Consider the following 56,006-nt stretch of genomic DNA (forward strand, 5'->3'; position numbering starts at 1 on the left):
CCCCTCGCCGACCAGCCGGGGCACCCGGTCACCGCCGGGCAGCCCCCACGCCCAGGTGTTGCGGAACCAGAGGGTGGGCAGCACGTGCAGGGTGGCCGCCCGGTCGCCCCGGTTGGCGACGGTGACGACGACGCACAGGTCCGTCGGGGTGGCCTTGGCGTAGTCGACCGTCACCGCCCAGTACCGGTCGTCGTCGAAGATGCCGGTGTCGACCAGCTCGTACTCGGTGTCGTCCCGGCCGCGCAGCGCGTTGACCGCGACCAGCTCGTCGTACGGGAAGGCGGCCTGCGGGTAGTGGTAGCGCCAGCGCATCCACGAGTGGGTGGGGGTGGAGTCCTCGTACCACCAGTACTCCTTGGCGTCCTCGCCGTGGTTGCCGCCGTCGCCGCCGAGGCCGAACATCCGCTCCTTGAGGATCGGGTCCCTGCCGTTCCACAGGGCGAGGGCGAAGCAGAACGTCTGCCGGTCGTCGCAGACGCCCGCCATGCCGTCCTCGCTCCACCGGTAGGCTCTGGACCGCGCGTGGTCGTGCGGGAAGTAGTCCCAGGCCGTACCGTGCTCGCTGTAGTCCTCCCGTACCGTCCCCCACGCCCGCTCGGACAGATAGGGACCCCATGCGCGCCAGTCCTGCTCCCCGGCGTCGGCCTGAGCCAGCCGGAGCCGTTCGGGGTCGGGCGCGGAGTCGTCGGGGGTCGGCACGTCGGTGATCACTCGCACATCTTCGACGCCGACGGGGGACTTCACCACAGGAGCCATTCTCGTCGTGGCGTGTTGCACCCCGCCGCCGGTGGAGGAAAGTTGATCGACATTCGCTTCGGCCCGCAGGTCTGCGGCGACCTGACCGGTGGCGCCGCCCGGGAGTGGCTGGTCACCGACGGTCTCGGCGGCTACGCCACCGGCACGGTGAGCGGGCTGCGCACCCGTCGGTACCACGGACTGCTCGTGGTGGCCGGCGAGACGCCGGCGTCCCGCCGCGTGGGACTGGTCGGCCTGGACCCGGCCGTGTTGTTCCCCTCCGGCGCCCGCGTACGCCTGGGCGCGCACGAGTGGGCCTCCGGCGACGTCGACCCGCGCGGCTTCGAGCTGCTGGAGCGGTTCGACCTGACCGACGGCCTGCCCCGGTGGCGCTGGCGCATCGGCGACGTCGTGATCGAGCGGGAGCTGGCAATGACGCACGGCCGCTCCTGCGTCGCCGTCGTGCACCGGCTGGTCTCCGGCGGGCCGGTGCGCCTCGACCTGGCGGCGGTCTGCACCTGGCGCGACGCGCACGGCGAGCGCCGCGCGGACGGCCCGGACCCACGGGTGGAGCCGGTGCCGGGCGGGGCCGTGGTCGAGGGCGCGTTCCGGCTCGCCGGGCCGGACTGGACCCCGCAGGGCCAGTGGTGGCTCGGCGCGCACCACCGGGAGGAGGCGGCGCGGGGCCTGAACCCCGACGAGGACCTCTGGTACGCGGGCCGGTTCTCGGGCGGGCTGGAGCGCCCGGGCGACACGGTGTCGGTGCTCGCCTGGGCCGGCGAGCTGGCCGAGGAGCCGCCACCGGCGACCGAGGTGATCGCGGCGGCCCGGGCCCGCCACCGGCGCGTGGTGGCCGCGGCGAAGCCGGCCGACCCGGTCGAGGCGACGCTCACGCTGGCCGCCGACGCGTTCGTGGTCCGCACCTCCACCGGTCCGGACGTGGTGGCCGGCTATCCGTGGTTCGGCGCCTGGTCGCGCGACACGATGATCTCCTACGAAGGGCTGTTCCTCTGCACGAACCGGGCCGACGAGGGCCGGGAGCTGCTGCGGGCGTACGCGGCGACGCTGTCGGAGGGGATGCTGGCCAACACCGCCGACACCGGGCGGGTGGAGTACAACACCGTCGACGCGACCCTGTGGTTCCTGCACGCGGTCAGCCGGCACGTCACCGTCACCGGCGACACCGACCTCGGCGACGAGCTGCTGCCCGCGCTGCACGGGGTGGTCGACGCGCACCTGGCCGGCACCCGGTTCGGCATCGCCGTCGACCCGGCCGACGGGCTGCTCACCCAGGGCGGCACCCCCGGCACGGCGCTGACCTGGATGGACGCCCGGGTGTACGGGGTACCGGTCACCCCGCGTACAGGCAAGCCGGTGGAGGTCAACGCGCTCTGGGTCAACGGGCTGGCCGGCCTGGCCGAGCTGACCGAGCTGGCGGGGCGGGACGCGCGCGAGCTGTGGCGGCTGCACGAGCGGGCCGGCGCCGCGTTCCGGGACCGGTTCCCGGCCCCGACGGGCTGGCTGCACGACGTGGTGGACGCGCCCGCGCCGGCGTACCCGCTGGGTGGCGCCGCGCACCACGACGACGACCTGCTCCGCCCCAACCAGCTGCTGGCCTGGTCGCTGCCGTACGCCCCGCTGGAGCCCGACGAGCCCACCGTGCGCCGGGTCGCCGGCGGGCTGCTCACCCCGCTGGGCCCGCGCAGCCTCTCCCCCGACGCGCCCGAGTTCGTCGGTCGGCACCGGGGCGGTCCGGCCGAGCGGGACGGCGCTTACCACCAGGGCACCGTCTGGCCCTGGCTGCTCGGCCCGTACGCCGACGCCGCCCGGCGGGCCAAGATGCCGGTCGATGACCTTTTCGTCGGCATCGAGGCCCATCTGACCGAATATGGCCTAGGATCGGTGAGTGAGACGGCCGACGGCCTCGCGCCGCACGCCGCCACCGGGTGCCCGTTCCAGGCGTGGTCGGTCGCCGAGCTGCTGCGCGCCCGCAGGAATGGCCGGTAGCGCTTTACACGACCGCAACGGCGGCGTCTCCGCCGGTTAGCCAGCCACCAGCAGGATGGGTCCCGATCCAGTCGCGACCGTCACGGGCACCGCTCCGGTGCCGTCGGCGCGCACCCGGGGACAACTCAAAGGGGGCCGCATGTCACCTGACGCCGACGTGATCGACATCCATCCCGCCCGGCCGCAGCGGGTGCTGATGCTCTCGTGGGAGTACCCGCCGGTCCTGGTCGGCGGGCTCGGCCGGCACGTGCACGCCCTCTCGGTCGCCCTCGCCGCCGCCGGGCACGAGGTCACCGTCGTCACCCGCCACACCGACGGCGCGCCCCTGGAGGAGTACGCCGACGGCGTCCGCATCGTCCGCGCCGCCGAGGACCCCGTCACCTTCCCCCTGGCCACCTCCTCCCTGCTCGCCTGGACCATGGCCTTCAACCACACCCTCACCCGCGCCGCGCTGCGCGCCACCGAGGCCGGCACCTACGACGTCATCCACGCCCACGACTGGCTCGTCGCCCACACCGCCATGACCCTGCGCGAACACCTCGACATCCCGCTGGTCAGCACGATCCACGCCACCGAGGCCGGCCGGCACCAGGGCTGGCTGCCCGACGAGATGAACCGCACCATCCACGGCGTCGAACACTGGCTGAGCAACGCCTCCGCCCGGGTGATCGCCTGCTCCGGCTACATGCGCGACCAGGTCACCACGCTCTTCGACGTGCCGGCCGGGCAGATCGACGTGGTGCCCAACGGCGTCGACGACCGGGCCTGGCGTGCCAGGCCGGGGGCGGTCACCGCCGCCCGGGCCCGGTTCGCCGGCGACGGCCCGCTCGTCGGGTACGCCGGCCGGCTGGTCTACGAGAAGGGCGTGCAGCACCTGGTGCACGCCGTGCCGTACCTGCGCGACCGGCACCCCGGGCTGCGGGTGGTGATCGCGGGCGACGGCCCCTACCGCGCCGAGTTGGAGGAGCAGACCCGCCGCCTCGGGCTCGGGCAGACCGTACGATTCGCGGGCTTTCTCGACTCCACGCGGCTCCCCGCGCTGCTCGGCGCCACCGACGCGACCGTGGTGCCGAGCCTCTACGAGCCGTTCGGGATGGTGGCCCTGGAGGCCGCGGCGGCCGGCGCGCCGCTGGCCGTGGCCCGCACCGGCGGCCTCGCGGAGATCGTCGAGCCGGGCGTGACCGGGGTGACCTTCCCGCACAGCGATCCGGGCGCCCTCGGCGAGGCGGTCGACCAGATCCTGGGCGACGAGGTCTTCGCCCGGCGGGTGGCCCGGCGGGCGCGCGCCATGGTCGGCCAGCGGTACGGCTGGGCGACCATCGCCGCCCGGACCGCCGGCACGTACGCGACGGCGTGCCGCGAGCACGGCCCGACGCAGGCCCGGCGCGCCGCCGCCCGGCTCGGCGGAGCCCGTCAGAAGATCACCATCCCGGAGGGGAACCTGCTCGCCGTCGGCGGCGCCGTCCGCTGAGCGGCCCGTCGCCGCCTCCCCGCCGTCCGATGGCCGACAGACCGGTCCCGTCCGCCGCCCGGCGACGGCATACTTCCTGCCGGTGACCCACCCCTCCCCGCCACCGTCCCCGATGGACCGTCCGGGCGATGCCCCTGCGGAGCGCCGGCGAACTACAGTGGCGTAGTTTTGGCGCTCAAGATCCCTGGGGAGGGTGAGCCGACATGATGGGACCGTCGCACGCGCTGTCCGGCGCGGCGGTGTGGCTGGCCGGGTCCTGGGCGCTGCAACAATTCGCCGACTACCACCAGTCGCCGCTGGAACTCGCCGTCGGCACCGCGGTCTGCGCCGGTGGGGCGCTCTTCCCCGACCTCGACCTGTCCGGCAAGGTGACCCGCAACCAGGGCGGGGCGACCGTCGCCCGCACCTTCGGCGTGTTCTCGCTCTTCATCGCCGAGGTGATGGAGAAGGTCTCGCTCGGGGTCTACTACGCGACGAAGCTCAGCAAGGATCCGCGCCGCAACAACGGCCACCGCACGTTGACCCACACCATCCCGTTCACCCTGCTGGTCGGCTGGGGCACCACCACGCTCTGCGCCGCGTACGGCAAGTGGGCCGTCATCGGCATCCTGTTCTTCATGTTCGGCCTGGCGCTGCGCGGCCTGTTCGACAAGTGGGCCGAGCGCGCCGGCTGGGTCATCGTCACCCTGGCGTCGGCCGCCGCCGCCTGGTACACCTTCGCCAACCTGCCCGGCGGCCGGGGCTACCCGCTGATCGGCACCGCCGTGGGGGTGGGCTGCTTCGTGCACATCCTCGGCGACATGATCACCCGGGCCGGGGTGCCCATCCTCTGGCCCATCCCGATCAAGCGTCGGATGTGGACGCCGATCGGGCTGCCGAACAAGATCGCCCTGCGGGCCGGCGGCAAGACCGAGGTGGTCGTCGTCCGGACCGTGCTGACCGCGATCTCGGTGCTCGCGGCGGCCGGGCTGGTCGCCCCGTCGGTGCTGCAACGCTTCAACATCGACGTCTGACGGCCATTCCCGCGCCCGGTCAGTCCAGCGCCTCGGCGGCCCAGCGGGCGAGCAGTTCCAGCACGGGCCGGCGGCCCACCATCATCTCCGCCTCGTCGCGGGCGTCGTAGGTGCCACTGATGGCAGACCGGCCCAGCCGGCCGAGCATCATCGGCGCCAGCCAGAAGTACTTGGCCGCCCCCGTGAGCCGGACGGCCCGGGCCACCTCCTCCGGCGCGACGGCGCCGCGTAGCCCCTCGGCGTACCGGTCGAGCACGGTGGCGACCACCTCGTCGAGCAGCGCGACGTCGACCAGCCCGTCGAGGAAGGTGTCCAGCACCAGGTTGGCCGCGTCCTCGCCGACCGGCCCCGGGCCGACGCCGGACCAGTCCAGCAGGACCGGGCCGCCGGCGGTGAACACCAGGTTCATCGGCCAGCAGTCGTGGTGGCAGAGCGTACGCGGCAGCCGGTCGGTGGCGGCCAGCACCTCGTGCCGCCGGTCCCACAGCGCCCGCAGCGCGTCGCGCAGGGGGCCCGGCCAGGCGGCGACGGCGACCGGGTGCTCCCACGGCACCGGCGCGGCCACCGGGCGGCTCAGCGTGTAGTCGCGCAGCCAGTCGCGCGCCAGCCACTCCGGCGGCCGACGGCCGGGCGACAGCTCCCGTGCCTCGGGGTCGCCGAGCCGGCGGGCGTGCCCGACGCCGAGCCGGACGGCCACCTCGCCGAGGTCGGCCGGCGTGCAGGCGATGCCCGGCCGACCGTCCGCCTCGGACAGCCACAGCGCCACCGAGCCGTCCGGCCGGTCGTCGACCGCCAGCGGCGTCGGCGCGGCCAGCCCGGCGTCGGCGTACGCGGCGGTGGCCAGGCCGCTGCGGTACGCCTCGACCTCGCGGCGCCAGTAGTTCCAGTGCCCCGGATCGTCGCTGCCGGCCCAGTGTGCCGGGCCGGGGCGGCCGGGCGGGGTGAGAAGTTTCAGCACGGCCGACCGCCCGTCCCGGCGGGTGCGCCAGATGCCGCCGGTCACCCCGTTGAGCGTGTTGTGGGTGAGCTGCTCGGCCGGCGTGTCGGCGGGGACCAGGTCGGTCGGCGGGCGGGACGCGGTCACGGGGCCTCGGGACCGCCGGGATGGGCCACCGGGGACGCGGACGGGGCGAGCGTGACCGGCGAGCCGGGGCGGCTCCGGCGGGCCAGCCACCCGGTCGCCGCCCGTGTCACCCGCACCACGGCCGCGTGGGCCACCACCGGGCCAAGCGCGACCGCCGTCGTGAGGAACCAGGCCAGCGCCGCGTCGGCGACGACCGCCCCGGTGACGGCCGCGATGCCGGCGACGTACTGGCCGACGAGGAACACGGCCACCCCGCAGGCCGCCAGCGTGCGGGCGAACGCGCCACGGCGGGCGAGGGCGACGTCGCCGATGACGACCGCCGGCACCACCACGAGCAGCACCAGGACGGCACCCGGCAGGGCGGCGTCCAGCACCATGAAGGGCCTGGCCGGTGGCTCGCCCGGGCCGGCGTCGGCGACCAGGGCCAACGCGAGCCGCGCCAAGAGGCCGAACGACCCCTCGGCGACGTACACCAGCCAGGCGGCGACCGCCCCGGCGACGTGCCGGATCAACGTTCCGATCATCGGCGGACCTCCCCCGCGTCAGCGGCCCGCCGCCGTGTGCCACGGCGGCGGACGCCGCGCCCGCCGACGCTAGCGGAACAGGGCCCTGGCGTGGGGGCAGTGGCGGGACCGGACGGCCGTCGACGGGGTGCGGGCCGAGCGAACGACCCGTCCGGGCCGACCCGCCGTCAGCGACCTGCCCCAGGCCCACGATCAGTTGACCGAATCGCCAGGAACGGGAGCGGGACGACGCTACGTTCAGGTTGTCGAGCCGCCGGCCGGCCAGCCGAGCCGACGTCCGCCGGAAGGAGCGTCCGATGGCCCTCTGGACCGATCTCGCGAGTTGGCGGGGCCCCACCCAGAACCGGGTCCCGAACGGCATGGTGGAGGTGCGCGGCCTGGTGGTGCACATCGCCGACGGCACCTATGAGGGCACCATCAGCCACCAGCGGGACCCGAGCACCGAAAACTCCTCGCACTTCATCGTCAGTCGTGACGGAGACATCGCGCAGATGGTCGACACCGCCGACAAGGCCTGGACCCAGAGAGCCGGCAACGGGCACTGGCTCTCGGTGGAGTGCTCCGGGTTCAGCGTCGACAGCCCGCACCACGCCAGCCATCCCGGCTGGGAGAGGCTGACCGGCAAGCAGATCGCCGCCATCGGCCGGATCTTCGCCAAGGTGCACCAGGTGTTCGGCGTCCCTCTCGCCCTGACGGCCGACCCGTCGGGCACCGGCCTCGGTCACCACAGCATGGGGAGTCCGGCCTGGGGGCACGACAAGTGCCCCGGCCCTCCGGTCATCGCGCAGAAGCCGGACATCCTGGCCGCCGCCCAACGAATCGTCAGTCCGTCCGGGCCCACGCCCGCACCGGGCCTCGTCGTACGGCGTGCCGCGCCCTGACGGCCCCCGGGCCGCGCGCGGCTGTTTCCGGCAGCCGGCGGTCGACACCGGCCACCTAGGCGCCGAGGCGCTGGGGTGGGACGGTCAGCCCGTAGAGCGCCATCAGTTCCGGGGTGTCGACCCGGCTGCCGTCGGCCACCGAGTCGCAGGAGATGTCGACGATCTGGTCCTTGTGCGCGAGCAGGTAGGGCCGGGCGCCCACGTCAGCGCTGGCCAGGGTGGCGATGCCGGACCAGTGCCGGCGTCCGAACAGCATCGGGTAGCCGCGCAGCCCGTCGTAGGTGGCGCAGACCAGCACGTCGGGGTACGGCAGCGCGACCACCCGACGCACGGCGGTGGCGGTCAGGCCGGGCATGTCGACCGGCACCACCACGACCGCCTCGATGCCCTCGTCGTCGAGTGCGGCGAGGCCGGCCCGGATGGACGAGCCGACGCCGGTCCCCCACGCCCGGTTGATCACCACCGTGGCCAGGCTCAGGTCCGCCGTCTCGCGGACCTGGTCGGCCGCGGCGCCGAGCACGACCACGATCCGCTCGCAGCCCGCCTCGGTCATCGTGTCGATCATCTGGTTCACCAGGGGCTTCTCCCCCTGGTGCAGCAGCGCCTCGGGGCCGCCGATGCGGCGCCCCCCGCCCGCGGCGATGATCATTCCTGCGATCCGGTTCAGCTGGGCCCCCTCCACCGTGGAGCGGACCGTGGCGCGAGGACACGGCCCGCTCCGTCGTACGGACATCGGGAGCAACGAGGACAAGGCGGACCGGGTAGCGGGGCGAAAAGGGGAAATAGTGCAACTGTTACCGGCCCGGCACCACATCGCATCACCCGTCACGGGCTGTGCGTACGGTCAGGACGGCGCCCCGGCGGCGGCCACCGCGACCGGCATCGGGTCGCGGGGCGGACGCGACAGCAGGCGCGCCAGGTCGCCGTCGGTCCGCGCGAGGAACCCGGCCGCCGTAGCGGAGTAGATCGACATGAGCATGGCCGGCTGGAACGGCAGCAGGCCCGGGCCCGCCAGGGTGGCACGCCGCTCACCCAACGACACCGGGCGGTAGGGCACGCCCAGCTCGGCGGCCAGACCGGCCGCGGTGAGCGCGACGGGCCCGGTCAGCTCGTACGTGCGGCCGCGGTGGGCGGCGGGGTCGGCGGCCACCCGCACGGCGGCATCGGCCAGATCCTGTCGGGCCACGGCGGCCAGCGCTCCCGTGCCGAACGGGGCCGTGACCGCGCCGTCGACCGGGGCGGCCAGCTGACCGAACAGCTCGGCGTAGAGCCCGTTGCGCAGGACCGTCCAGCCCAGCCGGCTCTCCCGCAGCCGACGCTCCGTCCACCGGTGCGCGAGCGCGAAGGCCAGGTGGTCGCCGGCGCCGACCAGGCTCGTGTAGACCACGTGCGCCACCCCGTGCCGCTCCGCGGATGCGATCACCCGGTCATGGCGGGCGATGACGACGTCGTCCTCGCCGTAGCCGGCGGAGACCAGCACCAGCACGCGTACGCCCGCCAGGTCCGGCCCCGCCGGGTCGTCGAAGTCCACGACCCGCCCGGCGGCGCCGAAGCGACCGGGGGTACGGGTGCCGGCGAGCGGAGCCAGGCCCCGCTCGGCCAGCCCGGCGTGGATGAGGGAACCCAGGTGCCCGGAGGCGCCGGTGACCAGCAGCATGAGGGAGCCTTTCGGTGGTACCGAATCGGAACTAACCTCATCGTCGGAAACCACGGCAGCGGCCACAAGGAGGCACTTCGATGTCGGCAGGGCACACGGCGGTAACCGAAGCGCTCGCGCCCTGCGGCCTGCCGGAGCATCCGGACTGCGGCATCCGCGACGTCCTCGACCGCATCGGCGACAAGTGGTCGGTGCTCGCGATCGTCGAACTCTCCTCCGGCGTCCGCCGGTTCCGGGAGCTGCAACGGGCCATCCACGGCATCTCGCAGCGGATGCTCACCCTGACCCTGCGCCGCCTGGAGCGCGACGGGCTGGTGCTGCGCACCGCGTACCCGACCGTCCCGGTGACCGTGACCTACGAGCTGACCGAGCGCGGCAGGAGCCTGACCCACCTGGTGCGGCAGTTGGCCGACTGGTCGCTGGCGCACAAGGACGCCATCGCCGAGTCGCGGCACGCGTGGGACGCCGCCAACCCCGGATCCGGCGTCTCCTGACCCGGGCGGGAGCCGTCACGCCGCGTCGGCGTAGCAGTCCACGATGGACAGGTCCAGCGGGAAGCGGACCGGGGTGTCGCCGAAGAGCAACGCGGCGGCCTGCGCACCGCACCGGGTGACCGCGTCGGCGACCGCGTCGGCCCGCTCCGCCGGGCAGTGCACGATCACCTCGTCGTGCTGGAAGAAGACCAGCTCGCCGCCGGCGTCGGCGAGCCGGCCGCGCAGCGTCGCCAGCAGGGTCGAGGCCCACTCGGCGGCGGTGGCCTGGATGACGAAGTTGCGGGTGAACCGCCCCCGGGAGCGGGCCGCCCGCGCCCGCGGGGACTGCGGGTCGCCGCCGCCGTCGGGGAGGTCGGCCTCGGCGTCGCCGAACCCTGCCGTGCCGGGCGGGCAGGTGCGCCCGAGCCAGGAGCGGACCAGCCCGCCGGCCTCCCCCGTGCGGGCGGCCGCCTCCACGTAGCCGAAGGCCGTCGGGTAGTTGCGCCGCAGCACCGCCAGCGCCGGCACCGCCGCCCCGCCGGTCTGCCCGTACATCGCGCCGAGCAGCGCCACCTTGGCCCGGGGCCGGTCGCCGCCGAAGGCGTCCTGGGCGAGGGCGGCGTAGAGGTCGCCGGCACCACCGGCGGCGGCGAGCCGGGCGTCGCCGGAGACCGCGGCGAGCACCCTCGGCTCCAGTTGGCCGGCGTCGGCGACCACGAACCGCCAGCCCGGATCGGCCACCACCGCCCGCCGGATCACCTTGGGGATCTGCAACGCGCCGCCGCCCCGGGTCGCCCAGCGGCCGGAGACGACCCCGCCCGGGACGTACTCCGGCTGGAACCGGCCGTCGCGCACCCAGGCGTCGCGCCAGGCCCAGCCGTGCGCCGTCCAGATCCGGTAGAGCTCCTTGTATTCCAGGACCAGCGGCACCGCCGGGTGGTCCACCCCGCGCAGCACCCAGGCCCGGGTGTTGGGCAGGTCCACCCCGGCCCGGGCGAACGCCCGCAGCAGCTCCGCCGGGGAGTCGGTGTGCAGCTGGCGTACGCCGAACGCGTCGGCGATCCGCGCGGCCAGCTCGGCCAGCCGGCGCGGCGGGCCGCCCACCGGCGACGGCTCGCCGAGCAGCTCGGCGAGGATCTCGTCGTGCACGTCGGCCCGCCAGGGCAGCCCGGCGGCCCCCATCTCCACGGCGATCAGCGCGCCGGCCGACTCGGCGGCGACCAGCAGCCGGAACCGGCCGGGATGCTCGGTCGCGGCGATCCGGGCGAGCTGGTCGGCGTAGACGCGGGTCAGTGCCTCGACGCCGGGGCCCGCCGGGCCGGGCAGGGCGTCGAAGAGCGCGCCCTGGCCGTGGCCAGGCGGCGCGGCCGGACGGGGCGGCGGATCGGGCGGCACCGGCGCGCCGGTCAGCCGGGCCCAGGCCGCCGCGAACGAGCGGGGCTCACCCCAGCGGCCGGCGTGGCCGAGCAGCAGGGCCTCGGTCAGCTCGACGTCGTGGCAGCGCTCGACCCGCACCCCGGCGCGCAGCAGCGCCGGGTAGACGGCCGCGCCGGAGGCCCACACCCAGCGCGGCCGGTCCGCCGCCTCGCGCGCCGCGACGGCCGCGGCCAGGTCGCTGACCGGCCGCACCGGGCCGACGGGCAGCCCGGCGGCGTCGAGGGATTGCAGCGCTCCCCCGCCCCGCTCGTCCGAGACCACCGCCACCAGCACGGATGCGATTCTGCCTCGCCCCTGCGACACTTCACGCGCCGGCCACCCGCGCGCCCCGGGCCGATCAGGTCGACCGCGACCGCCGGCGACGAGACATCGGCGGGCGGTTCCGGCGGAAACGGGGCGGTGCGGCGGTGCCCGGCTCGTTAGCGTAGGCCGGTGCCACCACGGATCCCCCATCCCGAGCCCGGCACTCCGGACGTCCGGGGCCCGTTGCGGTACCTGTGGTGGCTGGTCCGCTCCCAGCCGTGGCGGGTGCTGCGCGGCAGCCTGTTCGGCACGGCCTGGATGACCGCCCTGTCGGTCCGGCCCTACCTGATCTCCCGCGCCGTGGACGACGGACTGCGCACCGGCGACACCCGGGCCCTGGCCCAGTGGGTGGCGGCGATCGTCGTCGCCGGCGTGGCGCTGTCCTGGCTGGGCATCATGCGGCACCGCACGATGACCTTCATCCGGGAGGACGCGAAGGCGCGCTCCGCCGCCGTGGTGCTCCGCCAGCTGTCCCGGGTCGGCGCCGTGCTGCCGCGCCGGGCCGCGGCGGGCGAGGTGGCCACGGTCGGCGGCACCGACATCGACCGGGTGGCGCAGGTGATGACGGTGACCGGGCCCGGCGTCGGCGCGGTGGTCGCGTACCTGGTCGTCGCCGTCGTGCTCTGGTCGATCTCGCCCCTGCTCGCGCTATGCGTGCTGGTGGGCGTGCCGTCGGTCGTCCTGGTCGTCGCTCCCCTGCTGCGCCGGCTGGAGCGGGCGGAGTCGGTCTACCGGCAGCAGCAGGGTGACCTAACCGCCCGGTCGGGCGACATCGTGGCCGGGCTGCGGGTGCTCGCCGGGGTGGGTGGCCGGGGCCTGTTCGCCCACCGGTACGCGGCCCGCTCCCGCGACCTGCTCGTCGAGGGATACCGGGTCGGCGCCGTGAACAGCTGGATCGACGCGGCGACGGTGGCCGTCCCCGGGCTGTTCCTCGCGGCGGTGGTGTGGCTGTCGGCCCGGATGACGGTCACCGGCGACATCAGCGTCGGGGAACTGGTCGCCGTCTACGGCTACGTCGCGACACTCGTCGTGCCGGTCTGGTTCCTGTTGGAGGGCGGCCACCAGCTGATCCGGGGCCGGGTCGCGGCCCGCCGGATCGTCGCCCTGCTCGCCGTCACGCCGGACGACGTCGGCGGGCCGCGCGACACACCGACCCCCGCCGGCGCGGCGACGGTTCCCGGCAGCCGGCAGCGGGCCCGCCCCGCCGCCCCGGTCCCGGCCCCCGGCGGCCCCGCCACCTCGCTCCCGGCCCCCGGCAACCCCGCCGTTCCCGTCCCGGCCCCCGCCGGCCCCGCCACCTCGCTCCCGGCCCCCGGCAACCCCGCCGTTCCCGTCCCGGCCCCCGCCGGCCCCACCGGCCCGCTCGCGGCCCCCGGCGGCCCCGCCGACCTGCACGACCGGTCGAGCGGGCTGACCGCCCGGGCCGGCCGCCTCACCGCGGTGGCCGCCGCCGACCCGGCCGACGCCCTCGCCCTGGCCGACCGGCTCGGCCGGTACACCGTCAGCGACGCCACCTGGGGCGGCGTGCCGCTGACCGGCGTCGCTCTGAAGCAGGTGCGGGCCCGTATCCTGGTCGCCGACCACGACGCCTACCTGTTCGCCGGGACACTGCGGGAGGTGTTGCGCGGGGCCCGGCCCGACGGTGACCGCGAGCGGATCGCCTCCGCCCTGCACGCCGCGTCGGCCGAGGACGTCGTCGACGCCCTGCCGCGCGGGCTCGACACCCCGCTGGACACCCGCGCCCGCTCCCTCTCCGGCGGCCAGCGGCAACGGATCCGGCTGGCCCGGGCGTTGCTCGCCGAACCGGAGGTGCTGATCCTCGTCGAGCCGACCTCGGCGGTGGACGCGCACACCGAGGCGCGGATCGCCGAGCGGCTGCGCCGCGCGCGGGCCGGGCGGACCACGGTCGTGCTCACCACCTCGCCGCTGCTGCTGGGGCGGGCCGACGAGGTCGCGCACCTGGTCGCGGGGCGGGTCGCCGCCACCGGCACCCACGCCGACCTGCTCGACCGGGACCCGGGCTACCGGCGGCTCGTGGCCCGTGGCGACGCCGACGCCGAGCAGGCGCTGCGGTGAGCGGGCTGCCGGTCGCCGACCGGGCCACCGTGCGCCGGGCGACACGCGGGCTGATCGCCCGGGACCGGCGCGCCGTCGCGGTCGTGCTGGCGCTGCACGCGACCGCCACGGTCGCCGGGCTCGCCCCGCCGTGGCTGCTCGGCACCATCGTCGACCGGGTGTCCGCCGGGGCCGGCGTCGCCACCGTCGACCGGCTCGCCCTGGCGATCGGCGGGGCCGTGCTGGTCCAGACGCTGCTGTCGCGGTACGCGCGGTACGCCGGCCACCGCTTCGGCGAGCGCGCCGTGGCACGGCTGCGCGAGGAGTTCGTCGAACGGACGCTGAACCTGCCCGTCGGCGTCGTCGAGCGCGCCGGCTCCGGGGACCTGGCGACCCGCAGCTCGGTCGACGTGGCGACGGTCGGCACCACCGTCCGGGACGTGGTGCCCACCATCGTCATCGCCTCGGTGCAGTTGACGCTGCTGTTCGGCGCGGTGTTCCTGCTGCACCCGCTGCTCGGGCTGGCCGCGCTCGCCGGGCTGCCGCCGATCGCGCTGGTGACCCGGTGGTACCTACGGCGCGCCAGCCCGGCGTACCTGGCCGAGGGGGCGGCCGCCGCCGAGCTGACCGAGACGCTGACGACCACCGCGGAGGGCGCCCGTACGGTCGAGGCGTTGCGCCTCGCCGACGAACGGATCGGGCACGGCACCGCGCGCATCGCCCGGATCTGGGGCGCCCGGCGGGCGACCCTGGCGCTGCGCACCGTGTTCTTCACCGTGGTGGAGGCCAGCTACCCGCTGCCCGTGGCCGCGCTGCTGCTGGTCGGTGGGCTCCTGCTCACGCGGGGCGAGGTGTCCCTCGGCGCGGTGGTCACCGCCACGCTCTACCTGCAGCAGGCCATCGAGCCGCTGGACCGGATCCTCCAGTGGACGGAGCAGGCGCAGCGCGGGTTCGCCTCGTTCGCCCGGGTGCTCGGCGTCGGCCAGGTGCCGCCGGAGCGGCCCGGCCGGGCCGCCGCGCCGGTGGACGAGCGGCTGGTCGTCCGGGGAGCCCGGTTCGCGTACGGCGGCGGACCCGACGTGCTGCACGGCATCGACCTCGAGGTGCGGCCCGGCGAGCGGTTGGCGCTCGTCGGGCCGTCGGGGGCCGGGAAGTCCACCCTGGCGCGGCTGCTCGCCGGGATCGACGCGCCCCGGGAGGGGGTCGTCAGCGTCGGCGGTTGCCCCGTGACCGACCTGGACCCGGCCGAGCGCCGGCGGCGCATCGCCCTGGTCACCCAGGAGCACCACGTCTTCATCGGCTCGCTACGCGACAACCTCGCGTTCGCCGCCCCGGACGCCTCCGACGACCGGATGCGCGCGGCGCTGGCCACGGTCGGCGCAGACTGGTACGCCCGCCTGCCCGACGGCCTGGACACCCCGCTCGGCGACGGGGCGCACCAGCTCGGGGCGGCCGAGGCCCAGCAGCTCGCGCTGGCCCGGCTGGTGCTCGCCGACCCGCACACGCTGATCCTCGACGAGGCGACCGCCGCTCTCGACCCGACCACCGCCCGGCGCACCGAGCGGGCCCTGGCCGCCCTGCTCACCGGGCGGACCGTCATCGCGATCGCGCACCGCCTCAACACCGCCCACGACGCCGACCGGGTGGCGGTGCTGGAGGGGGGCCGGATCACCGAGCTCGGCAGTCACGACGAGCTGGTCCGGGCCGACGGCCCGTACGCCGCCCTGTGGCGTTCCTGGCACCCCTGACCCGCCCGGGTCTACTTCACCGCCCCGGAGGTGAGACCGGACTGGATCTGGCGCTGGAAGATCGCGTACACGACGATCATCGGGAGGATGGCGATGGTCAGGGCGGCGAAGAGGCCGGACCAGTCCGCCTCGTAGCCGGCGTTCACCGAGATGTCCGCGATGCCCTGGGTGAGCACCCACTTGTCCTTGGCGTTGGAGAGCAGCACGAGCGGCAGCTGGTACTGCCCCCACTGGCCGATGATGTTGAAGATCCCGACGCTGATCAGGCCCGGCTTCGCCATCGGCATCATCACCTGGAAGAACAGCCGGGTGTGCGAGCAGCCGTCGATCATCCCCGCCTCGGCGACCGACGACGGCAGCGTCTTGAAGAACGCGGCCAGGAAGAACACCGTGAACGGCAGCGAGTAGGCGATGTAGACCAGCACCACCCCGGTGTGGGTGTCCAGCAGTCCCAGGTTCTTCACCACGAAGAAGAGCGGTACGAGGGCCAGGAAGACCGGGAAAGCCAGCCCCGAGACGAACAGGTAGTAGATCGCCCGGTTGCCCCAGAACTTGTAGCGCGCCAGCACGTACGCGGCCATCGAGCCGAGCAGCATGGTGCCGAAGGTGCTGCACGCCACCACGATCACGCTGTTGAGGAAGTAGCGCCCGACGTTCGCCTTGGTCCACGCCCGGGCGTAGTTCTCGAACCGTAGCTCCGCCGGCATGGTCCACGGACTGCTGAAGATCTCCGTGGTGTTCTTGAACGAGGCGAGGAAGGTCCAGAGGATCGGCACGATCACGATCACCGCCCAGACGGCGAGCGCCACGTGCCCGAGGTTGGCGAGGAGCCGTACCTCCCGTCGGCCCCTGCCTCCGCGCCCACCCGCGGCGCCCGGCTTCACGGTCTTCGGCGGTAGCGCCGCCGGTGTCGGCGGCAGCGTCGTCTGCGGGTTCATCAGTACTCCACGCTTTCCCGCTTGGTCAGCCGCAGCGTCAACGCCGCGAACGTGAGGGTGAGGAAGAACAGCGCCACGCCCATTGCCGAGGCGTAGCCGTACTTCGAGTAGACGAAGGCGTTGCGGTAGATCTCCATCGCCAGGACGGTGGTGGCGCCGTCCGGGCCGCCGCCGTCCACCGAGAGCACCGAGACAATGGCGAACGCGTCGAACGCGGCGATGCCCAGATAGACCCAGGCGACCTGGAGGGTGTCCCAGAGCAGCGGCAGGGTGACCCGGAAGAAGAGCGTCACCCGGCTCGCCCCGTCCACCTCGGCGGCCTCGTAGATCTCGCCGGGGATGGAGGCCATGCCCGCCGAGAAGAGCACCACGTAGAAGCCGACCGCCTGCCAGACCAGCACGCCGATGATCGACCAGAGCGCCAGGTTCGGCCGGACCAGGAAGAGCACCGGGTCGAAGCCGAGCTTCATCAGCACGCCGTTGATCAGGCCGGACTCGTTGGGCCGGTAGACCATCTGGAACAGCACCGCGATGATGGCCACCGCCAGGACCTGGGGGAAGAAGAACACCACCCGGTAGAACTTCGACCCCCAGACCCCCTGGCGTTGCCCACCGCTGCTCTTGCCGCCCACGTTGAGCAGGAACGAGAAGAACAGGGCGATGGCGATGGTGATCAGCGGCAGGGCAAGCAGCAGTACGCCGTGGTGCTGGACCGCCTTCCAGAAGTTGTCGTCGTCGAACAACCTCCGGAAGTTGTCGAAGCCCACCCACTGCGGGGCCGAGAGCCCTCGCCAGTTGGTCATCGAGATCTGGAACGCCTGCGCGTACGGCGCGATGACGAAGACCACGTACAGCGTGACCGGGACGAAGAGGAACCCGATCACGAACGGATACTTGCCGTGCCGCATGACCCCTACGCTCCGATCGATCAGCGCTTGAACTTGGTGATGGAGCTGTCCTTCTTGATCGCGTCGGCGCGCTTCTGGATCCGCTCCACGAAGGCGTCGGCCTTGATCCGGCCGAACATCAGCTCGTTGGTGGCCGTGCGCGCCTCCGTGTCGAGCTCCTTGTACCAGCCGTCGAAGTACAGGTTGAACACGTCCTGACCGGCGGCCTTGAGCGCGGCCTGCGAGCTGGCCACGCCGGGCGGGAAGGCGAAGCCCTCCGAGCCGGCGGTGACCACGGTCGGGGCCTTGACCACCTCGGTGAAGCCCTTCGCGCCGGCCACCGAGAGCATCTGGCGCATGTACTCCAGGCCGCCCTTGGGGTTCTTGCTCTTGGCCGAGACGAAGTAGCCCTCACCGGCGGTCGCCCGCAGCGCCGTCGCCGGCAGCTTGTCGGAGGCGGACAGGCTCGGCACGGGCATGAGCTGGTAGTCGAAGCCGGACGGCGTGTCCTTCTTCTGCTCGCCCTCCAGCCAGTCGCCGCTGGGGTAGAACGCCAGCTTGTACTGGTTCTGCCGCAGCTGCACGTCGGTGTGCTTGAGCCCCTCGAAGCTCTTGTCGACGTACTTGGCGCCGATCTCGGCCCACGCCGCGGCGGCCTGCTTGACCGCGTCCTGCTGCCAGGCGCCGTCCTCCAGGTTGTCGATGTTCTTCAGCACGTCCGTGCCGCCGATCTTCGCCGCGTGGGTGAGGATCACGTTCCACTGGTAGTACGCGGCGTTCGCCCCGGCGTAGCCGTACGGGGTGATGCCCTTGGCCTTGATCTTGTCGAGCAGGGCGGTGAACTCCGACCAGTCCTTCGCCGGCGCCCAGCCGTTGTCCTTGAACAGCTTGCCGGAGTACCAGATGCCGAAGACGGTGGAGACGTAGTACAGGACGTACGGCTTGCCGTTGAACGACCCGGCCTCGACGGTGCCCGGCACCACGGTGTCGCGGACCTTCTTGCTGGGGTCGTCGACCGACGGGGCGTCCCACAGCTCGGTGAGGTCCTGAAGCTGGCCGTCGGCGACCAGGGCGCCGAAGTCCATCAGCTTCTCGCCGGAGTTGTTCACGAACTCCGGCGGGTTGCCCGAGGCGAACCGCGGTTGGAGCACCGTGGACACGGCCTGGGTCGACTGGTGCTTGACCTCGGCCTTCGGGAACGCCTTCTTGTACAGCGGCTGGTGCACGTCGGTGGCGTACTTCTCGCCGTAGCCACCGTTGAAGATGACCACCTCGATGGGGGCGTCCTCGGCGACACCGAGCGGGTTGGTGGCGCTCTTGGTGCCGCCCGCGACCTGCTCGTTCTTCTCGTCGCCGCCGCTGGTCGCGCAGGCGCTCAGCAGGCCGGCGGCCGGGGTGGCGAGCAGGCCCACCGCGGCGGCCCGACGCAGCACGGTCCGGCGGCTCAGGTCGGCCGGGTTGTCGGGGGTAATCGACATAGTCGTCTCTCCTTGTGTGTTCGGGTCAGGCGGTGCGCCGGAGGCGCCCGGCGTACCGCGACTCGAGGGCGTGGTTGTGCTCGTCCCCGCCGGGGACGTTGGCGGAGAGGTAGATAGGGGGTACCTCCCCGGCCTGGTGGAACCGTCGTACGACCTCGGCGGTCAGCAGCTGCGCCAGCAGCGCCGCGGTGACCGAGGAGACCGCACAGACCGCGCCGCCGCCCTCGAGCGGCAGCAGTGCGTCGCCGTACGGTGCGCCGTTGTCCAGCACGACGTCGGCGAGGTCGGCGAGGCGCCGGCCGGACGGGTGCCGCGGGGCGACCCGTGCGGTGTGCGCGACCGAGGTGACCGCGATCAGCGGGTGGCCGCGTCCGGTGACCAGCGTCGCCAGCTCGACCACCGAGCCGTTGATGCCGGACTGGGACGCCACCACGAACACGTCCTGCGGCTGCGGGGCCGCCAACTCGTAGAGCTGGTGGGCGACGGCGGGGTCGCGCTCCAGCTTCGGGTCGGCGAGCACGTCACGCGGGGCGTCGCCGTGCAGCACCAGGTCGTGCAGGGAGAGCCGGTTGGTGGGCACCAGCCCGCCGGCCCGGGCGACCAGTTCCGCGGCGAACGCCTCGGAGTGGCCGGCGCCGAACGCCTGGAGCACCCCGCCGGCGCGCAGGCTGGTGGCGATCAGGTCGGCGGCGGCGCCGATCCCGTCGGCGCTGGCGTCGACGAGCCGGTCGAGCACCGGCCGGACGGCGTCGGCGTACCCCTGGGCACTGATCATGCGGTGGCCCCCTTCGCGGCCTTGTGCCCGTCGACGGCCTGGGCGGTACGCCGGAAGGCCGCGTGGGCGCGGTCGTGGGTGCGCTGGGCGACGGCGATGTAGAGCAGGTCGAGCACGACCAGCTGCGGGTGCCGGGCGGAGAGCGCGTCGGGGCGGAAGGTGGTGGCCTGGCTGGCGGTGAGCAGCACGATGTCGGCCAGTTCGGCCAGCGGCGAGCGCGGGAACCCGGTCAGCGCCACGGTGGTCGCGCCCCGGCTGCCCGCCTCGGCGAGCATCTCGATGGTCTCCCGGGTCTGGCCGGTGTGCGAGATGCCGAGTGCCACGTCGCCCTGGCGCAGCAGGGCCGCGCTGGCGAGGCCCTCGTGCACGTCGTTCCAGGCCCAGGCCGCCACCCCGATGCGGTGCAGGCTGAACTGCATCTCCTCGCCGACCAGGGCGCTGCCGCTGGCCCCGAAGATGTTCACCCGGGACGCCCCGGCGATGGCGACGGCGGCCCGTTCCACCTCGGCGAGGTCGAGCAGCGCGGCGGTGTCGTGCATGGCGCGGGTGTCGGCGGCCATGATCTGGTCGAGCACCCGGGAGAGGGGGTCGCTCGGCTGGATCTCGCGGCCGATGTCGACGGTCCAGCCCGCCGAGCGGGCCCGGCCGGTCTCCGCGGCGATGCCGAGTCGCAGGTCGGCGTAGCCCTCGAAGCCCATCGCCCGGCAGAACCGGGTGATCGTCGCCGGGGAGGTGCCGCTGCGCTCGGCCAGTTCCACGATGGTCGCCCGGGCGGCGGCCTCCGGGTCGCTGAGCACGTGCTCGGCGACGCGGCGCAGTGCCCCCGTCAGCTCGCCCGCGCCGGCCCGGACCCGCGCCAGCACGCCGTCGGAGCCGACCCCGAGCGCACCCCGCCGGTCGACCGCGCCGGCGTCGACCACCGCGGTCCCCGCGGAGGCGTCCACCTCGTGATCAACCATGGGGTACCTTTCCGAAAAGAGTGTTAACTGTTAGTGGTAAAAGTTCTTACTGAAAGCCCCTCCGTGTCAAGGCTGTGGGCGAAGTTTTCAAACTGTTACCTGGCGCACAGCCCCGGAACCTGCCCGCCCCTTGCCCGCCGCCGCCGGGCCGACCAGCATGAACGCGGCCGTCGATCGAGGGGTGGGTGCGGATGTCCGACAGCGTCGTGGTCGGTCTCGACGTCGGGGGTACGTCCACGCGGGTGACCGCCCTGGCCCTCGACGGGCGGCGGCTCGGCAGCGGCCGGGCTGGCGGCGGAAACCCCACCAGCCACGGTGCCGAACGGGCGGCGGGCGAACTCCTGGCCGCCCTGCGGGAGGCGCTGACCGACGTCGATCCCGCCCGGGTGCGTGGCGGCACGATCGGGCTGGCCGGGGCGGGCCGGCTGCTCGCCGATCCGGCCGGCCGGGAAGCCTTCGACCGGGCCTGGCACGACGCCGGCCTGCGCTGCCCGTACGCGGTGCACGGCGACGCGCTGGTCGCGTACGCCTCGGGCACCGCCAGCCCCGACGGCACGGTGCTGATCGCCGGCACCGGGGCGATCGCCGCCGGGGTCCGGGAGCTGCGGCTGGACCGGGTCGCCGACGGACACGGCTGGCTGCTCGGCGACGCGGGCTCGGGTTTCTGGCTCGGCCGCGAGGCGGTCCGCCGGCTGCTGGCCGACCTCGACCGGGGGCACACGCCGGGCCGGCTGGCAGCCGGGGTGCTCACCGAACTGCTCGGCTCCGCCGACGTGGCGGCCCGCCCCCGCGACACCGTCGACGCCCTGGTCCAGGCGGTGACCCGGCGGCCGCCCGTGGAACTGGCCCGGCTCGCGCCCCTCGTGGTCGCCGCCGCCGTCGACGGCGAACCGGTCGCCCGCGGGCTGATCGACGAGGCCGCCGCGCACCTGGCGGAGAGCGCGGCGCGGATCCGACCCGCCGGCGACGACTCACCCATCGTCCTCGGCGGCGGCCTGCTGACCGGCGACACCCCGCTCGCCTCGGCCGTACGGGCCCAGGTCGGCCGGCAGTGGCCGGACGCGCCGCTGCACTCGGCGGGCGACGGCGCGGCCGCGGCGGCCTGGCTCGCCGCCCGGGAGCTGCCCGAGGTGACGGATCCGCAGACCCTGCACGCCCTGCTGGTCCCGCCGGTCTGACGCTGCGCGGGGCGGGCGGGCAAGGGGCCGCCCACGGCGCTCGTGCCGCCCTCGCCGTCCGCCCGCGCTCCCGCCGCAGCGGCGAGGGGTGCCGCGCACGGCGCTTTGGAGCTGAATCGTTTACGTCATCGCGGTCGGCACCAGCGCCTCGTGACATCTGCGCCGCGTCGGCTACACCGGTTCAGGTGAGTCGCCCGCGCCACCGGCTGGCAAGGCAGGTCGGACGAGTTGCTCCGCGCCACCCGGCGCCCGACGCCGGTCAGCCGCTCACACCATCAGCTCCACGGCGCGCTCATCGCAGCGGACCACGCGCCACCGCACCACCGTCGAGCGAATCGTCTACGACATCAGCTCGACAGCGCGCAGACCGCAACCGGCCGGACCAGCTCCGCACGCGCCGCGTCGCGCTGCTTAGCTGATCAGAACCGGTCCAGCGCGAATGGGATCACTTGAGCTGGCCGGCGGTCAGGCCGGACTGGACCTGGCGCTGGAAGAGGATGTAGACCAGCAGCACGGGTACCACCGCGATGGTGAGGCCGGCGAAGAGCTGCGCGTAGTCGCCAGCGTAGCCCTGGTTGACCGAGAGCGCGGCGAGCCCCTGGGCGAGCACCCACTTGGACTCGTCGCCCTGCATGAGCACCTGCGGCAGCAGGAACTGGTTCCAGTGTTGGAGAAAGTTGAAGATCGCGACGCTGATCAGTCCCGGACGCGCCATCGGCAGCATCACCTGGAAGAAGAGCCGGAAGTGGCCGCAGCCGTCGACCAGTGCCGCCTCCGCGACGGCGGTGGGCAGGGTGCGGAAGAAGGCGGTCAGGAAGAACACCGTGAACGGCAGCGAGTAGGCCGCGTAGACCAGGATCAGCCCGGTCCAGGTGCCGAACAGGCCGGCGTTGCGCACCACGAAGAACAGCGGCACCAGGGCGAGGAAGACGGGGAACATCAGCCCGCCGACGAACAGGTAGTAGACGACCTGCTTGCCCCGGAACTCGTAGCGGGCGAAGACGTACGCGGCGGTGGCGCCCATCAGCATGGTCAGGGTGACCGAGCCGGCGACCACCACCAGGCTGTTGAGGAAGTACTGGCCGATGTGCGCCCCGCTCCAGGCGCGGGCCCAGTTGTCGAAGCGCAGCGCGCCGGGCAGGCTCCACGGATCGGCCAGGATCTCCGCGTTGCTCTTGAACGAGCTGATGAACATCCAGAGCAACGGCAGTACGGTCAGCGCGCCCCAGAACAGCAGGAAGCCGTGCGACAGCACGTTGGCGACGCCGAGTTCGCGGCGTACCGGGCGGTCGGCGGGGCCGGGAGGCTCGGGCAGCGCCACCGGGGCCGGCTTGTCCAGAGTCGTCACGAGTACTCGATCCTGTCTCGCTTGCTGGCCCGCAGCGCCAGCACCGCCACCGTGAGGGTCAGGAAGAACATCACCACGCCGATCGCCGAGGCGTAGCCGAACTTGGTCTCGCTGCCGAACGCCGTGTCGTACATCCGCACGCCGATGACGTCGGTGGAGAAGTTGGGGCCGCCGTTGGTCATCAGCTGCACCAGGATGAACCCGTCCAGGGCGAAGATGGCCAGGTAGACCCAGGCGACCTGGACGGTGTCCCACAGCAGCGGGATGGTCACCTTCCACAGCGTGGTCAGCCGGGAGGCGCCGTCGAGCATGACGGCCTCGTAGATCTCCTTGGGGATGGCCGACATGGCCGCGCCGAAGAGCACCACGTAGAAGCCGACGTTGCTCCAGATCATCACCGCGAGCACGCACCAGAAGGCGGTCCGGGGATCTCCCAGCCAGGTGGGCGCGCCCAGACCGACGCTGTTCAGCGCGCTGGTGAGCAGGCCCTTGTTCGGGTGGTAGACCTCCTTCCACAGCAGCGCGATGATCACGACGGAGAGCACCTGGGGGAAGAAGTAGACCGTGCGGTAGAACGACGAGCCGCGTACCCCGCTGACCCCCGCCCGCCCCTTGCGGCCGCCCATGTTGAGCATGGCGGCGAAGAAGAGGCCGAGCACGATCGTCAGCACCGGAACCAGCGCCAGCAGGATCGCGTTGTTCTTCAACGCGTTCCAGACGTAGTCGTCGTTCCACAGCGTCTTGAAGTTCGCCAGCCCGACGGAGTTGGCGTCGGCCGAGTAGCCGAGCCAGTCGGTGGTGGAGATCTGGAACGCCTGCAGGTACGGCGACACGACGAAGATGACGTAGAGCAGCACCGGCGGCACCAGGAAGGTGACGATCAGCGGGTACTTGCCATGTCTCACGATGAGGTCCTACCTCTTCAGCGGCGGCCCGATGGGGGCGGGGTGGTCCACCCCGCCCCCATCGGCCGGGGTGTCAGGCGGCCCGCTTGTACTTCTTGATCGAGCTGTCCTGGGCGATCGAGTCCGCGCCCTTCTGGCACTGGTCGAGGAACTCCGCCGGGCCGATCCGCCCGCTGAAGAACTCGCCGCACGCGGCGTCGACCAGGTTGCGCTCCAGCTTGCGGTAGTAGTTGTTGTAGACCCAGTTGAAGCCGTTGCTGCCGGAGGCCTCCAGCGCCTTCACCACCGTGTTCAGCCCGAACGGCAGCTCGACGCCCTCGCTGGCGCCGGCCACCACGGTCAGGCTGGAGACCTTCTTGGTGAAGTCCTGCGCGCCCTTCTTGGAGAGCATGACCCGGAAGAACTCCAGGCCACCGGCGAGGTTCTTGGCCTTCGCCGGGACCATGAACGGCTCGCCGGCGGTGCCCCGGACGGCCTCGAACGGCAGCTTGTCGCCGCTGCCCAGGCTCGGGGTCGGCTGGACGGTCATGTTGAACCCGGCCGGGGTGACGTCCTTCTGCTCGCTCTCCAGCCAGGAACCGCAGGAGATGAAGGCCGCCTTGCCCTGGCACCACGCGGTCTGCGACTGCTTGTGGTCGAGGCCGGGCGAGCCCTCGAGGATGTACTTGTCCTTGACGATCTGGTGCCAGGCGTCGGCCGCGGTCTTCATCGCGTCGGACTTCCAGGCGTTGGGCTCCAGGTTGTCGATCGCCGTGGCGACCGAGGGGCCGCCGAACTTGATCGCGGTGGAGATCAGCGGCCAGCTCATGTAACGCGGGTGCAGGCCCGCGTACGTCCAGGGGGCGATGCCGGCGGCCTTGATCTGCTTGCACAGCGCGATGTGCTCGTCCCAGGTCTTGGCGTACTCCCACTTGCGCTCGCTGAAGAGCTTGGTGGAGTGCCAGATGCCGTAGACGGTGTAGGTGTAGTTCATCACCAGGAACTTGCCGTCGTACGAGCCGACCTCGACGGCGCCCGGCAGCAGGGTGTCCTTGACCGTCTTGCCCGGGATGTCGAGGCTCGGGGCGGCGAGCAGCTCGCCCAGGTCGGCGATGGCGTTCTGCGACACCAGGCCGTTGAAGTCGATCTGGTTGGCGCCGGAGTTGTTGACCACGTCCGGCGGGGTGTTGTCGACGAAGCGCGGCTGGAGGGTCTTGGCGATCTCCTGCGTCGCCGAGTGGTTGATCTTCGCCTTCGGGTACTTCTCGGTGTACATGGCCTCGTGGGCCTTCGCGTACTCCTCGCCGAAGCCGCCGTTGAAGATCACCACCTCGAGGGGCGCGTCCTCCTTGACACCGAGCGGGTTCTGCTCGCTCTTGGTGCCCTTGTAGGTGCCGGCGTCGCCCTTGTCGTCGTCACCGCCGCCCGTGGCGCAGCCGGTCAGCAGGCCGGCGGCGGGGGTGGCCAGGAGGCCGGCGGCGGCGGTGCGCCGCAGGATGTCACGCCTGTTCATGGTCTCTCCTCGGATCGGTCCGGGCGGTCGCCGGATGGGGGTTGGTGACCGCCGCACGAGGCGCAGGGGGAATTTGTCTTCAGTTCGCAATATGTTGCTGAAGAATTTCTACGGCAGGAGGGCGCGGACTTCAACCCCCGGGGACCGAACCGTTATCAGCAGCGGCCAGCCCACGCCTGACGTACCCTCGGGCCATGCGCCGCCTGCGGCAACTCGCCGCGCGCACCCCCGCTGGTCGGCAACGTTACGTCGACCTGCTTCGGGCGCTCGCCATCGGCATGGTCGTTCTCGGCCACTGGGCGGTCGCCGCGATCGGCGAGGACGCCGCCGGCCGGCCGACGGGGCGCTCGGCGTTGCCCGACCTGCCGTGGGCTTACCCGCTCACCTGGATCGCCCAGGTCATGCCGATCTTCTTCCTGGTCGGCGGGTACGCCAACGCCGCCTCGCTGACCGCCCGGCGGGCCGCCGGCGTCGACGCCACCGCGTGGCTGCTGGACCGGGGCGCCCGGCTGCTGCGCCCGACGACCGCGCTGCTGCTGGTGATCGCCGGCGGCGCCACGCTCGCGTCGCTCGTCGGCGTCGGGGCGACGCTGGTGCGTACCGTCGCCTGGTTCGCCACGATCCCGCTCTGGTTCCTCGCCGCCTACCTGATCGTGGTGCCGCTGACCCCGGCGATGCACGCCCTGCACCGGCGCTTCGGCCTGCTCGTGCCGGCGGCGCTGGCCGCGCTGGTCGTCGCCGGCGACGTGGGGCGGGCGCTGGGCCCGGCCGAGCTGGCGCTGCCGAACTACGTCTTCGGCTGGCTGGCCGTGCACCAGCTCGGCATCGCCTGGCGCGACGCCGACGCCGGGCGTCACGACGCCCACCCCGCCGCGCGCCCCGCCTCCGGGCGGGCCGGGACCCCGCTGCGCCCCGGACCCGCGCGGAACGGGGAGCGCGGGCGCCGGCTGCCGCCGTCCCGGCGCGCGGGCGCGGCGGCACTGCTGGGCGGCCTGGCCGCGACGGTGCTGCTGACCACCGTCGGACCGTACCCGGTGAGCATGCTCAACGTGCCGGGCGAGCGCCTGGACAACGCCGCCCCGCCCAGCCTGGCCCTGCTCACCCTGACCGCCGCCCAGTTCGGGCTGATCCTGCTGCTGCGCGACCCGGCGGAGCGCTGGCTGCGCCGCCCCCGCCCCTGGCAGGCGGTGATCGCGGTGAACGCGGTCGTGCTCACCGTCTTCCTCTGGCACCTCACCGCCGCGATCCTGCTGGTCGGCGCGCTGGACGCGGCCGGGTGGCTGCCGACCCCGCCCGTGGGGTCGGCGGCCTGGCTGGCCTGGCGGGTGCCCTGGGTGCTGATGCTGACCGTGGTGCTGGCCGCCCTGGTCGCCGTCTTCGGCCCCGTCGAGGCCCGCACCGGGCGCGCCGGCAGCGCCGAACGCGGCGACAGCGCCGACCGCCACGGGGACGCCCGGCGGGCAGACAGCACCGGGCGCGCCGGGGACGCCGGGCGGGCCGGCGACGGGGCCGCGTCGGGCCGCGCGCCGGCCGGCCGCGGGTGGCGGGCCACCGTGCGCACCACGCTCACCGCGGCCGGTTTCGCCGCCGTGGCGTACGCCCTGGTGGTCAACGCGGAGACGCCCAGGTCGGCGCCCGAGCCGCTGGGCGTGCCGGCGCCGGCGCTGGTGGCGTACCTGGCCGGGGCCGGCATCCTGCGCCTGCTCAGGTCTGGGTGGGGAAGCCGAGGTTGACCCCGCCGTGCCGGGGGTCCAGCCAGCGGCTGGTGACCACCTTGCCCCGGGTGAAGAAGCGCACCCCGTCCTCGCCGTGCGCGTGCAGGTCGCCGAAGAGCGAGGCCTTCCAGCCGCCGAAGGAGTAGTACGCCATCGGCACCGGGATCGGCACGTTGACGCCGACCATGCCGACCTCCACCTCGTGCTGGTAGCGCCGGGCCGCGCCGCCGTCGTTGGTGAAGATCGCCGTGCCGTTGCCGTACGGGTTGGCGTTGACCAGCTCCACCGCCTCCTCGTACGAGCCGACCCGCACGACGCCGAGCACCGGACCGAAGATCTCGTCGGTGTAGATCGACATGTCCGGGGTGACGCGGTCGAACAGCGTCGGGCCCAGCCAGAACCCGTTCGCGTCGCCGTCGGGCTCGACGTCGCGGCCGTCCACCACCGGCACCGCGCCGGCGGCCACCCCCGCCTCGACGTACGACCGCACCCGGGCGGCGTGCGCGGCGGTGACCAGCGGGCCCATGTCGCAGCCGCGCCGGCCGTCGCCGGTGCGCAGCCGACGCATCCGCTCGGCGATCCGGGCGACCAGGGCGTCGGCGACCGGCTCCACCGCGACCAGGGCCGAGATCGCCATGCACCGCTCCCCCGCCGACCCGAAACCGGCGTTGACCGCCGCGTCGGCGGCCAGGTCCAGGTCGGCGTCGGGGAGCACCACCATGTGGTTCTTCGCCCCGCCCAACGCCTGCACCCGCTTGCCGGCGGCGGTGCCGCGCTGGTGGACGTGCCGGGCGACCGGGGTGGAGCCGACGAACGACACGGCCTTCACGCCGGGATGCTCCAGCAGCGCGTCCACGGCCTCGGCGTCGCCGTTGACGACGTTGAGCACCCCGTCGGGCAGGCCCGCCTCGGCGAACCACTCCGCCAGCAGCAGCGCCGCGCTCGGGTCCTTCTCGCTCGGCTTGAGCACCACCGCGTTGCCGCAGGCCACCGCGATCGGGAGGAACCACAGCGGCACCATCGCCGGGAAGTTGAACGGGGAGATCACCGCGACCACGCCGAGCGGCTGCCGCAGGCTGTACGAGTCGACCTCGGTGGAGACGTTCTCGCTGAACCCGCCGCGCAGCGCGGAGGGGATGCCGCAGGCGTACTCGATGATCTCCAGGCCGCGCTGCACCTCGCCGGCGGCGTCGGCGAGCACCTTGCCGTGCTCGGCGGTGATCACCTCGGCGAGCCGGTCCCGCCGCGCGTGCACCAGCTCCCGGAAGGCGAACAGCACGGCCGTCCGCCTGGCCAGCGACGTGTCCCGCCAGAGCCGGGCCGCGCGCCGGGCGGCCTCCACCGCGACCGCGACGTCCGCCGCCGAGGCCAGCTCCACCCGGGCGGTACGCCGACCGGTCGCCGGGTCGAAGACGTCCCCGTGCCGCCCGGACGAGCCGCTGAACGGCTTGCCGTCGACGAAGTGGCCGATGACGTCCACGCCGTGCTCCGCCGCGCTCACGCCGCCGCCTCCGCTCCACCGGACCGGATCGCCTCGACCAGGATGACCCGGCCGGGACCAGTGACCAGCCCGATCGGCTCGTCGTGGTGGAGCGGCATCCGGGACGGGAGCACGGCCCGGTGCCGGGCCAGCAGATCGTCGGTGGTCATCGTCGCACCCTCTCAGCGGCGTTCGCGGTAACCGCACGCTGCCACCAGCCGGCGGCGGGGACAAGAGTCGTAGGGGGCGCGGCACCGGGGTGCCCGTCACCGTCGTCGCCCGGTCCGGTCGTTCGTCGCCGGCCGCCCGTGCGCCGCCCGGGCACCCGCCCGCCGGTACGATCCGGCGGTGCGGACCGGTAAGGAAGCGCCGCGTGGGACGCCGGCGCTGCCGACCGGCGCGGCGGGCGCGAGCGTCGAAGCGCTCGCGGCCGGCGTACGGGCCTGGGTCGGCTCGGCGCCGCTGCGCGACCTCGTCGGGCACTTCGGCGGGAAGTGGCCGGACGGGGACGTGACGGGGGTGCTGGCCGGCCTCGACGACTTCTCCGCCCGACACTGGGACTTCCGGGGTGGCCGGGAGCGCCCGGACGCCCGGGAACCGGCCTTCGACCCGGCCACCGCGCGGCTGGTGCTCGCCACCGCCGCCGCGCTCGGCATGGTGCGTCCGGCGGCGCCGGCCCACTCGCGGTACGCCCACCTGGTCGTGCTCGGCGGGTTGGCGCACGCCTGTCAGCGCCGGGTCGCGTACGCGGCGCACCTGCTGCGCGGCGGCACCCGCATCGGCGGCGAGGTGGCGGTGCTGGGCAGCTTCCGCCCACTGTCCGACGTGGAGTGCCGTGCCCTGGACGCGGCCGGCGTCGGGCCCTGCGACACGGAGGTGGCGGCGCTGGACGCGGCGGTGCGGCGGGAGTTCGCGGTGGCCGCCCCGGCCGAGGAGGACGGCCACGACGCCGACCATCCGCACCGTTCCTGGTCCTCGCGCACGTACCGGCCCGTGGGCGGCCCGCCGGTCCGGGTGCTGGCCGCCCCGTCCGGCGATCCCGCGCGGCGCCGCGCGCACACCGCCGACACCCAGCGGTTCTGGGCCGAGCACGTCCGCCTGCGCGCGGGCGATCCGGTGCTGATGGTGACCGCGCCGATCTACGTGCCGTTCCAGCACTGCGACGCGCTGCGCACCCTCGCCGTGCCGTACGGCTGCGGGATCGAGACCGTCGGCGTCGACCCGGCCCTGCCCGACCTGGCCGGGCTGCCCGAACCGGCGCTCACCCCGGGTCGCTACCTCCAGGAGATCCGCTCGGCCATCCGGTCCGTGCGGGCCCTGCACGCGGCGCTGGGTGACGGCCGGGCGCCGGCGCACGACGGATCGCCGCACGCCGGCCCGGTGGACCGCGGTCAGTTGACGTAGACGGGAGCGTTCCCCTTGCTGGCGTCCTGCACGGGCGAGTACGCCGCGGAGAAGTACGCCGTGCCGAAGCAGAGGCTGGGGCCGGAGAACTTCGTCAGCGTCTGGTTGGTGAAGGTGATCGAGTTGTTGGCGTTGGTCGCCGTGCCGGTCAGGCTGTTGGTGCTGGTCCGGTAGACGCAGGTGATCGCGCCGAGCAGCGAGTTCAGCACGACGGTGCTCTGGATCGGCGCCGTCGCCGTGCCGCTGATCCGGACCACGCCCGCGCTGGTGACCGAGGTGGCGTACGGCAGGTTCTGCACGCTCACGCTCTGCACGCCGGTGGTGCCGATCACGTTGGTGGTGCAGTTGGTGAAGGACTGCGCGGTCAGGCTCTCGGTGGCGGTGCCCGGGGCCGCCGGGTTGCTCAGCACCTTGGCGCTGAAGCTGGACGCGGCGCACTTCACGCCGGTGGTGCCCGTGGCGGAGGAGTAGAAGGTGGCGTTGGTGCCGGTCCTGAGGCTGGCCCGGATCACGTCGTTGACGGCGACGGCGGTGCCGCCCGGCGCGGGGTAGGTCAGCACGTTGTTGGCGAGCGGTGCCGGGGTGGCGGAGCGCGGAGCGGCGGCGGAGCCCGGGGCGGCGGCGAGGCCGGTCAGCAGCGCGAGGGTGGTGAGGCCCACGCCGATTCGTCCGTACCTGAGCATGGTGGGTCCTTTCCGGGGCGGGGGAGATCGACAGGCGCGGGCGGGGGTGCCCGCCTGGCGACCGGGGCCGTCGCGTCATGGACGGCGGTGGGGTGCCGGGCGGCCGTCGGGGCCGGACGGCGGCGGGGGTGCCGGGCGGCCGTCGGGGCCGGACGGCGGTGGCGGTGGTGGTGCGGCGACGTCAGCGGGCAGGCCGGCGTGGGGCGCCGCGGCGTAGCGGCGTCACCTGCGTCTTTCCGACCTTGGGAGGGCGCTCCAGTTCCGCGATAATGGCAGCCATCGAGCCCTCCTTCGATGAGTCGACGGGTGACCATCCGGAAGATCACCCATGGTGATGGGATCCCAACTGAGCGTGCAGAAAGTTATAAACCCCGGAGGGTCGCAAAGTCAATCGAATGGAGAGGTGGACGCGGTGACCACGCAGCGCCGTCCGCATCCGGCGCCGGCGCCCCTGCCGGGCGCGCGCCCCGGCCGCGACCCCGATCGCGCGATCAAGCGTGGTCCGCGCCGGCTCTCCGCCGAGGCGGTGGCCGCGACCCAGCGCGACCGCCTCTTCGACGGACTGGTGCGGGAGGTGGCGACGAAGGGCTACGACAACGCCCGGGTCACCGACATCTGCCACGCCGCCGGGGTGACCCGGCCGGCCTTCTACGCCCTCTTCAGCGGCAAGGAGGACGCCTTCCTCGCCGCGTACCGGCACGGCGTCGCCGTGCTGTCGCAGCTCATGGAGGGCGCCTACCGGGAGGCCGGACCGGCGTGGTCGGACGCCGCCCGCGCCGCCCTGCGCACCCTGCTGGAGGTGCTGGCGAGCGTACCCGCCTTCGCCCGGATGGCACTCGTCGAAGTGGACGCGGCGGGCCCGGACGCCCGCCGGGAGCGCGACGCCCTGCTCGGTAGCTTCCGCCGGTTCTTCGCCGACGCCGGCCCTGGTCCGACGGCGGACGTGGACCGCGACGCGCTGGTGTCCACCGTGGTCGGCGGGATCCACGCCACCGTCCGCAACCGGGTGGCCCAGGGCCGGGCGACGGAGCTGCCCCTGCTGCTGCCGGTGCTCACCTACGCGGCCACCGCGCCCTTCCTCGGCACCGACGGCGCGGCCCAGGCGACGCGGCTGGCGCGTCCGGCCGACGGCCCGGGCACGACCGCGCCGTGCGCGCCGACCGGCGAGGCCGCCCCCCTCCCCTGACGGCACGGTCGAAAACCGCAGCGGTTTTTCACTTTGGCCGCATTTGGCAGATACCGCCTCAACCAGTCCCCACCTGCCGTTGACCTGCCATTTACTCGGCGGTAACTTCAGCCTGCGCAGACCCTTCAGCCGATTTCCCATTGTCGCCGATGAATCGATCTCGAAAGGGAGCCCGCCATGTCGGAGCAGATCGCACCGATCGAACCCGATCCGCCGCGCAGCGGCGTGCGCTGGCGCCGGTTCGCCGCCACGCTGGGCACCGTCGTGGCGGGTGCCGCCGGCATGGTCGTGCTGACCGCCCAGGGCGTGCTGGGCGCGCAGTTCGCCATCTCCGGCATGCCGTTCACCGTCACCGCCGACCGGCTCACGGGCACAGGCTTCGAGCAGTTCGCCACCATCGACAACATGATTCCGGACAGCCCCAACCAGGGCGACACCGGCGGGCAGGTCCTGGTGATGGTGTCGGCGATCGACAAGGCCGAGCTGACGAACCTCTGCCAGAGCATCAACCTGGGCGGCGTCTACCTGAAGATCACCGCCGGCGGCGGCGGAACACCGGTCACCGCCCGCACCCTGGTCGTCGACGGTGACGAGGTCGCCGGCAACGCCTCGTTCAAGAACATCAACGTCGGGCAGGACGCCAGCACCCTCGACCAGGTGCCCGGGGTGCGGGGCAACCCCGGCGTCTTCGCCCAGCAGTCGGACACGGTGATCATCACCAACCTGCGGCAGAACAACTACGCCACCACGGCGGCCGTCTTCAACCTGCCCGACCTGCGCATGGCGTTCACCTCCGACGGATGCTGACGTGACCGCCGGAGAACACCACCCGGTGCCCGCCGCCCGCCGACCCGGCGGGCGCTGGCGCCGCTGGCGGCGGGGCCGTCCGTTCACCGCCGGGGTGCTGATCGCGCTCGGCGGCCTGGAGATGCTCGTGACCCTGCGCGCGCCGCTCGGGGTGCTGCTGCACGTCGGGCCGCAGGGGCTCGCCGCGTACCTGGTGCCGGCCGTCCTGGTGCTCTGCGGGGTGCTGCTGGTCGCCACTCCGCAGCAGCGGGTCTTCTACGCCGTGCTCTCGCTGCTGCTCGGGCTGGTCTCCTGGTTGACCTCGAACCTGGGCGGCTTCCTGGTCGGGATGCTGCTGGCCCTGGTCGGCGGGGCGCTCGCCTTCGCCTGGACGCCCGACAAGCGGCCCCGGCCGACCGGGGCGCCCGGCGCGCCGGACCCGGCGGCCGAGGACGAGGACGAGGACGCCAGCGCGCTGCTGCCGGGCAGGCGCACGGCCGAGGACGAGGACGCCAGCGCGCTGCTGCCGGGCGCGCGCACGGCCGAGGTCGAGGACGGGGACGGCAGCGCGCTGCTGCCGGGCATGCGCACGCCGGACCCGACGCCCGCCGATCGGGGCTGAATCAGCCGGCGGTGTCGCGTACGGCCTGGGCGAAGACCTCGGAGCGGTGCTCGAAGTTACGGAACCGCCCGTAGCTCGGCGCGGCCGGGGAGAGCAGCACCACCCCGTCGGCCGGGGTCAGCTCGCGGGCCAGCCGCACGGCGTCGACCAGGTCGTCGACCACCTCGGTGCGCACCTTCGGCAGGCCGGCGAGCGCCTCGACGATCCGGGCGCCGCTGTCGGGGATGCCGAGCACGGTGAGCTCGCGCTCCGCGAGGTGCTCGCGCAGCGGCGCGTAGTCCAGGCCCCGGTCGGTGCCGCCGACGATCACCGTCAACGGTCGCCCCTCGTACGCGTCGATGGCGTGCATGGCCGCGTACGGGCTGGTGGCGAGGGTGTCGTCGACGAAGGTGAGACCGGACGGGTCGGCGATCTCGGTGAGCCGGTGGGCCAGTCCCTGGAACTCGGCGACCGCCACGGCCAGGGTGTCCCTGCGGGCCACCACGTCGACGCCGAGCGCGTCGAGCACGGCGAGGGCGACGCAGAGGTTGCCCTCGTTGTGCCGGCCGACCAGCGGCAGCACCGCGCGCGGGAACAGCGGCCGGTCGCCGAGGTGGAACCAGGGCGTGCCGTCCGCGCCGCCGGCCACGTGGGCGGTGTCCGGCAGGCCGGCGCGTACCGCCGCGCGGTCGCCCAGTTCGAGGGCGAGCCTCGGGTCGGCGCCGTTGACCACCACGGTCCGTGGCCCGTGCGCGAGCAGGTTGAGCTTGTCCCGGTAGTACTCGCGCTCGCCGCCGTGCGCGTCGAGGTGCTCGGGGAAGAGCGCCGTGACGACCGCGACCCGGGGCGAGTCGGTCAGGTCGCTGCACTGGTAGCTGGAGAGCTCCAGCACGTACAGCTCCGCCTCCGGCAGGTCCAGCGTCGGCACGCCGATGTTGCCGCCGAAGACGTTCGGCCGGTCCACGGCGGCGAGCAGGTGGCTGATCAGGCTGGAGGTGGTGCTCTTGCCCTTGCTGCCGGTGACGCCGACGGTGCGGGTGGCGTGGTCGGCCATCCACAGGGCGGTGCCCTGGGTCACGGTCGCGCCGCGCCGGCGCAGCTCGACCAGCCACGGATGGGTCTGCGGCACGCCGGGCGAGCGGACCACCACGTCGGCGGCGGCCAGCCGGGCGAAGCCCTCCTCGCCGGTGACCAGCGGCGCCGCCTCGGCCAGCGGGCCCTCCCAGGGCAGGCTGAGGAAGTTGGCGCTGTCGTCGACGGCGACCAGGTCGGCCGGGCCGTGCGCGGCGATCGCGGTCACCGCGGCCCGGCCCTCCCGGCCGGCCCCCCAGACGGCGACGGTACGTCCGCGCAGGTCAGACAGGCGCACGGGCTCTCCTCAGGGGGTGTTGGCGGGCGGGGCAGGGGCGGGTCCGGCGCAGCCGGACACGGCCGGACGAACCAGGGCCTAGTATGGCGTGTGCCCAACGAGCAGCTCCGGCGGATGGACGCCTTCACCTTCCCGTCCTACTCGATCGACCTCTCCACCGGGGAGGTGTTGTTCGACTACGCCCTCACCGGCCCCGACGGCGAGCAGCGGTTCACCGAGGTGGTCACCCTCCCGCTGCCGGACGCGCCGCCGTCGGACGAGACCGTGGCGACCCTGGGCCGGGTGCTGGAACTGCTGCACGTGGTCGCCGGCGTCAGCTACTACAAGGCCGCCGCGCCGCCCCGCCTGGTGCTGCCGGCGCCGCTGGGCACGGCCGCCGCCGAGCTGGTCACGGCCGTCTACACCAAGGGCCTCGCGGAGTACGCGTACCGCAACCAGCTGCCGCACGTGCTCGAACTGCGCCCGGAGGTGCCGCCCGGCACGGTCTCCCCGGCCCGGGAGTACGACGACTCCGACCGGCGTCCGCTCTCGGCGGTGGGCGGCGGCAAGGACTCCATCGTCAGCCTGGAGGCCCTGCGCCGGGCGGGCTTCGACCCGGTGCCGTTCTCGGTCAACCCGAACCACGTGATCGTCGCGGTGAACGAGGCGTCCGGGCTGGCCCCGCTCGCCGCCCGGCGGCGCATCGACCCGGTGCTGTTCGAGCTGAACGCCGCCGGGGCGCTCAACGGCCACATCCCGGTCACCGCGATCAACTCGCTGATCGCCGTCGCCACGGCGGTGCTGCACGGGCTCGGCCCGGTGGTGATGTCCAACGAACGGTCGGCGTCGGACCCGAACCTGGTCTGGAACGGCCACGAGATCAACCACCAGTGGTCCAAGGGCGTGGAGGCGGAGGGGCTGCTGCGGGCCGCGCTGGCCGCGCACGCCGGGCTGACCGAGCCGTACTTCTCGCTGCTGCGCTCGCTGTCGGAGCTGCACATCGCCCGGTCGTTCGCCGAGATCGACCGCTACGACGACGTGGTGACGAGCTGCAACGCCGCGTTCAAGCTGCGCGACGCCAGCGAGCGCTGGTGCCGTGACTGCCCGAAGTGCCGGTTCGTCTTCCTGGCCATGGCGCCGTTCATGTCGCGCGAGCGGATCACCCACATCTTCGGCGGCGACCTGCTCGCCGACCCCACGCAGATCCCCGGCTACCGGGAGCTGCTGGGCGTGGACGGGCACAAGCCGTTCGAGTGCGTCGGCGAGGTGGAGGAGTCGGTGGTGGCGTTGAGCCTGCTCGCCGAGCAGGACCAGTGGCGCGACGCCCCCGTCGTGCGCGCCCTCGTCGACGCCGTACCCGACACGGCCTGGTCGGCCGCCGCCGGCTCCGACGTCTTCACCCCGGGCGGCCCGAACCACGTCCCCCCGCCCTACGCGAAGGCCCTCGCCGCCCTCACCTGACCCCACCCACCCCACCCTGGCCCCGCCCCGCCCCGCCCCGCTGTCGATCATGAGGTTGGCGGCGCGGTTCGGGCGATTCGTCCCCGCCAACCTCATGATCGACAGGGAGAGGAGCTGGCGGGAGGGCTGGCGGGGAGGAGCGGCGGGAGCTGGCGGGGTCAGGGGGTGCGGATGGCGTCGAGGGCCAGCAGGGCCACGTGCAGGGAGAGGCAGGCCTCGACGGAGTCGAGGTCCACGTCCAGGACGCGGCGGATCCGGGCCAGCCGCTCGTAGAAGGCCGGGCGGGACAGGTGTGCCGCCCCGGCCGCCGCCGACTTGTTGCGGCCCTGCTCCAGGTACGCCCGCAGGGTGCCCAGCAACTGCTCGCGCGGGTGCTGCGCGTCGTGGGTCAGCAGTGCGCCGAGTTCCCGCTCGACGAAGGTCTGCAACCGGGGCTCGTCGCGCAGCAGGTGCAGCAGCCCCGCCAGCCCGACGTGCGGCAGCCGGAAGACCGGCAGATCCCGCCGGTCCCGCCGGGCGGCATCGGCGACCTGCCGGGCCTCGATCAGCGACCGACGCGCCTCCCGCAGGCCGGGCACGCCGGAACCGGCCGCGATGAGCAGTCCGGCGCCTGCCGGCCGGGCCACGCCGTTGGTCCGGCCGTTGGACCGGGCCGCTCCGTCACCACGGACGGGGCCCGACCAGGCCGCTCCGTCACCGCGGACGGGGCCCGACCAGGCCGCTCCGTCACCGCGGACGGGGCCGCCCAGGCGGACCTGGCCGTCGGGACGAGCGGAGCCGCCCGGGCGGGCTTGACCGTCCGGGCGGCCTTGACCGTCCGGGCGGACATGGCCGTCCGAGCGGGCCGGGGTGTCCGGGCGGGTGCGGTGCAGCGCGGTGGCGAACGCGGCCAGCGACCGCTCCTCGGCCGCCGGCTCCGGCAGGGCGAGCAGCACGCCGACGGCGTGGTCGTCGATGGCGCTGGACAGCCCGGTCAGCTTCGCCTCGCGCAACGCCTGCCCGACCGCCTCGGCGAGATCACGCAGCCGTGCCGGGCCGGCCTCCGGACCGCCCGGGTGCGCCTGGTCCGGGGCCGCGCCGCCCTCCCCCGCCGGGCCGTCGGCCCGGTGCCGGACCACCACCCCGACCAGGTGCCGGCGCTCCAGCACCACGCCGAGCGCCCGGGCCCGCAGGGCGACCTCGTCCACCGGCAGCGAGTGGTCGAGCAGGGCGGTGAGCAGCGTCCGGTGGATCTGCCGCTCCAGGCCCTCGGCGTCGCGCCGGATCAGCCGGCCCAGGGCCAGCGTCGAGGCGGCCCGCTCGACGAGGATGGTCAACCGGGTGGGCGGAACCACGGGCGGCGCGGCGACGCCGACGGGCGCGCCGCCCTCCTCGGCGGGGTCGAACACGCGCCGGCCCGCCGCCAGATCGCCCCCGCCGGGCCAGCGCAGCAGCAGCCGCCCCCAGTCCTGCCCCCGGGCACCCACCGTGGTCACCAGCCACCCGTTGTCGCCGTCGTACGCCGTGCGCCCCGCCGGCCGGATCCGCCGCGAGTGCTGCTCCCAGCAGTCCAGCAGCAGCTCGGCGCTCTCCCCCGCCGGGTCGTACGCGAGCACCTGCCGGGAGAGGTTCTCCAGCACCACCGGGCAGCCGGAGAGGTCGGCGGCCTGCCGCACCACCTCGCCGGGGCCGGCGCCCTCCACCGACAGCTCCGTGAAGCGCTGGTGGATCTCCTCCGTGGCCCGCAGCTCGGTCAACTGGGCGTCGACGATCAGCGCGTGCACGGCCTCGGTGATCCGGACGAACGGGGTGGCCCGCCGCAGCTCGACCAGGGGCAGCCCGCGCCGCTCGGCGGCGGCGGCCATCACCCGGGGCACCCCGCTGACGTACCGGCGGCCCAGCTCGACGACCAGGCCGGAGACGCCCACGTCCGCCAGGTCGCCGATGAAGGCGCGCAGCCCGGCGTCGTCGGCGGGCAGCCCGATCCCGGTGGTGAGCACCAGCTCGCCACCGCCGAGCAGGGGGGCGATGTCGGGCACCTCGGTCACGTGCACCCAGCGCACCGGACGGTCGAGGCCGGCCTCCCCGGCGACCAGTCGCGGGGCGCCGTGGCGGACCGGGTCCAGCGCGAGGACCTCACGGACGGTAGGGAACACGGGCGACACGCTACCGTCCGTGACGTCGATTCCGCACGGGCGGCCACCCAGTCTCGGGCCCCGCCCGTGCCGCTCGGGCTCGGGCAGGTTCCGCACTCAGTCCCGGGCCGTGCCCAGTCGATGAAGCGGTCCCGATACGGTCGGGATCATGACCCTCATCTTCGCCGACCTCGGCCTGCACCTGGGCGTCCTGGACGCCCTGCTGGACGACGCGATCGCTGCCGACGATCTCAAGGCGCTCATCGAGTCGACCGGCCCCGACGGCCCGGAGGACGGCTACCCGGGTCCAGGCCCGCGCCTGAAGGCGTCACTGAAGCTGTTACATGCCGTCACGGTGCCGTCGGCCGAGGCCGCAGCGATCACCGACTTGCAGTTCGACGGCGGCAGCGACATCTACATGCTGATCGAGCAGACCCTGGACATCGACACCGGCGGCGAGTCCGACGACTACAACGTGACGTCGCTGGAGGGCATTGACGCACTGTCCAGCCTGCGGTCCCTGGACCTGGACGGCCACGGCTATCGTCCAGGTCCGTTGGACCTGACCCCGCTGACCGGCCACCCGGCCCTGTCGGAACTGGTGCTGACCGGGAAATGCACGGGAGCGGCGGCGCTGGAGTCGCTGCCTGCGCTACACACCCTGGACGTCTCGCTGGCGCACCTCGACGACCCCGAAGTCCTGAGCCGCTTGGAGGCCCGCGGAACGACGATCAACCGTTGACCGCGCCACCGCAGAGGCCGTTGCCCCACAGAGGCCGGGAGTCCTGGGTGGGAACGTGGTGCCACGCGGGGAAAAGCGACGCAGGAAGAGGTGACGCCTGCGGCGGAATCTCGAAGAACGTTCGATTCACGCAGTTTGTAAGGCTGCGTGTTCAGATGTTTCGCTCTGGATGCCCATGATGGACGCGGCGGGTTCGGCTTGTCGGCTGGCGTGGTTTGCGAATGCGGGTCAGCCCAGTGCCTTGCGCAGCAACGCCGTCAACTGGTCCTGCTCGTCGGGCGAGAGTCGTCCGACCGCCGTGCGGGCGAAGGTGAAGGCCGTAGCGAACCGGTGGTTGATCTCGTTCCCCCGGGGGGTTCTCGCGACGAGCCGTGCGCGGCGGTCCCGGGGGTTCGGTTCGCGGGTCACGAGGCCGAGCGCTTCGAGACGCACGACGATCTGGGTGATGTTGGAGGCATCGCAGCCGAGTTCCTCGGCCAGGGCGCCCATGCCCCGTCGCTCATCGAGTCGCCCGAGCACGCATGCCTGCGCCGGGCTGAGCGACAGCTCGGCTGCCGCCGCCTCGTAGGCGCGGTCGTACACGTCGACCAGGTCGAACAGGGCTGCCTCGGCCTCGGACGAGGGAGTCACGGGTCCGTTCGGCAGCGCCATGCCCCCAGCCTAGAGGAGTTAGTTGATTCACTCAAATAGCTGTGGTCCAATGATCCTTGATGCACTCAAGTAAACGAGGGGGGACGATGCGGAGCAGAGTCGAGCGCACAGCGGGCGACGCGATCGTGGCGCCACAGATGAACGCGGTCGTCCTGGACCGGTTCGGCGGGGTCGACGAACTCTCGTCGCGCCGGATACCGCTCCCGCAGGTCGGCGACGACGACGTCCTCATCCGGGTGGAGTACGCAGGCGTCGGGTCCTGGGACGCGGGCGAGCGGGAGGGGGGATACGACGGCGTCTTCGGTGTCGCGTCGACCTTCCCCTACGTCCTCGGCTGGGACGCGGCGGGCACGGTGGCCGCGGTCGGACGCAACGTCACGCGGTTCGACGTGGGCGAGCGCGTCTACGCCGCGACGATGCCGGTGCCGCGTGGCGGCTTCTACGCCGAGTACGGCGTCGTCGAGGCGGAGTTCGTGGCTCGCGTGCCCGACCGGATGGCGACCGGACAGGCCGGCGCGATGGCGTGGGATGCCCTGACCGCACTGAGCGGTCTCGACCTGCTCGACCTGCGGCCGGACGAGACGCTCATGGTCTTCGGGGCCAGCGGGGGCATCGGGCACATGGCCGTGCAGCTGGCGCGACACAGCGGCATCCGGGTGTTGGCCGTGGCCTCTGGTGACGACGGTGTCGCCCTGGCCCGGCGGCTGGGCGCTGACGACGCCGTCGACGGTCGCAGAGACGACGTGTTGGCTGCGGCGTTCGAGTTCGCACCAGGCGGGCTCGATGCGGCTCTGGTCACCGTAGGGGGCGAGGTTGCCGAACGATCTCTGCGCGCGATCAAGAAGTCGGGGCGGATCGCCTGGCCGAACGGTGTCCTGCCCGCGCCGGTGACGTCGCCGGGCGCGACGGTGTCCCACTACGACGGGGATCGGAGCCGCACCGCCACCGATCGGCTGAACGCGATCATCGAGGCGAGCTCCTTCGAGGTCCACGTCGCCCGGACCTTCCCGTTGGCACGAGTCGGGGATGCGCATCGCGCCCTGAATGATCACTATGTCGGAAAGCTGGCCCTCAAGGTCGGATAGGACGCGACGGTCGGCCCGAGGATCCCTGAGCGACGCGGCCCCAGGCCCCTCCCGTCGGAGGGCCCTCGGGCCAGTGACGCTCGCGTGCCGGGCGTCGCTCAGTCGACGCCGAACTCCATCGCGGCGCGGTCGAGTGCCTCGTCCTCGCCCGAGGAGACGCCCCGGGAGGCGATGGCTTCCGCGCCGCCCTGCGGCATCGCGCCGATCAGCCCGGTCGAGGCCGCCTGCGCGGCGCCGACCATCCGCTGCGGGGCCGCGCCGCCGACCATGCCGAGGGTCGCGTACTGCTCCAGCTTCGCCCGCGAGTCGGCGATGTCCAGGTTGCGCATGGTGAGCTGGCCGATCCGGTCCGACGGGCCGAACGCGGAGTCCTCGGTGCGCTCCATCGACAGCTTGTCGGGGTGGTAGCTGAACGCCGGGCCGGTGGTGTCCAGGATCGAGTAGTCCTCGCCCCGACGCAGCCGCAACGTCACCTCGCCGGTGACCGCCGTGCCCACCCAGCGCTGCAACGACTCGCGCAGCATCAGCGCCTGCGGGTCCAGCCAGCGCCCCTCGTACATCAGGCGGCCGAGGCGGCGGCCCTCGCTGTGGTAGTTCGCCAGGGTGTCCTCGTTGTGGATGGCGTTGACCAGCCGCTCGTACGCGGCGTGCAGCAGCGCCATGCCGGGCGCCTCGTAGATGCCCCGGCTCTTGGCCTCGATGATCCGGTTCTCGATCTGGTCCGACATGCCCAGGCCGTGCCGGCCGCCGATGGCGTTGGCCTCCAGCACCAGGTCGACGGGGCTGCCGAACTCCTTGCCGTTGATCGTCACCGGGCGGCCCTGGTCGAAGCCGATCGTGACGTCCTCGGTCGGGATCTCCACCGACGGGTCCCAGAACCGGACTCCCATGATCGGGTTGACCGTCTCGATGCCGGTGTCGAGGTGCTCGAGGGTCTTCGCCTCGTGGGTGGCGCCCCAGATGTTGGCGTCGGTGGAGTACGCCTTCTCGGTGCTGTCCCGGTAGGGCAGGCCGCGTTCGAGCAGCCACTCCGACATCTCCTTGCGCCCACCGAGTTCGGTGACGAAGTCGGTGTCGAGCCACGGCTTGTAGATGCGCAGCTGCGGGTTGGCCAGCAGGCCGTACCGGTAGAACCGCTCGATGTCGTTGCCCTTGAAGGTCGAGCCGTCGCCCCAGATCTGGACGTCGTCGGAGATCATCGCCCGGACCAGCAGGGTCCCGGTCACGGCCCGGCCCAGCGGGGTGGTGTTGAAGTACGCCCGCCCGCCCGACCGGATGTGGAAGGCCCCGCAGGTCAACGCCGCCAGGCCCTCCTCGACCAGGGCGGCGCGGCAGTCGACCAGCCGGGCGACCTCGGCGCCGTAGCTGAGCGCGCGACCGGGCACCGAGGCGATGTCCGGCTCGTCGTACTGGCCGATGTCGGCGGTGTAGGCGCAGGGAACGGCGCCCTTGTCGCGCATCCACGCGACCGCGACCGAGGTGTCGAGGCCGCCGGAGAAGGCGATGCCGACACGTTCACCGATGGGCAGGGAGGTGAGAACCTTGGACACAAGGAAGATTATGCACTAGGCCGCATGGCCATGCAAACGCAGGGTAGGGACATGACCAGCGACAGCGGGACCCACCGCACGCCCCGCACCGCCGCAAGGGTCCCCCTCTAGTAATAGTTGTCGATCGGCTGGCGCGCCTCGTCGAACAGCGCCGGCCCCTCGTACCGCACCGGGGGCAGCGGCGGGGTGGCCGGCTTGACCTCCTCGAACTGTTCGGCGGACAGGGCGTACACCACTCGGCCGAGGCCGGACCGGTCGATCGCGGTCGCGCACATCGGGCAGGGCTGGCAACTGGTGAACATGGTGGTGCCGGCGGCCACGTCGGGAGCGAGTTCCCGAGCGGCCCAGCGGGCCAGCTTCAGTTCCGGGTGGGCGGTGATGTCCGAGTCGGAGACCACGGTGTTGTGGTCCTCGATCAGGACGGTGCCGTCCGCACCGACCAGCAACGAGCCGAACGGCCGTTCGCCGGATGCCCCGGCCTCGCTGGCGAGTTCCACCGCACGGCGGAGAAATCTCTCGTCGTCAGGGGTCATCGGTCCTCCTGGGATTTGTGGTACGCGGCCACGGCCGCAAGGGTCTGCCAGGCGCGTTCGGGCTGGCGGATCTCGGTCAGGTCGCCGTTGAACGGGTCGAGCACCACCGTTTCCGCCCCGAGCAGACGGATCTGGTCGATGTCAGCGATGATCTGCTCGATGGTGCCGACACCGGCGAGCCGGTCCGGGGCGGTGACCACTTCTCGGGTCTCCCGGAGTCCGATGCGTGGCATCAACGCGGGCACCGGCCGGCCCAGTTCGTCGGCGGTGGCCTTCAGCCGCCCCGCTGCGTCCGCCAGCCATCCGGGCGTGACCCGCAGCGGGTGCCAGGCGTCACCGAGCAGTACCGCGCGACGAATGCCGGCGTCGCTGTTGCCGCCGACCCAGATCGGGATCGGGGTCGTATCGTAGTCGTCGGTGTTCCGCCAGGCGTCGCGCATGACGTGCAGGTACTCATCGGTCAGCGCGCCGCGCCGCCGGAACGGCACGCCGAGCGCCTCGAACTCCTGCCGGGCCCAGCCGACGCCGACGCCGAGGACGAGCCGGCCGCCGCTGAGCCGGTTGAGGTTCGCCGCCATCCGGGCGGTGAGCAGCGGGTGCCGGTACGGGACGATGAGCACCGTGGTACCCAGCCGGACCCGGCGGGTCACCCCGGCCAGCCAGGACAGCGTGGTGAACGGCTCGTAGAACGGCGCCGGATACTGCTCGGCCACGTCCGGGGTCACCGCGATGTGATCGGAGACCATCAGCAGGTCGAAGCCGAGGCCCTCGACCGTCTGCGCCCACCGTCGCAGCATTTCGGGGTCGGTACCCGGGGCAAAGTTCGGTACGTTGACGCCAATTTGCACGGGTTCCACGCTAGCCGGGGTGGGTTCCGTGTGTGAACATCGCGTTCCCTGCCTTTGCTGGCTTTTGCCGTGGATCCATCGGCAAGATGGCCCGATGGCCGAGAATCTTGACGCTGTCGATTGGTCCATCCTGATCGAGTTGCAGGGCGACGGCCGGCTGCCGATCACCGAGCTCAGCCGCCGGGTCAAGCTGAGCGCGTCGGCCACCAGCGAACGGGTGAGGCGGCTGGAGGCGACCGGTGTGATCATCGGCTACCGCGCCGAGGTCGACCTAGCCAAGGCGGGCTTCGCCGTGCTCGCGGTGGTCCGGCTGAAGTACCCCGGCAGCCGGCACGAACCGCTGCACCAGCTGCTGGAGCGACGGTCGGAGATTCTGGAGTGCCTGCGCACCACGGGAGACGACTGTTACGTGCTGAAGGTGGCCGCGACGTCGATGGCGCACCTCGAACAGGTCGTCGACGATCTCGCCGGGTTCGGCAGCACCACCACCAACGTGGTCTACAGCGCCACCCTGCCCTATCGCGGCCCGCGCCTGTCGCCGCCCCGCTCGTGACCGGGGCACGAACGCCCCCCGCGGCTGAAGCGGAGCACTAGGCCGGGTCGTCGCGGCCCAGCTCCCAGCAGGCCACGGCGGTGGCGGCGGCGACGTTGAGCGAGTCGACGCCGCGGCGCATCGGGATCACCACGCGGACGTCGCTGGCGTCCATCGCCGCCCGGGTCAGGCCGGCGCCCTCGGCCCCCATGAGCAGCGCCGCGCGGGCCCGCCGCGCCGCGTCGAGCCGCTGGATCGGCACCGCGTCCGGCGCCGGGGTCATCGCCAGCACGGTGAAGCCGGCCGCGCGGACGTCGCCGAGCGCGTCCGGCCAGGGGTCCAGCTTCGCGTACGGGATCGCGAAGACCTCACCCATGCTGACCCGGACGCTGCGCCGGTAGAGCGGGTCGGCGCAGGTCGGCGAGAGCAGCACGGCGTCCACGCCGAGCGCGGCCACCGCCCGGAAGATGGCCCCCAGGTTCGTGTGGTTGTTCACGTCCTCGAGGATCACCACCCGGCGCGCGGCGGCCAGCACCTCGGCGGCGGCCGGCAGCGGCTTGCGCCGGAACGACGCCAGCACGCCCCGGTGCACGTGGAACCCCGTGGCCCGTTGCAGCACGTCCTGGGTGGCGGCGTAGACGGGGGCGTCGCCGGTGTCCAGGTCGGCGAGCTGGTCGACCCGCTTGGCGTCCACCAGGTACGACCGGGCCGGGTAGCCGGCGCGCAGCGCCCGGCGCAGCACCAGCTCGCCCTCGGCGATGAACAGGCCGTGCGGCGGTTCCCAGCGGGTACGCAGCTCGACGTCGGTCAGCGCGCGGTAGTCGGCGATCCGGTCGTCGTCGGGGTCGGTGATCGGGTGGATGGGCACCCGCCCGATTCTGCCGGACGCGCCGCAGCCGCCCCGGGCCGCCCGACGGCGGAGCACCTCGTGGCGTTTTGTCCGGGTAGGACGGGGAATGGCGGGCCGGAGCGGCGGACCGACGGAAGGACAGCCAGGTGAACGCACGTCCCATGGGCACGCCGGGGCCGGCCCGCATCGACCACCCGGACGGATGGCGCGTCGACCTGGGCCCCCTGCCCCGCGACGCCACCGTCGCGGACCACATCGTGCACCGGTTGGCCGGCTGGGGCGTCCGCCGCTACTTCGGCTATCCCGGCGACGGCATCAACGGCCTGACCTCGGCACTGCAACGCACCGGGGAGCGGGCGCAGTTCGTCCAGGTCCGGCACGAGGAGACCGCCGGCTTCGCGGCCTCGGCGCACGTCAAGTACGGCGGCGGGCCGCTCGGCTGCGCGCTGGTGACCAGCGGCCCCGGCGCGATCCACCTGCTCAACGGCCTGTACGACGCCAAGCTGGACCACCAGCCGGTGGTCGCCCTGGTCGGCCACACCGCACTCACCGCCGAGGGCGGCGGCTACTACCAGGAGGTGGACCTGCTCGCCCTCTACAAGGACGTCGCCGCCGCCTTCCTGGCCCAGCTCGACCACCCCAGCCAGGTCCGCCACCTGGTCGACCGGGCCTGCCGCACGGCGCTGGCCCGGCGTACGGTCACCGCGCTGGTGCTGCCGTCCGACATCCAGGACGCGCCGGCCGTGCCGGAGCCGCCGCACGCGCACGGCTTCTACCGCACCAGCGACGTGCCCGGCAGCGGCCCGACCGTGCCGCCGGAGGCGGACCTGCGCCGGGCCGCCGAGGTGCTGGGCGGCGGCGAGCGGGTCGCCATGCTGGTGGGGCAGGGCGCGCTCGGCGCGGTGGACGAGGTCCGCGCGGTCGCCGACCGGCTCGGCGCGGGGGTGGCGGCGGCGCTGCTCGGGTTCGCCGCGGTGGACCACCGGGAGCCGTGGGTGACCGGCGCGATCGGCCTGCTCGGCACCCGACCCAGCTGGCAGCTGATGAACGAGTGCGACCGGCTGCTGATCGTCGGCAGCAACATGCCGTACTCGGAGTTCTACCCGCCGCAGGGGCAGGCCCGGGCGGTGCAGATCGACCGGGACGGCACACAGTTGGGGCTGCGGTACCCGACCGAGGTGAACCTGACCGGGGACGCCGCCCCCACCCTGCGGGCCCTGCTGCGCGAGCTCGGCCCCGGCCCGGGACCGACCCGCTGGCGGGCGACGATCGGGAAGGCCACCACCGCCTGGCGCCGTACGCAGCGGGAACTGGCCGGGCAGGCCGCCGATCCGGTCAACCCGCAGCTGCTTTTCGCCACCCTCAGCGACCGGCTCCCCGACGACGTGATGATCTCGGTCGACTGCGGCACCACGACCGCCTGGTACGCCCGGCACCTCCAGGTGCGCCCCGGCATGCTGGCCAGCCTCTCCGGCACCCTGCTCTCGATGGGCGGCGCGATGCCGTACGCGCTGGCCGCCAAGTTCGCCCACCCGGACCGCCCGCTGGTGGCCCTGATCGGCGACGGCGCGATGCAGATGAACGGGGTCAACGAGCTGATCACGGTGGCCAAGTACTGGCGGAGCTGGTCGGACCCCCGCTTCGTGGTGCTCGTGCTCAACAACCGGGACCTGGCCTTCGTCAGCTGGGAGCAGCGCTCCAGCGAGGGGACGCCGATGTTCCCGGACAGCCAGCAGCTGCCCGACATCGGCTACCACCGCTGGGCGGAGGTGCTGGGCCTGCACGGCGAACTGGTCGACGCGCCGGAGCAGGTGCCGGGCGTCTGGGAGCGGGCGCTGAGCGCGGACCGGCCCGTGGTCGTCAACGCGCTGGTCGACCCGGCCGAGCTGATGCTGCCGCCGCACTTCACCGCCGAGCAGGCCCGCAACACCGCCGCCGCCGTGCTGCGCGGCGACACCGACTGGGCGGGCATCATCCGGCGGGGCCTGCCCACGGCGGTCGCCACCCTCCGGCCGGGGCGCGGCCGGGGCTGAGCCACGCCCGCCGGGGCTCAGTCCGCACGGCGGTAGCGCAGCAGCACCGACCTGCCGTCGAAGGTCCGCGACTCGACCAGGTGCAGGTTGATCCGCCCCGGGACCGAGAAGACCGGCTTGCCGCCGCCGAGCACCACCGGGTGGACGAAGATCTGGTACTCGTCGATCAGGCCGAGGTCGGTCAGCGCGCCGGCGGCGTCGGCCCCGCCGTTGAGCAGCAGATCGCCGCCCGGCTGCTCCTTGAGCGCGGTGACCTCCTTGCCGAGGTCTCCGCCGCCGACCACCCGAGCGCCGTGCTCGGCGGCGGTGAGGGTGCGCGAGACGACCACCTTCGGCGTACGCCGCCAGATGGGCGCGAACGCGAGGTCGTGCGGGTGATCGGAGATCGACTCGGCCTGCGGCCAGTAGGCGGCCATGAACTCCCAGACCCGGCGACCGTAGAGGAACGCGCCGGCCCGGTCGCACAGCGCCAGCGAGTAGGCGGACAGCTCCGGGCCCATCTCCGGCCAGTCGAACTCCCCGTTCGGCCCCTCGATGAACCCGTCGAGCGACTGGTGCACCCCGTAGATGATCTTCCGCATGCCGCTGCTCCTCCTGGCTTCGGTCGCCCTCGCGGGCGTTGTCGCCAAGTGGTCGGAGCGGCGTCGCCGGATCCGACAGCCCGGGACGACTTTTTTCCAGGTCTGTGCCACGGCTTGTCCAGCGCCGCTATCGTGCCGCTCATGCGCCGCGCGACGATCATCGCCCTGGTCGGCGTCGACGGAGCCGGGAAGACCACCCAGGCGAAGGCGCTGGCGGACCGGCTCACCTCGGCCGGTGTGCCGGCCAGCTACTTCGAGAACGCCGGCGGCCGGCCGCTCTGGAACCGGCTCGCGCAGGCGCTGGGCCACCGCGACGGGCCGCACCTGTTCGGCCGCACCGGCTACGTGACCATCGAGGCGACCGTGCGCTGGCTCGCCATGGCCCGGGCAGTGCTGGTCGCCCGACTGACCCGCCGGACGGCGGTCATGGACCGCTGGTCCTGGTGCCAGTACGTGGTGATGCGGGTCCGCGGCGACCGGGGCGGGCGGCTGGCCCGGCTGGCGTACGCGATCTTCCCGCGACCGGGTCTCGTCTGTTTCCTGGCGGTCTCGCCCGAACGGGCCCAACAACGGGTGCTGGCCCGGGGCATCGACACCGAGGAGCTGGCCCACCTGCGTGCCCTGGACGCCGGCTACCGGGGACTGCCGGAGTTCGGCACGTTCACCGTCATCGACGCGAACGGCGACCCGGCCGAGGTCGGCGCGGCCCTCGACCGGGTGGTCCGGGCCGCCCTCGCCCGCTGACCTCCGGTCCCCGACCGGCCGGCTGCCAGGCTGGTTGCCCGGCTCGCTCCCCCAGCGTCAACCGGGACCGTCGGCGGCACTACCGGCCCACAGCCCCGGTCGCGCCCTGTCGAGCTGCCCGCACAGACGGGGCAGTCCGCGGAGCAGCGGATCCGCGAGGGCACGGACGACCTCACCGCCGGCTGGAACGCCCTGGCCACCATGTCCATGCTGGCGGCCCCCGGCTCGCCCTGCCCGGGGCCGCCACGATCCGCCCGCCGGGTCCCTCCCCGGATCGTCCACCGGGCGGTCCCATGGATGGGGCAGCTCGACAGCGCGCTCAGGGTTATCTGGGCGGGCGACGGACGCCGACCGCACCGGAGTGCGGATCGACGGCCAGCGGCGGGGACGCCGGCGGCCAGCCGTGGATGGTCAGCCACGGGCCGCAGCCGTGGAAGGAACGCCCCCTCAACGCGGCCCGCCCAGCGTGCCGGCCGACGGCAGCCGTGGGAGGACGGTGGGCGGTCAGCCGCGGCGCTCCAGCCAGCGGCGCAGGTCGGACAGGCGCTGGTCGTCCGTGGGCGAGGGCCGCCGCTCCTCGGACGGGCGGCGCTGTTCGACCGGCGGACGCTCCACCGGGCGGCGCGGGTCGCCGACCAGCTCTCGGCTCGGCGCGGCGAAGGCCTTCTCCGGCTCGCCGGCGACGGCGGTGCCGATGACCCGGGCGACCGCGTCGATCACCCTCGCCTGCACCGCCGCGCCCACCGAGTCGGTCGGGTCGTCCGGGTTGGCGGCGATGCCGGCGACCGCCACCTGCGGGGTGAAGCCGACGAAGGTCTCGGTGGCGTTCTTCTCGGAGCTACCGGTCTTGCCGGCCACCGGCCGGCCGTCGAGGATCCGGTTCACCGAGGTGGCCGTGCCCCCGTTGCACTGCCCGGACGCGGACTGCTGGCCGACCGGGCAGCGGGCCGCGTCGGTGGCGGCCCGGGCCACGTCGGCGTCGAGCACCCGGCGGCAGGACGGGTCGCCGACCGGCACCCGCTGGCCGTCGGCGGCGGTCACCGAGACCACCGGCAGCGGCGCGCAGTACGTGCCCTCGGCGGCCACCGTGGCGTAGGCGTTGGCCAGGTCGAGCGGGGTGGTGGCGGTCACGCCCAGGGTGAACGAGCCCCAGTCGGCGGCGTCGTTATCGGCGAAGGTGGCGTCGGCGTCGGCCCGGAAGGTGATGCCGAGGCGCTTCGCCATCTCGACCACCTTCTCCTGCCCGACCTGTTCGGCCAGCCAGACGAAGTAGGTGTTCACCGAGCGGCCGAAGCCGTCCCACATCATCCGGTAGCCGTCCATCCACTCCGGGTTGGCGTTGGCCGGGCACCACCGGCCGTCGCAGCTGCCCTCGCCCTCGGCGGCGTACCGGGTGGGCAGCCGGCTGGGCGCGTCGAAGCCGGTGGCGAGCGGCTTGCCGGCCTCCAGCGCGGCGAGCATGGTGAAGAGCTTGAACGTCGAGCCGGCCTGGTAGCCGTCCACGCTGTCGCCGCCGGAGATCAGCGGGTTGACGGTGTTGGGGCGGTTGGCCTGCCCGTCCGGGTTGGCGTCGAGGCTGTAGTGCCGGTTGACCGCCATCGCCAGCACCCGGCCGGTGCCCGGTTCGACGGCGGCGATCGGCAGGGCGCGCTTGTTGTCGTAGGAGTAGACGCCGGTGGCCTGCTTCTGCGCGGTGGCCTGGATCTGCGGGTCGAGCGACGTCACCACCGTGTAGCCGCCGCGGCGCAGCGCCTGCTCGCGCTCCTCGACGCTGGCCCCGAACTCGGGCTGCGCGAGCCACCACTGCCGCAGGTAGTCGCAGAAGAAGCCCCAGTCGTCGTGCCCCTGGGCGACGGCGGTGCAGCCGTTGGGCTGGGCGGTGGGGCGCAGCGTCAGCTTCTCGGTCCTGGCCCGCGCGGCCTCCTCGGCGCCGATCGCGCCGGTGGAGACCATCGAGTCCAGCACGTAGCCGCGGCGTTCCAGGGCGGCGTCCGCGTCACCGTCGATCGGGCTGTACGCCTCCGGCGACTGCACCAGGCCGGCGAGCAGGGCCGCCTCGCCGAGGGTCAGCTCCGCCGGGGACTTGGCGAAGTAGCGCTGGCTGGCCGCCGCGATGCCGTACGCCCCGGAGCCGAAGTACGCGATGTTCAGGTACCGGTTGAGGATCTCGTCCTTGCCCAGGCGCTGCTCCAGCGCCGTGGCGTACCGGATCTCCTGGATCTTGCGCCCGACGGTCTGCTCGGTGGCCGCGGCGCGTTCCTCGGCGGTGCGGCCGGGGTCGGTCTTGAGCACGTTGCGGACGTACTGCATGGTCAGCGTGGAGCCGCCCTGCTGGCCGCCGCCGGAGACGTTCGACACCACGGCCCGCAGCAGCCCGCGCAGGTCGGCGCCGCCGTGGTCGTAGAAGCGCCGGTCCTCGGCCGCCACGATCGCCTGCCGCATCACCGGGGCGATCTCGTCGAGCGGCACGTCGGTGCGGTTCACGTCGTAGAACGTGGTGATCAGCGTCTTGCCGTCGTTGGCGTAGAGGTAGGAGCGTTGCGGCGTGACCGGCGTGCGCAGCGCCTCGGGTAGCGCGGCGTACGACCCGACTGCGGCCTTGGCGGCGAACCCGAGCAGCAGGTTTCCCGGTAGCGCGGCGACCGCCAGGACGAGGCCGGCGAGCACGCCGGCGAGCAGCACGGTGAACAGCCGCGACAGCGGGGGGCGGGGTGGGGCCATGGTCCCCAGGATTGCCACGTAACGGGCCAACCGACCACCCCCGCAGCCCGGTTGTCAGCAATTTCACCGCCCGTGACCAGCGACTTCCCATCCCACCCGCCCATCGGCCACCGCCCGCCCCGTGGGTACCGCCCGGTCCGGCGGCGCCTGCCCGGTCCGGCGGCGCGCGCCGGTTCCGGTGGCCGTCGGAGGCGGTGCGGCGGGTCAGGTGGGCAGCGGGCCGTTCGGGCCGGGAGCGGCCGGGGCGGCGGCGGTGGCGAGGCTCGCGCTGGCGGCGTCGCGGGCGATGTCCCGGGGCACCAGGCGGCCGGAGCGGTAGCCGATGCCGATGCCGGAGATCAGCACGAAGATCGCGCCGAAGGTCTGCAACGAGCCGATCAGCGCGCCGCCGACGCCCAGCAGCGGGGCGGCGATCATCAGCATGGCGCCGTCGCCGATGCTGAACGTGCCGGACCGGGCCACCGCCCAGCCGGTCAGCAGCCAGCCCAGGCTGTAGCAGGTGGCGCCGACCAGCACGAGCGTCCGGGCGGTGGTGCCGAAGACCGGGGTCTGCTCCGCCAGCCCCGCGAAGGGAAGCATGAGCACCGTGCCGGCGATGGAGACGAGCAGGCCGGCGACGGCCGCCCGGCGGCTGCGGGCCGCCGCCAGCAGCCCGGTCAGCGCCAGCAGCGCGAGCAGCCCGAGCCACACCGCCGCCACCCAGCCCACCAGGTAGAGGGGCCGGCCGTCGGCCGGGTACGGGTCGTTGCCCACCCCGCCGTCGCTGCCCATCGCCACGACGGCGTAGAGGATGGCGTACGCGGGGAGCAGCCACACCGCGCCCCGGGCGAGCCGGCGCAGCGACCAGGCCCAGGTGGCGTTCGTGGCCGGCCCGATCGGCGTCGGCTCGACGAAGGGCAGCACCCCGAACCCCCCGCCGGTACGCCGGCTGCCGAGCGGCCCGGCGGGATCGTGCGCACCGGGCACCGGGGCCGAGGACCGTACCCGCTTCGCCGGATCCTTCATGCGTCACCTCGCTCGTCCGACGAGCGGTGCGGGACGCGCCGGGGCGCCCCGATGCCTGCTCACCGCCCGTCCTAGGACCGATGGTGGCAGGCGACGGAGCGCCCCATGAGTGGTTCTCGCATTTCCGGGCCATCGCGCCCGGAGCCGGTCAGCCCCGTTCGCGCTGGTCGGCCGGGTCGTTCAGCAGGCTCGTCGGGGAGACCGGCTCCGGTGCCGGCAGCCCCTGCGGCCTGCCGCCGGTGGCCTGCGCCTCGGCGACGCGTACCTCGTCGTGGATCTGCTGCGCGGCGGCCGCCGCGGCCTGCGCGGCCTCGGCCGCCTCGCGCTCCACCTCGCTCGCGCTACCGGCCGCCTCCGGCGCCGGCTCGTCGCCGACCATCCGGCTCAGCCCGCCGAGCGCGCCGCCCATGCCCTCCAGCGCCTTGGTCAGCTCGGCCGGCACGATCCAGACCTTGTTCGCGGTGCCGTTGGCGATCTGCGGCAGGGCCTGGAGGTACTGGTAGGCGAGCACCTTCTGGCTCGGGTTCGCCTGGTGGATCGCGTCGAACACCGTCTTGATCGCCTTCGCCTGACCCTCGGCCTGGAGGATGCGGGCCTGCCGGTCACCGTCGGCGCGCAGCACCGCGGACTGCTTCTCACCCTCGGCCGTGAGGATCTGCGACTGCTTGTGTCCCTCGGCGTTCAGGATCGCGGCCCGGCGGTCCCGCTCGGCGCGCATCTGCTTCTCCATCGAGTCGCGGATGCTCGCCGGCGGCTCGATCGCCTTGAGCTCCACCCGGGTGACCTTGATGCCCCAGCGGCCGGTGGTCTCGTCCAGCACGCCCGACAGGTGCCGGTTGATCTGGTCGCGGCTGGTCAGCGCCCGCTCCAGGTCCAGCGACCCGATCACGTTACGCAGCGTGGTGACGGTGAGCTGCTCGATGGCCTGGAGGAAGTTCGAGATCTCGTAGGTGGCCCGGACCGAGTCGACGACCTTGAAGTAGAGGACCGTGTCGATCGAGACGACCAGGTTGTCGGAGGTGATCACCGGCTGCGGCGGGAAGCTGACCACCTGCTCGCGCATGTCGACCTTGGTACGCACCGCGTCGACGAACGGGACCAGGATGTTCAGCCCCGGGTTGAGCGTGCGCTTGTACTTGCCGAGCCGCTCGACCACGTCCTGACGCTGCTGCGGCACGATCCGCACCGCCTTGGCCAGGGTGATCACCCCGATCAGCGCGATGGCGATCAGTAGGACCGGGATCACAAGTTCCATGTACTCACCTTTTCGCTTCGGGTAGCTCGCCGGAAGGGGAAACGTCGTCCCGCCAGACCAGGGCGGTAGCGCCCCGCACCTGGATCACCTGCACCCGGTCGCCAGGGGCGAAGTGCTGGCTCGCGTCGTAGGAGCGGGCCTGCCAGAGCTCGCCGTCGATCTTCACCATGCCCTGCCCGGCGTCGACCTGCTCAAGCACCAGCGCCGTGCTGCCCTCGATCGCCTCCACGCCGAAGGGCTGCTCGCCGCTCTCGAGCGCGGAGCGGCGGTGCCTGCGCAGCGTCGGGCGTACGCCCAGCACCGTCAGCGCCGACACGCCGGCGAAGACGATCGCCTGCACCTCGACCGGGGCGCCGAGCGCCGCCGCTCCCGCGGCGGCCAGGGCCCCGACCGCGAACATGATCAGAAACAGCGTCGTCGTGAAGATCTCAGCGACCGCCAGAACGACACCCAGCACGATCCACAGCACGGCGTCCACCACCCGATCGTGACACGTCAAAGCACGTGGAGCCCACTCCCGAAGATCAGTAAGCTCGGCGGCACGCCGGCGGCCCACCCCGGCGGCACCGGAATCCCCCGAGGAGAGCCCGTGTCCCTGTTGCCCGAGACCACCCGCCAGGTCGATGCCCTCGTCGCCGGGGCGCAGTCCGCCGGCCGTACGCCGTCGCTGCTGATCGGCGTGGTGCGGGACGGCGCGCTGACCCACCTCGCCACCGCCGGCGAGCACCCGCGACCCGACGCCGACCTCCAGTACCGTCTCGGGTCGATCAGCAAGACCATGACCGCCACCCTGGTCATGCAGGAGCGCGACGCCGGCCGGCTGGCCCTGGACGACCCGCTGGAGAAGCACCTGCCCGGCACCGGTGTGGGCACGCTCACGCTGCGGCAGCTGCTCGGCCACGCCAGCGGCCTGCGCCGCGAGCCGGACGGGCAGTGGTGGGAGCGCGCCGAGGTCGGTGACCTGACCACCCTGCTGGCCGGGGTGAGCGCCGAGAAGATCGCCTATCCCCCGCACCGCTCGTACCACTACTCCAACCTGGCGTACGGGCTGCTCGGCGGCGTGCTGGAACGGATCACCGGCACCCCCTGGGCCGAGCTGCTGCGCCAGCGAGTGCTGGAGCCGCTCGGCATGCGCCGCACCACGTACGCGGCCACCGAGCCGTTCGCCCGCGGCTACGTGGTGCACCCCTGGCACGACACGCTGCGGGAGGAGCCGCGTACCGACACCGGGGCGATGGCCCCGGCCGGGCAGCTCTGGTCCACCGCCGAGGACCTGGCCCGGTGGGCGGCCTTCCTGGCCGACCCGGCGCCGGAGGTGCTGGCGGCGGAGACGCTGACCGAGATGTGCGTCCCCGTGTCGATCAGCGACGTCGACTCGTGGACCGGCGGGCACGGCCTCGGGCTGGAGCTCTACCGGCAGGGCGAGCGGGTGTACGTCGGGCACGGCGGCTCGATGCCCGGCTACGTGGCCGCCCTGGCGGTGCACCGCCCGTCGCGCACCGGCGTGATCGGCTTCGCCAACTCGTACGGCTTCCGCACCGGCGGGATCGGCGGGCTCGCGCTACGGATCCTCACCACCGTCCTGGACGCCGAGCCGGCGTTCCCGCAGCCCTGGCGGCCGGCCGCCGCTCCCCCGCCCGCCGAGGTCGACGAGGTGACCGGTCGGTGGTGGTGGATGGGGGCGTCGCTCGACGTCGTCTGGGACGCGGCCGCGGGTGAGCTGGTCGCGTACGTGCGCGGCGAGCGGGTGAGCGTGTTCGTCCCGGCGGGGCCGGACCGCTGGCGGGGCCGCTCCGGCCCGGAGAACGGCGAGATCCTGTCGGTGCTGCGCGACGGGTCGGGGCGGGCGGTGGCGCTCGACATCGCCACCTTCGTCTTCACCCGCACCCCCGACCAGGAGCCCTGACGGCGCCCGCAGCCGCCGGCGGAGGATCCACACGCGAGACGCTGTCGGGCTGATGTCGCAGAAGATTCACGGCCGTCTGGCGTCGTAGCTGCCACAAGCACCGCCTGATGTCACAGACGACTCAGCTCGACAGCGTCGTACGACCCCTTCGCCCACGAACCAGGCCGCCACCGACGGGCCGGACCGCGCTCGCGCTCAGGCCGGTTCGGTGACGAAGTCGATCAGCCGTTCCATCGCGTTGATCAGCGGGGTCTCCACGTCGGCGAAGCTGTCGACCCGGGACAGGATGTGCCGCCACATGTCCGCCGGCTCGGCGACCCCGAGCGCGGCGCAGACGCCCTCCTTCCACGGCCGCCCCGGCGGCACCACGGGCCACGCCGGGATGCCCAGCGCCGCCGGCTTCACCGCCTGCCACACGTCGACGTACGGGTGCCCGGTGACCAGCACGTGCGGGGAGGTCACCCTCGCGACGATCCGGCTCTCCTTGGAGCCGGCGACCAGGTGGTCGACGAGCACGCCGAGGCGCCGGCCGGGGCCCGGGGCGAAGTCGCGCACCTCGGCGTCGAGCGCGTCGATGCCGTCCAGCGGCTCCACCACCACGCCCTCGATGCGCAGGTCGTCGCCCCAGATCCGCTCGACCAGGGCGGCGTCGTGGATGCCCTCCACCCAGATCCGGCTGGCCTTGGCGACCTGGGCGCGTACGCCGTCGACGGCGATCGAGCCGGAGGCGGTGCGGCGGCGGGCGGCCGGCACCGGGGCGCGGGTCGGCCGGCGCAGCGTCACGGGCCGCCCGTCGAGCAGGAACGCCGCCGGCAGCAGCGGGAAGTTGCGCCGGCGTCCGTGC

The 56,006-nt window shown here is 73.5% G+C and carries 48 protein-coding genes and 3 pseudogenes (2 of these 51 running past the window's edge); 20 read left to right on the forward strand and 31 right to left on the reverse strand.

Annotation, left to right across the window (positions count from 1 at the left end):
• On the reverse strand, positions 1 to 756 hold the beginning of the coding sequence (locus tag ACLQ22_RS10375; RefSeq protein WP_425692077.1) for an MGH1-like glycoside hydrolase domain-containing protein. 1,953 nt of this gene lie to the left of the window's left edge; only the first 756 of its 2,709 coding nucleotides appear in the window; it begins with the start codon at positions 754 to 756; its stop codon lies off the left edge, out of view.
• A 42-nt stretch (positions 757 to 798) separates the two neighbouring features.
• On the opposite strand from ACLQ22_RS10375, the gene ACLQ22_RS10380 reads away from it, so the two are divergent.
• The 3 genes from ACLQ22_RS10380 (at position 799) to ACLQ22_RS10390 (ending at position 5,226) form a co-directional block, all read left to right on the forward strand.
• Positions 799 to 2,742, forward strand: coding sequence for an amylo-alpha-1,6-glucosidase (locus tag ACLQ22_RS10380; RefSeq protein WP_425692078.1), 1,944 nt, complete (start codon positions 799 to 801; stop codon positions 2,740 to 2,742).
• Between the two features lie 139 nt (positions 2,743 to 2,881).
• Positions 2,882 to 4,213 carry a glycosyltransferase family 4 protein gene (locus ACLQ22_RS10385; protein WP_425692079.1) on the forward strand — a complete coding sequence of 444 codons (1,332 nt, stop codon included), beginning with the start codon at positions 2,882 to 2,884 and terminating at the stop codon, positions 4,211 to 4,213.
• A 203-nt stretch (positions 4,214 to 4,416) separates the two neighbouring features.
• Entirely contained in the window at positions 4,417 to 5,226 is an 810-nt protein-coding gene (locus ACLQ22_RS10390) for a metal-dependent hydrolase (protein WP_088999461.1), read from the forward strand.
• A gap of 19 nt (positions 5,227 to 5,245) precedes the next feature.
• Here the strand turns inward: ACLQ22_RS10390 and ACLQ22_RS10395 are convergent, their stop codons facing one another.
• Both ACLQ22_RS10395 and ACLQ22_RS10400 read right to left on the reverse strand, forming a co-directional pair.
• Positions 5,246 to 6,310 (reverse strand): phosphotransferase, encoded by a 1,065-nt coding sequence (locus ACLQ22_RS10395; protein WP_425692080.1) that lies wholly within the window; start codon positions 6,308 to 6,310, stop codon positions 5,246 to 5,248.
• Entirely contained in the window at positions 6,307 to 6,834 is a 528-nt protein-coding gene (locus tag ACLQ22_RS10400; RefSeq protein ID WP_425692081.1) for a hypothetical protein, read from the reverse strand. The genes ACLQ22_RS10395 and ACLQ22_RS10400 overlap by 4 nt, the downstream gene beginning before the upstream one ends.
• A gap of 296 nt (positions 6,835 to 7,130) precedes the next feature.
• Between ACLQ22_RS10400 and ACLQ22_RS10405 the strand changes: the two genes are divergently transcribed.
• Positions 7,131 to 7,715, forward strand: coding sequence for an N-acetylmuramoyl-L-alanine amidase (locus tag ACLQ22_RS10405; protein ID WP_425692082.1), 585 nt, complete (start codon positions 7,131 to 7,133; stop codon positions 7,713 to 7,715).
• A 55-nt stretch (positions 7,716 to 7,770) separates the two neighbouring features.
• On the opposite strand, the gene ACLQ22_RS10410 is transcribed toward ACLQ22_RS10405, so the two are convergent.
• Together ACLQ22_RS10410 and ACLQ22_RS10415 are read right to left on the reverse strand one after the other, a co-directional pair.
• Positions 7,771 to 8,364: a nucleotidyltransferase family protein gene (locus ACLQ22_RS10410; RefSeq protein ID WP_425692083.1), complete on the reverse strand. Its 594-nt coding sequence runs from the start codon at positions 8,362 to 8,364 to the stop codon at positions 7,771 to 7,773.
• Positions 8,365 to 8,559: 195 nt separating this feature from the next.
• Positions 8,560 to 9,372, reverse strand: coding sequence for an NAD(P)H-binding protein (locus ACLQ22_RS10415; RefSeq protein WP_425692084.1), 813 nt, complete (start codon positions 9,370 to 9,372; stop codon positions 8,560 to 8,562).
• An 80-nt stretch (positions 9,373 to 9,452) separates the two neighbouring features.
• Here ACLQ22_RS10415 and ACLQ22_RS10420 point away from each other — a divergent pair, with 80 nt between their 5' ends.
• On the forward strand, positions 9,453 to 9,866 hold the full coding sequence (locus ACLQ22_RS10420; protein ID WP_425692085.1) for a winged helix-turn-helix transcriptional regulator: 414 nt from the start codon (positions 9,453 to 9,455) through the stop codon (positions 9,864 to 9,866).
• Positions 9,867 to 9,881: 15 nt separating this feature from the next.
• Here ACLQ22_RS10420 and ACLQ22_RS10425 read toward each other — a convergent pair whose 3' ends face one another.
• Positions 9,882 to 11,555, reverse strand: coding sequence for a bifunctional 3'-5' exonuclease/DNA polymerase (locus tag ACLQ22_RS10425; protein ID WP_425692086.1), 1,674 nt, complete (start codon positions 11,553 to 11,555; stop codon positions 9,882 to 9,884).
• Positions 11,556 to 11,714: 159 nt separating this feature from the next.
• Between ACLQ22_RS10425 and ACLQ22_RS10430 the strand changes: the two genes are divergently transcribed.
• Complete coding sequence (locus ACLQ22_RS10430; protein ID WP_425692087.1) at positions 11,715 to 13,661, forward strand: ABC transporter transmembrane domain-containing protein; 1,947 nt, start codon at positions 11,715 to 11,717, stop codon at positions 13,659 to 13,661.
• Entirely contained in the window at positions 13,658 to 15,388 is a 1,731-nt protein-coding gene (locus ACLQ22_RS10435) for an ABC transporter ATP-binding protein (RefSeq protein ID WP_425692088.1), read from the forward strand. The genes ACLQ22_RS10430 and ACLQ22_RS10435 overlap by 4 nt, the downstream gene beginning before the upstream one ends.
• Positions 15,389 to 15,399: 11 nt before the next feature.
• Here the strand turns inward: ACLQ22_RS10435 and ACLQ22_RS10440 are convergent, their stop codons facing one another.
• Genes ACLQ22_RS10440 through ACLQ22_RS10460 form a run of 5 tightly spaced genes read right to left on the reverse strand, consistent with a single transcriptional unit; the run spans position 15,400 to position 20,425 of the window.
• A complete protein-coding gene (locus tag ACLQ22_RS10440; protein ID WP_425692089.1) occupies positions 15,400 to 16,326 on the reverse strand; it encodes a carbohydrate ABC transporter permease in 927 nt (308 codons plus the stop codon).
• Positions 16,326 to 17,234: a carbohydrate ABC transporter permease gene (locus ACLQ22_RS10445; RefSeq protein ID WP_334606514.1), complete on the reverse strand. Its 909-nt coding sequence runs from the start codon at positions 17,232 to 17,234 to the stop codon at positions 16,326 to 16,328. Before ACLQ22_RS10445 ends, ACLQ22_RS10440 begins: the two co-directional genes overlap by 1 nt.
• A 20-nt stretch (positions 17,235 to 17,254) precedes the next feature.
• A complete protein-coding gene (gene ngcE, locus ACLQ22_RS10450) occupies positions 17,255 to 18,691 on the reverse strand; it encodes an N-acetylglucosamine/diacetylchitobiose ABC transporter substrate-binding protein (protein WP_425692090.1) in 1,437 nt (478 codons plus the stop codon).
• Positions 18,692 to 18,716: 25 nt separating this feature from the next.
• Complete coding sequence (locus ACLQ22_RS10455) at positions 18,717 to 19,466, reverse strand: sugar isomerase domain-containing protein (RefSeq protein ID WP_121400779.1); 750 nt, start codon at positions 19,464 to 19,466, stop codon at positions 18,717 to 18,719.
• On the reverse strand, positions 19,463 to 20,425 hold the full coding sequence (locus ACLQ22_RS10460) for a MurR/RpiR family transcriptional regulator (RefSeq protein ID WP_121400778.1): 963 nt from the start codon (positions 20,423 to 20,425) through the stop codon (positions 19,463 to 19,465). The genes ACLQ22_RS10455 and ACLQ22_RS10460 overlap by 4 nt, the downstream gene beginning before the upstream one ends.
• Positions 20,426 to 20,616: 191 nt before the next feature.
• Between ACLQ22_RS10460 and ACLQ22_RS10465 the strand changes: the two genes are divergently transcribed.
• Positions 20,617 to 21,603 (forward strand): N-acetylglucosamine kinase, encoded by a 987-nt coding sequence (locus ACLQ22_RS10465; protein WP_425692091.1) that lies wholly within the window; start codon positions 20,617 to 20,619, stop codon positions 21,601 to 21,603.
• 445 nt (positions 21,604 to 22,048) lie between these two features.
• Here ACLQ22_RS10465 and ACLQ22_RS10470 read toward each other — a convergent pair whose 3' ends face one another.
• The 3 genes from ACLQ22_RS10470 to ngcE (ACLQ22_RS10480) all read right to left on the reverse strand — a co-directional run bounded on the left by ACLQ22_RS10470 (position 22,049) and on the right by ngcE (ACLQ22_RS10480) (position 25,348).
• On the reverse strand, positions 22,049 to 22,951 hold the full coding sequence (locus ACLQ22_RS10470; RefSeq protein WP_425692092.1) for a carbohydrate ABC transporter permease: 903 nt from the start codon (positions 22,949 to 22,951) through the stop codon (positions 22,049 to 22,051).
• The gene (locus ACLQ22_RS10475) at positions 22,948 to 23,856 is read right to left on the reverse strand and encodes a carbohydrate ABC transporter permease (RefSeq protein ID WP_101411517.1); all 909 of its coding nucleotides are present in this window, start codon (positions 23,854 to 23,856) and stop codon (positions 22,948 to 22,950) included. Before ACLQ22_RS10475 ends, ACLQ22_RS10470 begins: the two co-directional genes overlap by 4 nt.
• 73 nt (positions 23,857 to 23,929) lie before the next feature.
• Positions 23,930 to 25,348, reverse strand: coding sequence for an N-acetylglucosamine/diacetylchitobiose ABC transporter substrate-binding protein (gene ngcE / locus ACLQ22_RS10480; protein WP_425692093.1), 1,419 nt, complete (start codon positions 25,346 to 25,348; stop codon positions 23,930 to 23,932).
• A gap of 194 nt (positions 25,349 to 25,542) precedes the next feature.
• Here ngcE (ACLQ22_RS10480) and ACLQ22_RS10485 point away from each other — a divergent pair, with 194 nt between their 5' ends.
• Positions 25,543 to 27,081, forward strand: a complete 1,539-nt coding sequence (locus ACLQ22_RS10485) for an acyltransferase family protein (RefSeq protein WP_425692094.1) — start codon at positions 25,543 to 25,545, stop codon at positions 27,079 to 27,081.
• Here ACLQ22_RS10485 and ACLQ22_RS10490 read toward each other — a convergent pair.
• Both ACLQ22_RS10490 and ACLQ22_RS10495 read right to left on the reverse strand, forming a co-directional pair.
• Positions 27,053 to 28,543 (reverse strand): CoA-acylating methylmalonate-semialdehyde dehydrogenase, encoded by a 1,491-nt coding sequence (locus tag ACLQ22_RS10490; protein ID WP_425692155.1) that lies wholly within the window; start codon positions 28,541 to 28,543, stop codon positions 27,053 to 27,055. The genes ACLQ22_RS10485 and ACLQ22_RS10490 overlap by 29 nt on opposite strands.
• A 17-nt stretch (positions 28,544 to 28,560) precedes the next feature.
• A complete protein-coding gene (locus ACLQ22_RS10495; RefSeq protein WP_425692159.1) occupies positions 28,561 to 28,713 on the reverse strand; it encodes a hypothetical protein in 153 nt (50 codons plus the stop codon).
• A 178-nt stretch (positions 28,714 to 28,891) separates the two neighbouring features.
• Between ACLQ22_RS10495 and ACLQ22_RS10500 the strand changes: the two genes are divergently transcribed.
• The gene (locus ACLQ22_RS10500; protein ID WP_425692095.1) at positions 28,892 to 29,947 is read left to right on the forward strand and encodes a hypothetical protein; all 1,056 of its coding nucleotides are present in this window, start codon (positions 28,892 to 28,894) and stop codon (positions 29,945 to 29,947) included.
• Here the strand turns inward: ACLQ22_RS10500 and ACLQ22_RS10505 are convergent.
• Positions 29,935 to 30,630, reverse strand: a complete 696-nt coding sequence (locus tag ACLQ22_RS10505; protein ID WP_425692096.1) for a Tat pathway signal sequence domain protein — start codon at positions 30,628 to 30,630, stop codon at positions 29,935 to 29,937. The genes ACLQ22_RS10500 and ACLQ22_RS10505 overlap by 13 nt on opposite strands.
• 412 nt (positions 30,631 to 31,042) lie before the next feature.
• Here ACLQ22_RS10505 and ACLQ22_RS10510 point away from each other — a divergent pair, with 412 nt between their 5' ends.
• From ACLQ22_RS10510 to ACLQ22_RS10520, 3 genes are all read left to right on the forward strand, one after another.
• Positions 31,043 to 31,816 (forward strand): TetR/AcrR family transcriptional regulator, encoded by a 774-nt coding sequence (locus ACLQ22_RS10510; RefSeq protein WP_425692097.1) that lies wholly within the window; start codon positions 31,043 to 31,045, stop codon positions 31,814 to 31,816.
• 177 nt (positions 31,817 to 31,993) lie between these two features.
• Positions 31,994 to 32,623: a DUF6230 family protein gene (locus ACLQ22_RS10515; protein WP_121400772.1), complete on the forward strand. Its 630-nt coding sequence runs from the start codon at positions 31,994 to 31,996 to the stop codon at positions 32,621 to 32,623.
• Position 32,624: 1 nt separating this feature from the next.
• Complete coding sequence (locus ACLQ22_RS10520; RefSeq protein ID WP_425692098.1) at positions 32,625 to 33,224, forward strand: DUF6114 domain-containing protein; 600 nt, start codon at positions 32,625 to 32,627, stop codon at positions 33,222 to 33,224.
• A 1-nt stretch (position 33,225) separates the two neighbouring features.
• On the opposite strand, the gene murD is transcribed toward ACLQ22_RS10520, so the two are convergent.
• Positions 33,226 to 34,572, reverse strand: a complete 1,347-nt coding sequence (gene murD, locus ACLQ22_RS10525) for a UDP-N-acetylmuramoyl-L-alanine--D-glutamate ligase (protein WP_425692099.1) — start codon at positions 34,570 to 34,572, stop codon at positions 33,226 to 33,228.
• Positions 34,573 to 34,662: 90 nt separating this feature from the next.
• On the opposite strand from murD, the gene ACLQ22_RS10530 reads away from it, so the two are divergent.
• Complete coding sequence (locus tag ACLQ22_RS10530) at positions 34,663 to 36,012, forward strand: hypothetical protein (protein WP_425692100.1); 1,350 nt, start codon at positions 34,663 to 34,665, stop codon at positions 36,010 to 36,012.
• A gap of 158 nt (positions 36,013 to 36,170) precedes the next feature.
• Here ACLQ22_RS10530 and ACLQ22_RS10535 read toward each other — a convergent pair.
• A pseudogene (locus ACLQ22_RS10535) lies at positions 36,171 to 36,674 on the reverse strand (PucR family transcriptional regulator); the annotation flags it as partial.
• 99 nt (positions 36,675 to 36,773) lie between these two features.
• Positions 36,774 to 38,156, reverse strand: a pseudogene (locus ACLQ22_RS10540) (PucR family transcriptional regulator ligand-binding domain-containing protein); the annotation flags it as partial.
• Positions 38,157 to 38,295: 139 nt separating this feature from the next.
• Here ACLQ22_RS10540 and ACLQ22_RS10545 point away from each other — a divergent pair.
• Positions 38,296 to 38,868, forward strand: a complete 573-nt coding sequence (locus tag ACLQ22_RS10545) for a DUF6892 domain-containing protein (RefSeq protein ID WP_425692101.1) — start codon at positions 38,296 to 38,298, stop codon at positions 38,866 to 38,868.
• A 228-nt stretch (positions 38,869 to 39,096) separates the two neighbouring features.
• On the opposite strand, the gene ACLQ22_RS10550 is transcribed toward ACLQ22_RS10545, so the two are convergent.
• Complete coding sequence (locus ACLQ22_RS10550; RefSeq protein ID WP_425692102.1) at positions 39,097 to 39,519, reverse strand: MarR family winged helix-turn-helix transcriptional regulator; 423 nt, start codon at positions 39,517 to 39,519, stop codon at positions 39,097 to 39,099.
• A gap of 137 nt (positions 39,520 to 39,656) precedes the next feature.
• Between ACLQ22_RS10550 and ACLQ22_RS10555 the strand changes: the two genes are divergently transcribed.
• Entirely contained in the window at positions 39,657 to 40,604 is a 948-nt protein-coding gene (locus tag ACLQ22_RS10555) for a quinone oxidoreductase family protein (RefSeq protein WP_425692103.1), read from the forward strand.
• A gap of 98 nt (positions 40,605 to 40,702) precedes the next feature.
• Here ACLQ22_RS10555 and argG read toward each other — a convergent pair whose 3' ends face one another.
• From argG to ACLQ22_RS10570, 3 genes are all read right to left on the reverse strand, one after another.
• Positions 40,703 to 42,154, reverse strand: coding sequence for an argininosuccinate synthase (gene argG, locus ACLQ22_RS10560; RefSeq protein WP_425692104.1), 1,452 nt, complete (start codon positions 42,152 to 42,154; stop codon positions 40,703 to 40,705).
• A gap of 107 nt (positions 42,155 to 42,261) precedes the next feature.
• Entirely contained in the window at positions 42,262 to 42,687 is a 426-nt protein-coding gene (locus ACLQ22_RS10565) for a nucleoside deaminase (protein WP_425692105.1), read from the reverse strand.
• Positions 42,684 to 43,484, reverse strand: a complete 801-nt coding sequence (locus ACLQ22_RS10570) for an LLM class flavin-dependent oxidoreductase (protein ID WP_425692106.1) — start codon at positions 43,482 to 43,484, stop codon at positions 42,684 to 42,686. Before ACLQ22_RS10570 ends, ACLQ22_RS10565 begins: the two co-directional genes overlap by 4 nt.
• Positions 43,485 to 43,629: 145 nt before the next feature.
• On the opposite strand from ACLQ22_RS10570, the gene ACLQ22_RS10575 reads away from it, so the two are divergent.
• A complete protein-coding gene (locus tag ACLQ22_RS10575) occupies positions 43,630 to 44,088 on the forward strand; it encodes an Lrp/AsnC family transcriptional regulator (RefSeq protein ID WP_425692107.1) in 459 nt (152 codons plus the stop codon).
• A gap of 37 nt (positions 44,089 to 44,125) precedes the next feature.
• Here the strand turns inward: ACLQ22_RS10575 and ACLQ22_RS10580 are convergent.
• Positions 44,126 to 45,080 (reverse strand): annotated as a pseudogene (locus tag ACLQ22_RS10580) (TrmH family RNA methyltransferase).
• Here ACLQ22_RS10580 and ACLQ22_RS10585 point away from each other — a divergent pair.
• Entirely contained in the window at positions 45,079 to 46,950 is a 1,872-nt protein-coding gene (locus ACLQ22_RS10585; RefSeq protein WP_425692156.1) for a thiamine pyrophosphate-requiring protein, read from the forward strand. The pseudogene ACLQ22_RS10580 and the gene ACLQ22_RS10585 overlap by 2 nt on opposite strands.
• A 17-nt stretch (positions 46,951 to 46,967) precedes the next feature.
• On the opposite strand, the gene ACLQ22_RS10590 is transcribed toward ACLQ22_RS10585, so the two are convergent.
• The gene (locus ACLQ22_RS10590; RefSeq protein WP_425692108.1) at positions 46,968 to 47,531 is read right to left on the reverse strand and encodes a dihydrofolate reductase family protein; all 564 of its coding nucleotides are present in this window, start codon (positions 47,529 to 47,531) and stop codon (positions 46,968 to 46,970) included.
• Positions 47,532 to 47,672: 141 nt separating this feature from the next.
• On the opposite strand from ACLQ22_RS10590, the gene ACLQ22_RS10595 reads away from it, so the two are divergent.
• The gene (locus ACLQ22_RS10595) at positions 47,673 to 48,275 is read left to right on the forward strand and encodes a dTMP kinase (RefSeq protein WP_425692109.1); all 603 of its coding nucleotides are present in this window, start codon (positions 47,673 to 47,675) and stop codon (positions 48,273 to 48,275) included.
• A 504-nt stretch (positions 48,276 to 48,779) separates the two neighbouring features.
• On the opposite strand, the gene ACLQ22_RS10600 is transcribed toward ACLQ22_RS10595, so the two are convergent.
• The 4 genes from ACLQ22_RS10600 to ACLQ22_RS10615 all read right to left on the reverse strand — a co-directional run bounded on the left by ACLQ22_RS10600 (position 48,780) and on the right by ACLQ22_RS10615 (position 53,734).
• Entirely contained in the window at positions 48,780 to 50,996 is a 2,217-nt protein-coding gene (locus ACLQ22_RS10600) for a transglycosylase domain-containing protein (RefSeq protein ID WP_425692110.1), read from the reverse strand.
• A gap of 204 nt (positions 50,997 to 51,200) precedes the next feature.
• Complete coding sequence (locus ACLQ22_RS10605; RefSeq protein ID WP_425692111.1) at positions 51,201 to 52,001, reverse strand: hypothetical protein; 801 nt, start codon at positions 51,999 to 52,001, stop codon at positions 51,201 to 51,203.
• Positions 52,002 to 52,149: 148 nt separating this feature from the next.
• Positions 52,150 to 53,256, reverse strand: coding sequence for an SPFH domain-containing protein (locus ACLQ22_RS10610; protein WP_425692112.1), 1,107 nt, complete (start codon positions 53,254 to 53,256; stop codon positions 52,150 to 52,152).
• A 4-nt stretch (positions 53,257 to 53,260) separates the two neighbouring features.
• A complete protein-coding gene (locus ACLQ22_RS10615; protein WP_088999430.1) occupies positions 53,261 to 53,734 on the reverse strand; it encodes an NfeD family protein in 474 nt (157 codons plus the stop codon).
• Between the two features lie 111 nt (positions 53,735 to 53,845).
• Between ACLQ22_RS10615 and ACLQ22_RS10620 the strand changes: the two genes are divergently transcribed.
• Entirely contained in the window at positions 53,846 to 55,162 is a 1,317-nt protein-coding gene (locus ACLQ22_RS10620) for a serine hydrolase domain-containing protein (RefSeq protein WP_425692113.1), read from the forward strand.
• A gap of 195 nt (positions 55,163 to 55,357) precedes the next feature.
• Here the strand turns inward: ACLQ22_RS10620 and ACLQ22_RS10625 are convergent, their stop codons facing one another.
• Positions 55,358 to 56,006 carry the 3' portion of a DUF3097 domain-containing protein gene (locus tag ACLQ22_RS10625; protein ID WP_425692114.1) on the reverse strand. It continues 161 nt past the right edge of the window, so only the last 649 of its 810 coding nucleotides appear in the window; the start codon falls outside the window, past its right edge; the stop codon is at positions 55,358 to 55,360.

Origin of the sequence: Micromonospora sp. DT178, from assembly GCF_049841695.1 — a bacterium.
In the GTDB taxonomy this organism is placed as follows: domain Bacteria; phylum Actinomycetota; class Actinomycetes; order Mycobacteriales; family Micromonosporaceae; genus Micromonospora.

Excerpts from the sequence above, each read along its gene's own strand:
- ACLQ22_RS10545 (WP_425692101.1), top strand. The coding sequence starts at position 38,296 with ATGACCCTCATCTTCGCCGACCTCGGCCTGCACCTGGGCGTCCTGGAC.
- ACLQ22_RS10585 (WP_425692156.1), top strand. The coding sequence starts at position 45,079 with ATGGGCACGCCGGGGCCGGCCCGCATCGACCACCCGGACGGATGGCGC.
- ACLQ22_RS10420 (WP_425692085.1), top strand. The coding sequence starts at position 9,453 with ATGTCGGCAGGGCACACGGCGGTAACCGAAGCGCTCGCGCCCTGCGGC.
- ACLQ22_RS10570 (WP_425692106.1), bottom strand. The coding sequence starts at position 43,484 with ATGCTGCGACGGTGGGCGCAGACGGTCGAGGGCCTCGGCTTCGACCTG.
- ACLQ22_RS10605 (WP_425692111.1), bottom strand. The coding sequence starts at position 52,001 with ATGAAGGATCCGGCGAAGCGGGTACGGTCCTCGGCCCCGGTGCCCGGT.
- ACLQ22_RS10460 (WP_121400778.1), bottom strand. The coding sequence starts at position 20,425 with ATGGTTGATCACGAGGTGGACGCCTCCGCGGGGACCGCGGTGGTCGAC.
- ACLQ22_RS10495 (WP_425692159.1), bottom strand. The coding sequence starts at position 28,713 with ATGACCACCGACGATCTGCTGGCCCGGCACCGGGCCGTGCTCCCGTCC.
- ACLQ22_RS10465 (WP_425692091.1), top strand. The coding sequence starts at position 20,617 with ATGTCCGACAGCGTCGTGGTCGGTCTCGACGTCGGGGGTACGTCCACG.
- ACLQ22_RS10445 (WP_334606514.1), bottom strand. The coding sequence starts at position 17,234 with ATGCGGCACGGCAAGTATCCGTTCGTGATCGGGTTCCTCTTCGTCCCG.
- ACLQ22_RS10505 (WP_425692096.1), bottom strand. The coding sequence starts at position 30,630 with ATGCTCAGGTACGGACGAATCGGCGTGGGCCTCACCACCCTCGCGCTG.
- ACLQ22_RS10485 (WP_425692094.1), top strand. The coding sequence starts at position 25,543 with ATGCGCCGCCTGCGGCAACTCGCCGCGCGCACCCCCGCTGGTCGGCAA.
- ACLQ22_RS10385 (WP_425692079.1), top strand. The coding sequence starts at position 2,882 with ATGTCACCTGACGCCGACGTGATCGACATCCATCCCGCCCGGCCGCAG.
- ACLQ22_RS10590 (WP_425692108.1), bottom strand. The coding sequence starts at position 47,531 with ATGCGGAAGATCATCTACGGGGTGCACCAGTCGCTCGACGGGTTCATC.
- ACLQ22_RS10390 (WP_088999461.1), top strand. The coding sequence starts at position 4,417 with ATGATGGGACCGTCGCACGCGCTGTCCGGCGCGGCGGTGTGGCTGGCC.
- ACLQ22_RS10610 (WP_425692112.1), bottom strand. The coding sequence starts at position 53,256 with ATGGAACTTGTGATCCCGGTCCTACTGATCGCCATCGCGCTGATCGGG.
- ACLQ22_RS10410 (WP_425692083.1), bottom strand. The coding sequence starts at position 8,364 with ATGATCATCGCCGCGGGCGGGGGGCGCCGCATCGGCGGCCCCGAGGCG.
- ACLQ22_RS10565 (WP_425692105.1), bottom strand. The coding sequence starts at position 42,687 with ATGACCCCTGACGACGAGAGATTTCTCCGCCGTGCGGTGGAACTCGCC.
- ngcE (WP_425692090.1), bottom strand. The coding sequence starts at position 18,691 with ATGTCGATTACCCCCGACAACCCGGCCGACCTGAGCCGCCGGACCGTG.
- ACLQ22_RS10405 (WP_425692082.1), top strand. The coding sequence starts at position 7,131 with ATGGCCCTCTGGACCGATCTCGCGAGTTGGCGGGGCCCCACCCAGAAC.
- ngcE (WP_425692093.1), bottom strand. The coding sequence starts at position 25,348 with ATGAACAGGCGTGACATCCTGCGGCGCACCGCCGCCGCCGGCCTCCTG.
- ACLQ22_RS10415 (WP_425692084.1), bottom strand. The coding sequence starts at position 9,372 with ATGCTGCTGGTCACCGGCGCCTCCGGGCACCTGGGTTCCCTCATCCAC.
- ACLQ22_RS10455 (WP_121400779.1), bottom strand. The coding sequence starts at position 19,466 with ATGATCAGTGCCCAGGGGTACGCCGACGCCGTCCGGCCGGTGCTCGAC.
- ACLQ22_RS10555 (WP_425692103.1), top strand. The coding sequence starts at position 39,657 with ATGAACGCGGTCGTCCTGGACCGGTTCGGCGGGGTCGACGAACTCTCG.
- ACLQ22_RS10440 (WP_425692089.1), bottom strand. The coding sequence starts at position 16,326 with ATGAACCCGCAGACGACGCTGCCGCCGACACCGGCGGCGCTACCGCCG.
- ACLQ22_RS10550 (WP_425692102.1), bottom strand. The coding sequence starts at position 39,519 with ATGGCGCTGCCGAACGGACCCGTGACTCCCTCGTCCGAGGCCGAGGCA.
- ACLQ22_RS10600 (WP_425692110.1), bottom strand. The coding sequence starts at position 50,996 with ATGGCCCCACCCCGCCCCCCGCTGTCGCGGCTGTTCACCGTGCTGCTC.
- ACLQ22_RS10575 (WP_425692107.1), top strand. The coding sequence starts at position 43,630 with ATGGCCGAGAATCTTGACGCTGTCGATTGGTCCATCCTGATCGAGTTG.
- ACLQ22_RS10595 (WP_425692109.1), top strand. The coding sequence starts at position 47,673 with ATGCGCCGCGCGACGATCATCGCCCTGGTCGGCGTCGACGGAGCCGGG.
- ACLQ22_RS10400 (WP_425692081.1), bottom strand. The coding sequence starts at position 6,834 with ATGATCGGAACGTTGATCCGGCACGTCGCCGGGGCGGTCGCCGCCTGG.
- ACLQ22_RS10515 (WP_121400772.1), top strand. The coding sequence starts at position 31,994 with ATGTCGGAGCAGATCGCACCGATCGAACCCGATCCGCCGCGCAGCGGC.